The organism is Kitasatospora sp. Root107, from assembly GCF_001424875.1.
Classification (GTDB): domain Bacteria; phylum Actinomycetota; class Actinomycetes; order Streptomycetales; family Streptomycetaceae; genus Kitasatospora.
In genome coordinates this window covers 128992-186448 of record NZ_LMCT01000012.1, presented here as the reverse complement: position 1 = coordinate 186448, position 57457 = coordinate 128992, and the positions used below count along the sequence as shown (strand labels likewise).

The 57457-nt window shown below is 71.9% G+C and carries 48 protein-coding genes and 2 pseudogenes; 36 read left to right on the top strand and 14 right to left on the bottom strand.

Features of this window, described 5'->3' with window-relative positions; all coding sequences use genetic code 11:
• Positions 1-44: 44 nt before the first annotated feature.
• Together ASC99_RS12465 and ASC99_RS12460 are read left to right on the top strand one after the other, a co-directional pair.
• On the top strand, positions 45-1076 hold the full coding sequence (locus ASC99_RS12465; RefSeq protein WP_057231284.1) for a hypothetical protein: 1032 nt from the start codon (positions 45-47) through the stop codon (positions 1074-1076).
• A 36-nt stretch (positions 1077-1112) separates the two neighbouring features.
• Positions 1113-2219, top strand: a complete 1107-nt coding sequence (locus tag ASC99_RS12460; RefSeq protein ID WP_057231282.1) for a glycoside hydrolase family 26 protein — start codon at positions 1113-1115, stop codon at positions 2217-2219.
• A 22-nt stretch (positions 2220-2241) separates the two neighbouring features.
• Here ASC99_RS12460 and ASC99_RS12455 read toward each other — a convergent pair whose 3' ends face one another.
• From ASC99_RS12455 to coaA, 4 genes are all read right to left on the bottom strand, one after another.
• On the bottom strand, positions 2242-3855 hold the full coding sequence (locus tag ASC99_RS12455) for a hypothetical protein (RefSeq protein ID WP_057240913.1): 1614 nt from the start codon (positions 3853-3855) through the stop codon (positions 2242-2244).
• 50 nt (positions 3856-3905) lie between these two features.
• Positions 3906-5027, bottom strand: a complete 1122-nt coding sequence (locus ASC99_RS12450; RefSeq protein WP_157531499.1) for a glycoside hydrolase family 26 protein — start codon at positions 5025-5027, stop codon at positions 3906-3908.
• On the bottom strand, positions 5020-6339 hold the full coding sequence (locus tag ASC99_RS12445; protein ID WP_057231275.1) for a glycosyltransferase family 2 protein: 1320 nt from the start codon (positions 6337-6339) through the stop codon (positions 5020-5022). The genes ASC99_RS12450 and ASC99_RS12445 overlap by 8 nt, the downstream gene beginning before the upstream one ends.
• Positions 6340-6523: 184 nt before the next feature.
• Entirely contained in the window at positions 6524-7516 is a 993-nt protein-coding gene (coaA, locus tag ASC99_RS12440; RefSeq protein WP_057231273.1) for a type I pantothenate kinase, read from the bottom strand.
• An 88-nt stretch (positions 7517-7604) separates the two neighbouring features.
• Between coaA and glmS the strand changes: the two genes are divergently transcribed.
• The gene (gene glmS / locus ASC99_RS12435; RefSeq protein WP_057231271.1) at positions 7605-9461 is read left to right on the top strand and encodes a glutamine--fructose-6-phosphate transaminase (isomerizing); all 1857 of its coding nucleotides are present in this window, start codon (positions 7605-7607) and stop codon (positions 9459-9461) included.
• A gap of 27 nt (positions 9462-9488) precedes the next feature.
• On the opposite strand, the gene ASC99_RS12430 is transcribed toward glmS, so the two are convergent.
• A complete protein-coding gene (locus tag ASC99_RS12430) occupies positions 9489-10046 on the bottom strand; it encodes a Uma2 family endonuclease (RefSeq protein WP_057231269.1) in 558 nt (185 codons plus the stop codon).
• 136 nt (positions 10047-10182) lie between these two features.
• Here ASC99_RS12430 and ASC99_RS12425 point away from each other — a divergent pair, with 136 nt between their 5' ends.
• The 6 genes from ASC99_RS12425 (at position 10183) to ASC99_RS41695 (ending at position 15186) form a co-directional block, all read left to right on the top strand.
• On the top strand, positions 10183-10551 hold the full coding sequence (locus ASC99_RS12425) for a holo-ACP synthase (RefSeq protein WP_057231267.1): 369 nt from the start codon (positions 10183-10185) through the stop codon (positions 10549-10551).
• A 16-nt stretch (positions 10552-10567) separates the two neighbouring features.
• Positions 10568-12025 (top strand): bifunctional ADP-dependent NAD(P)H-hydrate dehydratase/NAD(P)H-hydrate epimerase, encoded by a 1458-nt coding sequence (locus ASC99_RS12420; protein ID WP_057231265.1) that lies wholly within the window; start codon positions 10568-10570, stop codon positions 12023-12025.
• A gap of 142 nt (positions 12026-12167) precedes the next feature.
• Positions 12168-13349, top strand: a complete 1182-nt coding sequence (gene alr / locus ASC99_RS12415) for an alanine racemase (protein ID WP_057231263.1) — start codon at positions 12168-12170, stop codon at positions 13347-13349.
• Entirely contained in the window at positions 13346-14431 is a 1086-nt protein-coding gene (locus ASC99_RS12410) for an alpha/beta fold hydrolase (protein ID WP_057231260.1), read from the top strand. The genes alr and ASC99_RS12410 overlap by 4 nt, the downstream gene beginning before the upstream one ends.
• Positions 14428-14922 (top strand): tRNA (adenosine(37)-N6)-threonylcarbamoyltransferase complex ATPase subunit type 1 TsaE, encoded by a 495-nt coding sequence (gene tsaE, locus ASC99_RS12405; protein WP_057231258.1) that lies wholly within the window; start codon positions 14428-14430, stop codon positions 14920-14922. Before ASC99_RS12410 ends, tsaE begins: the two co-directional genes overlap by 4 nt.
• A gap of 129 nt (positions 14923-15051) precedes the next feature.
• Positions 15052-15186: a hypothetical protein gene (locus tag ASC99_RS41695; RefSeq protein ID WP_255359237.1), complete on the top strand. Its 135-nt coding sequence runs from the start codon at positions 15052-15054 to the stop codon at positions 15184-15186.
• On the opposite strand, the gene ASC99_RS12400 is transcribed toward ASC99_RS41695, so the two are convergent.
• A complete protein-coding gene (locus ASC99_RS12400; protein WP_057231255.1) occupies positions 15183-15737 on the bottom strand; it encodes a hypothetical protein in 555 nt (184 codons plus the stop codon). The genes ASC99_RS41695 and ASC99_RS12400 overlap by 4 nt on opposite strands.
• A gap of 142 nt (positions 15738-15879) precedes the next feature.
• On the opposite strand from ASC99_RS12400, the gene tsaB reads away from it, so the two are divergent.
• The 5 genes from tsaB (at position 15880) to ASC99_RS12375 (ending at position 19206) form a co-directional block, all read left to right on the top strand.
• Positions 15880-16524 carry a tRNA (adenosine(37)-N6)-threonylcarbamoyltransferase complex dimerization subunit type 1 TsaB gene (gene tsaB, locus ASC99_RS12395; protein WP_057231253.1) on the top strand — a complete coding sequence of 215 codons (645 nt, stop codon included), beginning with the start codon at positions 15880-15882 and terminating at the stop codon, positions 16522-16524.
• On the top strand, positions 16521-17003 hold the full coding sequence (rimI, locus tag ASC99_RS12390; protein WP_057231251.1) for a ribosomal protein S18-alanine N-acetyltransferase: 483 nt from the start codon (positions 16521-16523) through the stop codon (positions 17001-17003). Before tsaB ends, rimI begins: the two co-directional genes overlap by 4 nt.
• On the top strand, positions 16996-18075 hold the full coding sequence (gene tsaD, locus ASC99_RS12385) for a tRNA (adenosine(37)-N6)-threonylcarbamoyltransferase complex transferase subunit TsaD (RefSeq protein WP_057231249.1): 1080 nt from the start codon (positions 16996-16998) through the stop codon (positions 18073-18075). The genes rimI and tsaD overlap by 8 nt, the downstream gene beginning before the upstream one ends.
• The gene (locus ASC99_RS12380) at positions 18072-18323 is read left to right on the top strand and encodes a hypothetical protein (RefSeq protein ID WP_369824181.1); all 252 of its coding nucleotides are present in this window, start codon (positions 18072-18074) and stop codon (positions 18321-18323) included. Before tsaD ends, ASC99_RS12380 begins: the two co-directional genes overlap by 4 nt.
• 166 nt (positions 18324-18489) lie before the next feature.
• Positions 18490-19206 carry a polysaccharide deacetylase family protein gene (locus ASC99_RS12375; RefSeq protein ID WP_235502478.1) on the top strand — a complete coding sequence of 239 codons (717 nt, stop codon included), beginning with the start codon at positions 18490-18492 and terminating at the stop codon, positions 19204-19206.
• Here ASC99_RS12375 and ASC99_RS12370 read toward each other — a convergent pair.
• Complete coding sequence (locus tag ASC99_RS12370) at positions 19188-20378, bottom strand: class I SAM-dependent methyltransferase (RefSeq protein WP_057231245.1); 1191 nt, start codon at positions 20376-20378, stop codon at positions 19188-19190. The genes ASC99_RS12375 and ASC99_RS12370 overlap by 19 nt on opposite strands.
• A gap of 347 nt (positions 20379-20725) precedes the next feature.
• Between ASC99_RS12370 and groES the strand changes: the two genes are divergently transcribed.
• From groES to ASC99_RS12355, 3 genes are all read left to right on the top strand, one after another.
• Positions 20726-21031 (top strand): co-chaperone GroES, encoded by a 306-nt coding sequence (groES, locus tag ASC99_RS12365; RefSeq protein ID WP_057231242.1) that lies wholly within the window; start codon positions 20726-20728, stop codon positions 21029-21031.
• 99 nt (positions 21032-21130) lie between these two features.
• A complete protein-coding gene (gene groL / locus ASC99_RS12360; RefSeq protein ID WP_057231240.1) occupies positions 21131-22753 on the top strand; it encodes a chaperonin GroEL in 1623 nt (540 codons plus the stop codon).
• Between the two features lie 209 nt (positions 22754-22962).
• Positions 22963-23964, top strand: coding sequence for a LysR family transcriptional regulator (locus tag ASC99_RS12355; RefSeq protein ID WP_057231238.1), 1002 nt, complete (start codon positions 22963-22965; stop codon positions 23962-23964).
• A 49-nt stretch (positions 23965-24013) separates the two neighbouring features.
• On the opposite strand, the gene ASC99_RS12350 is transcribed toward ASC99_RS12355, so the two are convergent.
• Entirely contained in the window at positions 24014-24340 is a 327-nt protein-coding gene (locus ASC99_RS12350; protein WP_057231235.1) for a WhiB family transcriptional regulator, read from the bottom strand.
• A 492-nt stretch (positions 24341-24832) separates the two neighbouring features.
• Here ASC99_RS12350 and ASC99_RS12345 point away from each other — a divergent pair, with 492 nt between their 5' ends.
• The 4 genes from ASC99_RS12345 (at position 24833) to ASC99_RS12330 (ending at position 29301) form a co-directional block, all read left to right on the top strand.
• Positions 24833-25444, top strand: coding sequence for a response regulator transcription factor (locus ASC99_RS12345; protein ID WP_014136228.1), 612 nt, complete (start codon positions 24833-24835; stop codon positions 25442-25444).
• 195 nt (positions 25445-25639) lie between these two features.
• A complete protein-coding gene (gene shbA, locus ASC99_RS12340; RefSeq protein WP_063978433.1) occupies positions 25640-26269 on the top strand; it encodes an RNA polymerase sigma factor ShbA in 630 nt (209 codons plus the stop codon).
• Positions 26270-26522: 253 nt separating this feature from the next.
• Positions 26523-28025, top strand: coding sequence for an IMP dehydrogenase (gene guaB / locus ASC99_RS12335; RefSeq protein ID WP_057231231.1), 1503 nt, complete (start codon positions 26523-26525; stop codon positions 28023-28025).
• Positions 28026-28176: 151 nt separating this feature from the next.
• A complete protein-coding gene (locus ASC99_RS12330) occupies positions 28177-29301 on the top strand; it encodes a GuaB3 family IMP dehydrogenase-related protein (RefSeq protein WP_057231229.1) in 1125 nt (374 codons plus the stop codon).
• Between the two features lie 61 nt (positions 29302-29362).
• On the opposite strand, the gene ASC99_RS12325 is transcribed toward ASC99_RS12330, so the two are convergent.
• Complete coding sequence (locus ASC99_RS12325) at positions 29363-29830, bottom strand: hypothetical protein (protein WP_057231227.1); 468 nt, start codon at positions 29828-29830, stop codon at positions 29363-29365.
• A 171-nt stretch (positions 29831-30001) separates the two neighbouring features.
• On the opposite strand from ASC99_RS12325, the gene ASC99_RS36675 reads away from it, so the two are divergent.
• On the top strand, positions 30002-31567 hold the full coding sequence (locus tag ASC99_RS36675) for a serine/threonine-protein kinase (protein WP_157531536.1): 1566 nt from the start codon (positions 30002-30004) through the stop codon (positions 31565-31567).
• On the opposite strand, the gene ASC99_RS12315 is transcribed toward ASC99_RS36675, so the two are convergent.
• Complete coding sequence (locus ASC99_RS12315; RefSeq protein WP_057231225.1) at positions 31564-32073, bottom strand: SHOCT domain-containing protein; 510 nt, start codon at positions 32071-32073, stop codon at positions 31564-31566. The two genes, ASC99_RS36675 and ASC99_RS12315, sit on opposite strands and share 4 nt — an antisense overlap.
• 126 nt (positions 32074-32199) lie before the next feature.
• Here ASC99_RS12315 and ASC99_RS12310 point away from each other — a divergent pair, with 126 nt between their 5' ends.
• The 8 genes and pseudogenes from ASC99_RS12310 to ASC99_RS40365 all read left to right on the top strand — a co-directional run bounded on the left by ASC99_RS12310 (position 32200) and on the right by ASC99_RS40365 (position 43351).
• Positions 32200-33150 (top strand): hypothetical protein, encoded by a 951-nt coding sequence (locus ASC99_RS12310; protein ID WP_157531497.1) that lies wholly within the window; start codon positions 32200-32202, stop codon positions 33148-33150.
• A gap of 54 nt (positions 33151-33204) precedes the next feature.
• The gene (locus ASC99_RS12305; protein ID WP_057231222.1) at positions 33205-34779 is read left to right on the top strand and encodes a serine/threonine-protein kinase; all 1575 of its coding nucleotides are present in this window, start codon (positions 33205-33207) and stop codon (positions 34777-34779) included.
• A gap of 71 nt (positions 34780-34850) precedes the next feature.
• Positions 34851-36470: a succinic semialdehyde dehydrogenase gene (locus ASC99_RS12300; RefSeq protein WP_057231220.1), complete on the top strand. Its 1620-nt coding sequence runs from the start codon at positions 34851-34853 to the stop codon at positions 36468-36470.
• A 42-nt stretch (positions 36471-36512) separates the two neighbouring features.
• Positions 36513-38294, top strand: coding sequence for a GMC family oxidoreductase (locus ASC99_RS12295; RefSeq protein ID WP_057231218.1), 1782 nt, complete (start codon positions 36513-36515; stop codon positions 38292-38294).
• Between the two features lie 48 nt (positions 38295-38342).
• Positions 38343-39836 carry a hypothetical protein gene (locus ASC99_RS12290; RefSeq protein ID WP_157531496.1) on the top strand — a complete coding sequence of 498 codons (1494 nt, stop codon included), beginning with the start codon at positions 38343-38345 and terminating at the stop codon, positions 39834-39836.
• 741 nt (positions 39837-40577) lie between these two features.
• A complete protein-coding gene (guaA, locus tag ASC99_RS12285) occupies positions 40578-42173 on the top strand; it encodes a glutamine-hydrolyzing GMP synthase (protein ID WP_057231214.1) in 1596 nt (531 codons plus the stop codon).
• Between the two features lie 161 nt (positions 42174-42334).
• Positions 42335-42853: pseudogene (locus tag ASC99_RS40370) on the top strand (DoxX family membrane protein); the annotation flags it as partial.
• A 42-nt stretch (positions 42854-42895) separates the two neighbouring features.
• Entirely contained in the window at positions 42896-43351 is a 456-nt protein-coding gene (locus tag ASC99_RS40365) for a ubiquinol-cytochrome c reductase iron-sulfur subunit (RefSeq protein ID WP_369824196.1), read from the top strand.
• A gap of 11 nt (positions 43352-43362) precedes the next feature.
• On the opposite strand, the gene ASC99_RS12275 is transcribed toward ASC99_RS40365, so the two are convergent.
• Entirely contained in the window at positions 43363-43611 is a 249-nt protein-coding gene (locus ASC99_RS12275) for a hypothetical protein (RefSeq protein ID WP_057231211.1), read from the bottom strand.
• On the bottom strand, positions 43608-45083 hold the full coding sequence (locus ASC99_RS12270) for a PspC domain-containing protein (protein ID WP_057231209.1): 1476 nt from the start codon (positions 45081-45083) through the stop codon (positions 43608-43610). Before ASC99_RS12270 ends, ASC99_RS12275 begins: the two co-directional genes overlap by 4 nt.
• Positions 45084-45217: 134 nt before the next feature.
• On the opposite strand from ASC99_RS12270, the gene ASC99_RS12265 reads away from it, so the two are divergent.
• The 4 genes from ASC99_RS12265 (at position 45218) to ASC99_RS12250 (ending at position 50644) form a co-directional block, all read left to right on the top strand.
• Positions 45218-46669: an ATP-binding protein gene (locus tag ASC99_RS12265; protein WP_057232104.1), complete on the top strand. Its 1452-nt coding sequence runs from the start codon at positions 45218-45220 to the stop codon at positions 46667-46669.
• On the top strand, positions 46662-47360 hold the full coding sequence (locus tag ASC99_RS12260) for a response regulator transcription factor (protein WP_057231207.1): 699 nt from the start codon (positions 46662-46664) through the stop codon (positions 47358-47360). The genes ASC99_RS12265 and ASC99_RS12260 overlap by 8 nt, the downstream gene beginning before the upstream one ends.
• Before the next feature lie 80 nt (positions 47361-47440).
• Entirely contained in the window at positions 47441-50041 is a 2601-nt protein-coding gene (pcrA, locus tag ASC99_RS12255) for a DNA helicase PcrA (protein ID WP_057231206.1), read from the top strand.
• A 195-nt stretch (positions 50042-50236) separates the two neighbouring features.
• The gene (locus ASC99_RS12250) at positions 50237-50644 is read left to right on the top strand and encodes a cobalamin B12-binding domain-containing protein (RefSeq protein ID WP_057231203.1); all 408 of its coding nucleotides are present in this window, start codon (positions 50237-50239) and stop codon (positions 50642-50644) included.
• Positions 50645-50655: 11 nt separating this feature from the next.
• Here the strand turns inward: ASC99_RS12250 and ASC99_RS12245 are convergent.
• Both ASC99_RS12245 and ASC99_RS12240 read right to left on the bottom strand, forming a co-directional pair.
• Positions 50656-52190: pseudogene (locus ASC99_RS12245) on the bottom strand (DUF5691 domain-containing protein).
• Between the two features lie 233 nt (positions 52191-52423).
• Positions 52424-53719, bottom strand: coding sequence for an SWIM zinc finger family protein (locus ASC99_RS12240; RefSeq protein WP_057231201.1), 1296 nt, complete (start codon positions 53717-53719; stop codon positions 52424-52426).
• 259 nt (positions 53720-53978) lie between these two features.
• Here ASC99_RS12240 and ASC99_RS12235 point away from each other — a divergent pair, with 259 nt between their 5' ends.
• Positions 53979-55088, top strand: coding sequence for an AAA family ATPase (locus tag ASC99_RS12235; protein WP_057231199.1), 1110 nt, complete (start codon positions 53979-53981; stop codon positions 55086-55088).
• A 54-nt stretch (positions 55089-55142) separates the two neighbouring features.
• Positions 55143-57457 (top strand): DUF5682 family protein (locus ASC99_RS12230; protein WP_235583033.1); only part of this gene is annotated, 2315 nt, incomplete at its 3' end.

The window sequence follows — 57457 nt, the reverse complement described above, 5'->3', positions numbered from 1 at the left end:
GGATATCATCTGGACGCATTGGCTTAAAGGTGGCGGAGGCTCAAATGACCGACGGGCAGCAGCAGGAACAGCTGGAGGGGCCCGGGTCGGCGGGTGACCCGCCGGCCGGTCGGCCACCGCTGTCCGGCCGGCCCGCGGCCCCGGGGCGCGGCAATCCGCAGGCACCGTCCCCGTCCAGGTTCCCCGGGGTGGCCGCCACGCCGCCCTACCGGGGCGGCCACAGCCAGGGCGACCGCCCGCAGGCCTACCCGGGCCAGCCGGTCGAGGGCCGGTACGGCCCGTCCACCTTCCGCTCGCCCGACGTCGACGAGCCCGACTGGTCGGCGTTGGCCCAGCAGAACGCGGAGGCGCGCCGCCTCGGCAAGAGTCGGCTGCTGAGGGCTTTCAGCAGCCTCGGAGCGATGCTGGTGATCGGCACGATCGTGGCCGTGTCGGTCTACGTGACGAATGGTCAGCCGCGCGTCCCGGTGGCCGCGGTCCAGACCGCGCCCGCCCCCTCCGCCAGCGCCGCCCCGTCCCCCTCCGCCAGCCGGCCGGCCCTGCCGCCGTCCAAGAAGCCCGAGGAGCTCCTCTCCAAGGGCAGCACGGACAAGGCGACCCTCAACGCGGAGGCGCTGTTCCCGAACGACACCTTCACCGTTCAGGCGCGGACGTACACCAGGGCAGCCGTCGACTTCAGCGGTAGCTGCGGCGACTACACGGCCAACGGCCTCGGGCCGATCCTGCGTGACCAGATGTGCCGGGGTCTCTACCGGGCCACGTACACCGCGGACAAGGTTGCGGTCACCCTCGCGGTGGCCGTCTTCGACACCAAGGCGCAGGCGGACAAGGCCGGCAGCGTCTACAAGGGCAACGTCCAGCCCCTCGCCAAGGGCGGGGTGCAGAAGTTCTGCACCGACGTGAAGAGCTGCGCGGTCACGCACGACGCCTTCGGCCGCTACCTGTACTTCACCGTGGCGGGCAGCAAGGACGGCGCTCCGCTGGCCGCCACCGACCCGAGCGGCAAGGACGTCACCAACGCGCTGAAGGCCGTACTGGTCGCCCGGGGGACCGAAGCCGCCAAGAAGACGGGCTGACGACACTCGATGGCGTGGTGGAGGGAAGCGGCGGGCGTGGCACTGTCGGGTGGGCTGCGGCGGGTACGGTTCAGCCCGGCGTGGGGGGCGTCGATGATCTGCGGGCTGGCGCTGGTGATGCTGGTCGGGCTGCTCGCCTTCGAAAGCGAGGACGGCCCCGACCGGACCGGGATGCCCGGTGGCACGCCGACGTCCACCGCGCCGGAACGGCCGAGGGAGACACCCAAGCCCTCCGGCTCCGGCTCCGGCACCGTGACCACGATGGCCGAGCTCCGCGCGCCCAAGGCGCTGCACTTCGGAGTGAGTACGCCCGGGTCGCCGAACGAACCGGAGACCGAGACGGTGGCCACCGCGGCCGGCCGACGGCCCACCGTGCAGGAGTACTTCGTCAACTGGAACCAGGAGTTCGAACCCGACCGGGTGACGGAGTCGTATCGCCTGGGCGCGGTGCCGGTGGTGACCTGGCAGCCCTCGGCCGGCAAGGAGGCGGGGGAGGATCAGCCCACCTATGCCCTGAGGCTGATCGCCTCGGGCGCGCACGACGCCTACATCGCCCGGTTCGCGGACTCGGTCAAGAGCGCCGGGCGGCCGGTGGTGATCCGGTTCGCGCACGAGATGAATGCCGAGTGGTACCCGTGGTCCGAGCAGCACAGCGGCAACCGGCCGGGCGACTTCGTGGACGCCTGGCGGCACGTCTACGACGTCTTCGCGACCCGCAAGGTCGCGAACGCGCTCTGGTTCTGGTGCCCGAACATCCACCGGGGCACCAACAAGCACGAGTTGGCGCGGTACTTCCCGGGCGACAAGTACGTCGACTGGATCGGTATGGACGGGTACAGCGAGAGCGAGACGTCCGCCGGAAAGGTCTTCGACGAGACCTATGAGGACCTGGTCTCGCTCTCCCGGAAGCCGATCTTCATCGGGGAGACCGGCGTCAAGCCGACCCCCAACAAGGCACTGTGGACGGTCGACTTCTTCCGCTGGATCAAGAACCGCCCCCAGCTGGTGGGCTTCTCCTGGTTCCAGCACAGCGACCAGGAGGGCGGCCGCTTCGACTGGCGGTTCACCACCTCGCCCGGCGCGCTGAAGGCCTTCCAGGACGGTCTGGCGGACCAGAACCTGGTGTCCTGGCCGATGAGCTGAGCTCCTCCACCGGGCCGGGGGGTCACTCCTCGCCGGGTGCGGGCTGGATGCGCTCCAGCAGCACCAGCTTGAGGCCGTGCAGCTGCTTGGTGTCGACGGTCTTGAACTGCTGCGTCAGCACGTCCTGGGTGCTCTTCGGCAGCTGGGCGAGCGGGTTGGGCCCGATCGCGGTGCTGACCAGCCAGAGCCGGTCGGTGAAGCGCGCGCACTCCGAAGGGTCGGTGCACTCCACGCCCTGGAAGCGTCCGAGGTCCTCCGGGTAGTACTGGAGCAGGATGTCGGTCGGTGCCTGACGGTCCCTCAGCTCGTAGGCGAGTGCCCGGCGGGCGTTCAGCAGACTGTTGATCACCATGCCGTCGCCGGGCTTCGTCTGGGCGGCGAGCAGGTCGGCGGCGCCCCGGTAGTCGGGTTCGGACTTGAGGTTGTCGCGCAGGGTCGCCATCGTCGGCTGGCCGAGGACGGCGACCCCGCCGAGCAGCGCCACCGCGAGCACGCCGGCCGCCACCCGGCCGACGGCGGACCGGCCGAAGGGGGAGAGCAGCCAGCCGGCCCCGGCGGCGGCCAGCAGCACACACGGCGCCAGGACGAACAGCAGGTAGCGGTCCAGGAAGAGGTGGAGCCGGTCCGCCGTGACGTACGTCAGGACGGGCGGGAGCACGATCCAGCAGACCAGCAGACCGGCGTGGCGCCGGGCGGGCCAGAGGCCGATCACCGCGAGCCCCAGCACGACGGCTGCGGTGGTCCAGGAGCCGAAGAGTTCCTTGGGCAGGTCGGTCAGGTCATCGAGGGTCGGGTTGTTCCAGGCGATCTGCTTGCTCTGGCCGTTGCCCCGCAGCAACAGGGCGGCTATGCCCCCGACCCCGACCAGTGCGGCGAGCGCCCACCGCCAGAACGCGGCGCGCTCGCGGGCGCGCAGGGCGAGGGTCAGTGCGGCGAGCAGGTGGGCGGCCAGCACGAGCAGCGAGACCAGGTGGGCGGCCCCGACCAGGGTCACGCTCGTGGCGTACCAGGCCCAGCGGGCCACCGAGGGCTGCTCCAGGGCCCGCAGCAGCAGCAGGGTGGAGACCAGAACAGCGAGGACCGAGAAGGCGTAGGGCCGAGCCTCCTGGCCGTACCGCGCGACGGCGGGCAGCAGCGCGAACGCCAGGCCCGCGCCCAGCCCGGTCAGGGAGGCCACGAGGCCCGTACCGGAGACGCCGGCCCGGGTCGCCAGCCGGCGGCCGAGCACGGCGGTCACGGCGGCGGCCAGCGCCATCGCCAGAGCGGAGGGCGTGCGCAGCGAGGCGGCGGAGTCGCCGAAGCCGGCGATCCACAGGCGCAGCAGCAGGTAGTACGGCGCGATGACGGCGTCGATGGTGCCGAGCAGCGCTCGCAGGTCCTGGAAGCTCAGGGCGGCGGCCCACCAGCTGGCGTGCTCGTCGCGCCACAGCTGACGGCTGCCGATCCCGTCGAGGCAGCGGTAGAGGGCGACCGCTGCGGGGGGCAGGACGGTGAGCAGCGTCAGGGCCCGCCGCCTCGCCGAGGAGAGGACGGGCTCGGTGGGCTGCGCGGCTTCCGCCGGCTGCCGACGCTCCGGGGGTACGGGGTCGGTGGCCCGCTGCGGTGCGGTGCGGAGCGGCGACTGCTGCATGCTCACTCTGTGTTCTTCCTGCCGTCCGTGGTGGCGTGCCGGGAGTTGACGCTGGGTCAGCCCAGTCCCTTGGCGAGTGTGATCTGTCGGATGCCGTTCGAGAAGGCCCGCAACGACGCGGTGCTCTCGTCGAAGCGCCAGTTGGCCTTGCCGCCCTCGGCGACGTTGCGCTGGAACCAGATGAACCCGATCACGTCCGGCTGCTTGGCGAGCCAGGTGAAGAAGTCCGCGGTCCAGGCGGGCTTGTAGGCAGCGCTGGTCTCACGCCCCGTCTCCGTGATGAGGACCGGCTTCTTGGAGATCTGGCGCAGGGTGTCCAGCGTCGGACCGAAGGTCTCGTCGGCGGTGCGCTCGCGGTTGGTGCCGTAGCCGACCATGCCCATCCAGTCGACGTAGTCGTCACCGGGGTAGAGGTCGGGGATGCTGATGTCCTTCACCGGCCGCAGGATGTTCGGGCTCCAGATCCAGATGACGTTGGTGGCACCCTCCTTGGCGAACACGTCGTGCACGTGGCGCCAGGCCTGCACGTACTGCCCGCGCTGGTTGCCGTTGACCTGTTCGGACCACGGGTACCAGTTGCCGTTCATCTCGTGGGCGAAGCGGATCGCCAGCGGCCACTTCTGGGTGGCGACGCCCTGGGCGAAGGCGCGCAGGTAGTCGTCGTGCTTGCCGTCGATGATGGTGGAGAGGCTGTAGTTCGGCTGGTTGGCCGAGCCCGCCTCGCCGCCGGCCCACGGCTCCCATGCCAGCACCGGCAGGGTCCCGTGGCTGTAGGCCGCGCTGACCGCCTTGGGGTCGAAGTTCTGGTTCCAGCGGACGAAGTACTCGACCATGGTCGGCCAGGCCCCCGAGGACTGCTTGACCTGCTGGAGCTCCTTGCCCGACCAGGGCGCCTCCTTGGTGCTGACCCCGAAGTGCTTGCCGTCCGGTGCGCTGAAGACGCTGCGATCCGGGATCGGAGGCGCCTTCTTCTCCGGCTGGAAGAGCTCACTGAGAGCGGGGACGCCGGCGTTCTGCCCGAGCCCCTCGTACCGGGCACCGTCGTCCGCGACGGCCAGGGCGGCCATCACCCCGTAGGTCAGCACCGAGAGGATGGCGACGTTGCAGACCATCCAGAGCCGGAGCCGCACGCCGGAGCCACGGCTCCACCAGTGCATCTTCTTCGCGCGCCTAGACACTCATCATCACCGAGCCGATCAGAATCGCTCCGCCGAGCAGGTAGGGGATGACGACCTTCGGGCTCCGGGCGCGCTCTCCGGCGAAGCTGTCGTCGCGGGTGCCCCAGGACGCGTTGTGGCCCATCTTGAAGAAGCCGAGCAGGCGGACCGGGAGCAGCAGGAAGGTGTTGATCACCATGAAGATCGGGAGATAGAGCATGTCCGTGGAGCGGTAGGCGAAGTGCCTCCCGAAACGGATGGCCAGGGACACGGTGGAGAGCATGGCCGCCAGGACGAGCAGCGTCAGCAGCGCCTTCCAGTGCTCGACCGGCAGCGGCAGGCCCTCGTACAGGCTGGGGCCAGAGCCGTGCCAGATGGCCACCGCCCAGGACGAGAAGCTGCCCAGCAGCATGAACGGGACCAGGATGTCGACCGTGTAGAAGAGGGCGAGCATCTTGGCCCGGCGCAGCATCCAGGGCAGCATCCGCAGGGTGTTGTACTGGGAGCCGCGGGCCCAGCGGTACTGCTGCTTGGCCAGCTTGCCCAGTGCCAACGGGGCGTCCGTGTACACCAGGGACGTCGACTGGTAGACGGTCTTGTAGCCCTGCTTGAGCGTGTAGTTGGTGAGAGTCCGGTCGTCGCTCACCTCGAGGAACACCCCGAGGAACTTCTCGCTGAGGAAGTCCTCCATGCAGTCCACCAGGATCTGCCGGCGGAAGGCGATGGTCCGGCCCGGGAGGCAACCGACGGTGCCGAGCACGCTCATGGCCGGCAGGGAGTACTGGCAGCGGACGCTCTCCAGCCAGTCCGCCCAGCGGGTGAGCACGGAGCGGCCGGGGTCGAGGATGCGCTGACGGGTGGTCACCCCGCCGACCTCCGCGTCGCGGAAGGGCTTGATCAGTTCGCTCAGGGTGGTCGGGGTCCAGACCGTGTCGGAGTCCACCAGGACCGCGACGTCTCCGGTGCAGACTTCGAGGCCGACCCGCAAGGCGTTGCGCTTGCCGGGGGTCTCGGTCCACTCCCAGTAGACGCCCAGCCGGTCGCAGACCTGCTCGAGCACCTCGTTGCGCTTGCCGTTGATCACCACGACCATCTCGGTCGGCTGTTGCTCGATGATGCGGTCCAGCACCGAGCGGAACAGGTCGGCCGGTTCGTCCACCACCGGAATGATCACGGACGTGGTGGTCGAGTACGGGCGCACCCAAGGCTTGTAACGGCGGGTCAGAACGATCCGGATGAGCCACAGCAGCCATACGACGGACATGAAGACCGCGAACGGATAGATCGTTCCGAAGGTCCACCACTGCTGTATCTCAAGGAGGAAGGCAAGCATTTTTGAGGTGGTCCGTGTCGATTTAGAGGCTGGGAGTGACTGGCATCGTTGATACTACGACCGACACTTGTGCACTATTTCCGACGATTGCTACCAAAGCGGACAGGTCGGAATGTGATTCCGGTCAATCGGGATGTATTCGTGATGCCCCTCGGAGTAAGCCGAGTTGAGCGGACGGACCCCCCTAGAGCTTGCGCAGCAGTGCCCGCCGGACCTTGTGGTCGGCGCCCTTCTGCAGCACCAGGGTGGCCCGGCCGCGGGTGGGCAGCACGTTCTCCACCAGGTTTGGCTTGTTGATGGTGCGCCAGACCTGGCGGCCGTACTCCATCGCCTCCTCCTCCGGCACTTCGGTGAAGCGGCGGAAGTAGGAGTTCGGGTCCTGGAAGGCGGTGTCCCTGAGCTTCTTGAAGCGGGACAGGTACCAGCTCTCGATGTCGTCGGTGCGGGCGTCGACGTAGATCGAGAAGTCGAAGTAGTCGGCGACGGCGAGCCTGGTGCGGCCGTCGGTGCCGGGCAGTGCGGGCTGCAGCACGTTCAGGCCCTCGACGATCAGGATGTCGGGGCGCTCCACGGTGAGGCGCTCGTCCGGCACGATGTCGTAGACCAGGTGCGAGTAGACCGGGGCGGTGACCAGCTCCTTGCCCGCCTTCACGTCCGCCACGAAGCGCATCAGCGCCCGGCGGTCGTACGACTCGGGGAAGCCCTTGCGGGCCATCAGGCCGCGGCGGCGCAGCTCGGCGTTGGGGAGCAGGAAGCCGTCGGTGGTGACCAGCTCGACCCGGGGGTGCTCCGGCCAGCGGGCCAGCAGGGCCTTCAGCAGGCGGGCGGTGGTGGACTTGCCGACCGCCACCGAGCCGGCCACGCCGATCACGAACGGGGTCCGGGTGCGCTCGGTGTCGGGGGTGTCCAGGAAGGTCCCGACGGTGCTGCGCAGCTCGTGGGTGGCGTGGATGTAGAGGTTGAGCAGCCGGGACAGCGGCAGGTAGACGTCCCGCACCTCGTCCAGGTCGAGGGCGGTGCCCAGGCCGCGCAGCTTCTCCACCTCCTCGGCGGTCAGCGGCATCGGGGTGCGCTCGCGCAGCGCGCTCCACTCGGCCCGGTCCAGATCCACGTACGGGGAGGGGGTGGGCGTCGCGGGGGCGCCCCTCGTACAGAGTTCGGTCAGCACATGGTCCATTGTGGGCCGTTCCGGGGGTTCGGGGTGCTGTGGTGTCGGTCACCAGGGGGTGGCGAGGGGTTCGGGGGAGCGCCGATATCCTGGCGCGATGTGCGGAATCGTAGGTTATGTGGGTCCTCTTGAGGCCCAGAATGTAGTGATCGAAGGTCTGCGACGGCTCGAGTACCGGGGTTACGACTCCGCCGGTGTGGCCGTTCAGACGCGAGGCGCCGACGGGCAGTGGAGCCTCGCCACGGACAAGCGCGCGGGCAAGCTGGTCAATCTGGAGAAGGCACTGGCGGAGACCCCTCTCCCCGCCGGCACCTCCGGTATCGGCCACACCCGCTGGGCCACCCACGGTGGGCCGACCGACGCGAACGCCCACCCCCACCTGGACGACGCGCGCCGGGTCGCGGTGGTGCACAACGGCATCATCGAGAACTTCGCCCAGCTCCGGGCCGAGCTCGCCGACCGGGGCCACACGCTCCGCTCGGAGACCGACACCGAGGTGGTCGCGCACCTGCTGGGCGAGGCGTTCGCCGGTGACCTGGCCGAGGCGATGCGGGTGGTGTGCCGTCAGCTGGACGGTGCGTTCACCCTGGTCGCGGTGCACGCCGACCAGCCCGGTGTGGTGGTCGGCGCGCGGCGGAACTCGCCGCTGGTGGTCGGGCGCGGCGAGGGCGAGAACTTCCTCGCCTCGGACGTGTCGGCCTTCATCGCGCACACCCGGGAGGCGGTCGAGCTCGGCCAGGACCAGGTGGTCGAGCTGCGCGCGGAGTCGGTGACCGTCACGGACTTCGACGGGGGGCCCGCCGAGGTCCGCGAGTACCACGTGGACTGGGACGCCTCGGCCGCCGAGAAGGGCGGCTACGACTACTTCATGCTCAAGGAGATCGCCGAGCAGCCGAAGGCGGTCGCCGACACCCTGCTCGGCCGGATCGGTGCGGACGGGCAGCTGACGCTCGATGAGCTGCGGATCTCCGACGCCGAGTTGCGCCAGGTCGACAAGGTGGTGATCGTCGCCTGCGGCACCGCGTTCCACGCCGGCATGATCGCCAAGTACGCGATCGAGCACTGGACCCGGATCCCGTGCGAGGTCGAGGTCGCCTCGGAGTTCCGTTACCGGGACCCGATCCTGGACGACCGCACGCTGGTGATCGCGATCTCGCAGTCCGGCGAGACGATGGACACCCTGATGGCGCTGCGGCACGCGCGGGAGCAGGGCGCGAAGGTGCTGGCGATCTGCAACACCAACGGGTCGACCATCCCGCGTGAGTCGGACGCGGTGCTCTACACGCACGCCGGTCCGGAGGTCGCGGTTGCCTCGACCAAGGCGTTCCTGACCCAGCTGGTGGCCTGCTACCTGGTCGCGCTGTACCTGGGCCAGGTGCGCGGCACCAAGTGGGGCGACGAGATCCAGAGCGTCATCCAGGAGCTCCGCGAGGCTCCCAAGCAGGTCGAGCAGGTGCTCCGGACCATGGAGCCGGTGCGCGAGCTGGCCCGGTCCCTGGCGGACGCCAAGTCGGTGCTCTTCCTCGGTCGGCACGTCGGCTACCCCGTGGCGCTGGAGGGTGCGCTCAAGCTCAAGGAGCTGGCGTACATGCACGCCGAGGGCTTCGCGGCGGGCGAGCTCAAGCACGGCCCGATCGCGCTGATCGAGGAGGGCCTGCCAGTGGTCGTGGTGGTGCCCTCGCCGCGCGGCCGGTCGATCCTGCACGACAAGATCGTCTCCAACATCCAGGAGATCCGGGCCCGTGGCGCCCGGACCATCGTGATCGCGGAGGAGGGTGACGAGGCGGTCGCCCCGTACGCCGACCACCTGATCCGGATCCCGGTCACGCCGGTGCTGCTGCAGCCGCTGGTCTCGACGGTGCCGCTGCAGGTCTTCGCCTGCGAGCTGGCCACCGCCAAGGGCCACGAGGTGGACCAGCCCCGCAACCTGGCGAAGTCCGTCACGGTGGAGTGAGACAGGTCGCTCCCCTGGGGTGCTTCGTCACCTCAGGGGAGCGGTGTCCAGGGCGAAGGAGAACGGGGCGGGCAGGTCGAGCGGCTTGCCGAACGGGACCTTGGTGAGGGCGGCGTAGTCGCCGTTCACCGGGTCGGTGAAGAGCACGGCCTCGGCGCGGGTCCGGTCGATCAGCAGGTAACAGGGGATCAGGCCGGCTGCGTAGCCGCGCCGTTTGGCGTCCCGGTCCTTGGTGGGGTTGCTGGAAGTGATCTCGAAGACCAGCAGGACGCCGGTGGTGTCGGCCCAGGGCTCGGAGTCGTGGAAGTGGCCGACCGGGCTGACAGTGCCGTCCGGGACGAAGTGGCCGAGGGGGGTGATCAGGCCCTTGGTGCCGGCGATGTCGAAGTCCGCCGCCGACTCGCGGATGAACTGTCGGATCAGCGAGGCGAATGTCGTCTCGTGCGAACCGTCCGGCGGTGGGGTCACGATGATCTCCCCTTCGATGAGCTCTGCCTTGTAGCCCAGCGGTGTCTCAAGGCTGAGGAAGGTCTGCAGGAGATCGTCCTCGGGCAGCGGATGCTCGATGGCTGGCATGGCGACCATGGCCCTTCTCCCTCCTGGTGGGTGCGGTCTGCGCGACACGGTAGGTGGACGGGCCGTCACCCGGAGGGGATCGAAGCGGTTCTCACTCGAAAGTGTGCCGTAAGGTCCGGGCAGCGAGGGAGAGGAGCCGAGCGCGGTGATTGTCGGGGTCGGGATCGACGTGGCGGAGATCGAGCGGTTCGGGGCGGCGTTGGAGCGGACGCCCGGGATGGCGGAGCGGTTGTTCACGCCGGGGGAGTTGCTGCTGCCCAACGGTCAGCGGCGGGGGGTGGCCTCGTTGGCGGCGCGGTTCGCGGCGAAGGAGGCGCTGGCCAAGGCGCTCGGGGCGCCCGGCGGGATGCACTGGACCGACGCCGAGGTGGAGGTCGGGGACTCCGGCCGGCCGTTGCTGACGGTGCGTGGGACGGTGGCGGCGCGGGCGGCCGAACTGGGCGTCAGGTCGTGGCACGTGTCGCTGAGCCACGATGCGGGCGTAGCGTCGGCCGTGGTGATCGCGGAAGGCTGAGCCCGGAGGTTGTCGCATGCGGTACGCCCATACGGTGGAACAGGTACGTGCGGCGGAGGCCGAGGCGATGGCCCGGCTGCCCGAGGGCATGTTGATGCAACGGGCGGCGTACGGCCTGGCGGCCGTCTGCGTACGGCTGCTGGACCGGGTCTACGGCAGCAGGGTGCTGGTGCTGGCCGGGAGCGGCGACAACGGGGGCGACGCGCTCTACGCGGGCGCGCTGCTGGCCCGGCGGGGGGCGCGGGTCCGGGCCTTGCTGCTGTCACCTGAGCGGGTGCACGCGGGCGGACTGGCGGCGCTGCGTGCCGCCGGTGGGCGGGTGACGGTGGATCAGGCGGAGTTCGCCGAGGCTGACCTGGTGCTCGACGGCATCGTCGGGATCGGCGGCCGGGGCGGGCTGCGGCCGGCGGCGGCAGGGTTCGCCGGGATGGCGCGGCGGGGTGCGGTGGTTGCGGTGGACGTCCCGAGCGGGGTGGACGCGGACAGTGGTGAGGTGGCCGGGGCGGCGCTGCGGGCCGATGTGACGGTCTGTTTCGGTACGTACAAGCCGGGGCTGCTGGTCGACCCCGGGGCCTCGTACGCCGGGGTGGTGCACCTGGTGGGGATCGGGCTCGACCTGCCGGAGGCGGCGGTGACGGCCCTTCAGGAGGCGGACGTGCGGCGGCTGCTGCCGGTGCCCGGCGTCGAGAGCGACAAGTACCGCCGGGGTGTGGTCGGCATCGCGGCCGGGTCGGCGAAGTACCCCGGTGCGGCGGTGCTCGCGGTGGCGGGGGCGCTGCGGGGCGGGGCCGGGGCGGTCCGGTACGTCGGTTCCGCGGCGGGCGAGGTGGTGCGACGGTTCCCCGAGGTGCTGGTCAGCGACGGGGACCTGGCGGCGGCCGGGCGGGTGCAGTCCTGGGTGGTCGGGCCCGGTGGCGGCGAGGGGGTCGGCGAGGTGCTGGACCAGGCGCTGGCGGCGGGGGGCCCGGTGCTGGTCGACGCGGACGGGCTGACCGAGCTGGCCCGGCGGGGGCCCGGCGCGGACGTACCGCTGGTGCTCACCCCGCACACCGGCGAGGCGGCCCGGCTGCTCGCCGGGGCGACCGGTCAGGCGCCGCCTGCTGCGGAGGAGCTGGCTTCGACCCGGCTGGCCACGGCGCGGCGGCTGGCGGAGCTGTACGGGGCGACGGTGCTGCTCAAGGGCTCCACCACGGTGGTGGCCGCCCCCGACGGCCGCTGCCGGGTCAACCCGACCGGCACCTCCTGGCTGGCCACGGCGGGCAGCGGCGACGTCCTGGCCGGCCTGCTCGGCTCCCTGCTGGCGGCCGGCCTCACCCCCTTCGATGCCGCCTCGGTCGCTGCCTACCTGCACGGCCTCGCGGGGCGGCACGCTGCGGAGCACCGGACTCCGATCACGGCGCTGGACGTTGCGCAGGCGCTCAACCAGGCACTACCAGGGGCTCGGGGAACTGCGACGCCGACCACGGGAGCGTGATCGCCGCGTGCATGGGGTGACCTGAGCCGTGGCCGGCGTCGCTCACGTGGCGGAGCCGCACACCAGCAGAGCCCGAGCCCCTGGCGTGTGTCACCAGCGCGGGTGCCAAGGGCGGAGACTCGGTCTGGGAGACTGATACGCGATGACGACTGCGAACACGACCGGGACGGCCCTGCTCACCGACGGGGTCCGCGCCGAGGCGACCATCGACCTGGCCGCCCTGCGCGGGAACCTCGCTGCGCTGCGCGAGCGCACCCACGGCCCCGAGCTGATGGCAGTGGTCAAGGCGGACGCCTATGGCCACGGCGCGGTCAGTTGTGCCCGGGAGGCGGTTGCGGCCGGCGCCCGCTGGCTGGGTACGGCGACGCCGGAGGAGGCGCTCGCGTTGCGGGCGGCGGGGATCGGGGCGGACCTGGCCCGGGTGCTGTGCTGGCTGTGGACCCCGGGCGGGCCGTGGGCGCAGGCGCTCCGGGCGGAGATCGACATCTCGGTCAGCGGCCGGTGGGCGATGGACGAGCTGCTCGCCGCCGTCCGGGAGACCGGCATCCAGGCCCGGGTCCACCTGAAGGCCGACACCGGGCTGGGCCGGAACGGCTGCCAGCCCCGGGACTGGCCGGACCTGGTGGCGTCGGCCCGCGCTGCCGAGGCCGAGGGCCTGATCACGGTGGTCGGCCTCTGGTCGCACTTCGCCGCGGCCGACGAGCCCGGCCACCCCTCGATCCGGCTCCAACTGGACGGCTTCGCCGAGGCGGTGGCCTCGGCCGAGCGGGCCGGGCTGCGCCCGGAGGTGCGGCACCTGGCCAACTCGCCCGCGACGCTGCTGCTCCCGGAGTCGTACTACGACCTGGTCCGCCCGGGTCTGGCGATGTACGGGCTCTCCCCGGTGCCCGAGGTCGGCGGACCGGCGGACTTCGGGCTGCGGCCGGTGATGGCGCTGACCGCCAGGCTGGCCCTGGTGAAGCACGTACCGGGCGGACACGGCGTCAGCTACGGGCACCACTACACGACTTCGGGCGAGACCACGCTCGGCCTGGTGCCGATCGGCTACGCGGACGGCATCCCCCGGCACGCCAGTGGCACCGGCCCGGTGCAGGTCGGCGGCAAGTGGTACACGGCGGCCGGCCGGGTGGCGATGGACCAGTTCGTGATCGACCTCGGCGGGGACACCGCCCGGGCGGGCGACGAGGTGCGGCTGTTCGGCAACGGTGAGCACGGCGAGCCGACCGCCGAGGACTGGGGCCGGGCCTGCGGCACCATCTCGTACGAGATCGTCACCCGGATCGGCGCCCGGGTGCCGCGTCGCTATCTCGGGGCGTCGTCGTGACCGAGAAGACGCCGGGTGTGGGCCGGGCTGCCGGACTGATCGGGATCTCGGTCGGTCTGCTGGCCGCCGGTGCGGCGGCCGGCGTCGCGGTGGAGCGGCTGGCGGTGGGTCGGGCGACCCGGCGCCGGGCACAGGAGGAGCTGGACGCGGCGGCTCCGTACGGGTCGCTGCGCGGCCGTCCGGTCAGGGTGGCGGCCGCCGACGGGACCGAGCTGTACGTCGAGCTGGACGGGGTCGAGGACGCGCCGCTCACGGTGGTGTTCAGCCACGGGTACTGCCTGAACCAGGACAGCTGGCACTTCCAGCGCGCCGCGCTGCGCGGCAGCGCCCGGCTGGTGTTCTGGGACCAGCGCAGCCACGGCCGGTCCGAGCGCTCGCGCTCGTACCTGGCGGGGGAGCCCGCGAGCATAGACCTGCTGGGCGCCGACCTGAAGGCGGTGCTGGACGCCGTCGCGCCGACCGGGCCGCTGGTGCTGGTCGGGCACTCGATGGGCGGGATGACCGTGATGGCGCTGGCCGAACAGGAGCCGGAGCTGTTCCGGGACCGGGTGGCCGGGGTCGCGCTGGTCGGCACCCTGGCGGCGGGCTGGGACTCCGTCACGCTGGGCCTGCCCGCCGCCCTGGCGAAGCCGATGAAGCGGCTGGCGCCCGGGGTGGTGAAGCTGTTGGGCCGTCAGGCGGGCCTGGTGGAGGCGACCCGGAAGTTCGGGGCCGATGTGACGGCGGTGTTCTACCGGCGGTACTCGTTCGGGAGCGCGGACGTCGACCCCGGGGTGTCCCGGTTCGCCGAGCAGATGCTGGACGCCACCCCGTTCGACGTGGTGGCCGAGTTCTACCCGGCGTTCAGCGCGCACGACAAGCTGGCCGCGCTGGCGGCGATGGCCGGGCGGCCCGCACTGGTGCTGGCCGGGACGAAGGACCTGCTGACCCCGCCCGAGTACAGCGAGGCGATCGCGGCCGCGTTGCTCGGTGCGGAGCTGGTGCTGGTGCCGGACGCGGGGCACCTGGTGATGTTGGAGCGGCCGGAGCTGGTGGACCGTCACCTGACGGAGCTGCTGGCCGCCGCCGGAGCGAAGGAGTGACCGCGGTGATCACAGTGGAGACCCCCGAACGGATGAACCGGCTCGGGCGGGCGCTGGCGGGCGTACTGCGCCCCGGCGACCTGGTGCTGCTCTCCGGCGAGCTGGGCGCGGGCAAGACCACCCTGACCCGGGGGCTCGGCGAGGGCCTCGGGGTGCGCGGCGCGGTCACCTCGCCGACCTTCGTGATCGCCCGGGTGCACCCCTCGCTGACCAGGGGACCGGCGCTGGTGCACGTGGACGCGTACCGGCTGGGCGGCGGCCTGGACGAGATGGAGGACCTCGATCTCGACGTCTCGCTGCCGGAGTCGGTGGTGGTGGTCGAGTGGGGTGAGGGCAAGGTCGAGCAGTTGACGGACGATCGGCTGGAGGTCCGGATCGAACGGGCGATCGGCGACGCGGCCGAGGACGACTCCGACCCGCGCCAGGTCCGGCTGACCGGGATCGGCCCGCGCTGGGCCGACGTCGACCTGGCCGGGCTGGCCACGGTCTGAGACCCTCCGGCAATTGGGGGGCGGAGGGTCTGAGTTTCCGACGGAGTGTCGGCAAAGTGTTGTCGGTGAGGTCCCGGATGTGGTGGGATGGACTCCGCGGTTAGGTGTGCCTAACTAGGGAGACGCATCATGTCGAGCACGACACCCGCTCCACAGCAGACCCCCATGCGGGCCCTGCTCGCGGCCGCTGCGGCAGCCCGCGCGGTGTCCACGCCGCCGAAGGTCCTGGTGGGGGGACAGTCCGAGGCCAAGAAGGCGGCCTAGGGGATCACCACGACCCTGGTGCCGTTCGGCGCGAAATCCCAGAGGGTCTGGCTGTCGGCCCGGCCGGAGCGGATGCCGCCGGTCTTGGCCTTCGGATCGGCCGACGGGGTCGCCCCGTCCAGTGCGGCGCTGAAGCCGAAGACCACGTTGTTCTGCTGGGCGAACCGGATCACGTGCTCGATCTGCCGGCCGTCGGTGCCCATGCCCGCGGCCGTCCGGCTGTAGACCGTGTAGCTGCCGGGCGTCGGCTCGACCGAGCCCGGGGTGACCGGGAAGGCGGCCTGGGCCGGCGGGGTCTTCTTCGGGTCGACCAGCCAGACGTAGTGGCTGCCCGCCGAGTAGACCACCCGTCGGCCGGTGCCGGAGGAGGCGGGCAGCGCGGGGGCGGAGGGACTGGCGGAGGCGCTCGGGCTCGGCGCGGCGGCCGAGCTCGCGGCGGGCTTGGCCTCCGGGATCCGGGTGGCCGCGCCGTTGGCCTGGAAGGCCAGCAGGCCGACCGCCGCCAGTGCCGCCAGGGTCAGACCGGTGACCACCACTCCAGGACGTGACACGTCTGCTCCCGCCAGGCTCGTACCCGCTCGTGCTCTCCCGGCCCATCGTGCCAGGTCCGGCGAGCCCGTCCGGACCGTCGTGGCCGTGTGTTCAGGCCCGGTATGAAATACCGACCCCGGCGCACCCCTTAACCTTGACCCCGTGCTGCTGCTTGCGTTCGACACCGCCACCCCCGCCGTCACGGCCGCCGTCCACGACGGCACCAGAGTGCTGGCCGAGGCCCACCAGGTGGATGCCCGCCGGCACGGGGAGCTGCTGCTGCCCTCGATCGACCGGGTGCTGCGGGAGGCGGGTGTCGACAAGCACTCGCTGACCGGCATCGCGGTCGGCGTCGGCCCCGGCCCGTACACCGGCCTGCGGGTCGGCCTGGTCACCGCGGCCACCCTGGGCCACGCGCTCGGGGTGCCGGTGCACGGTGTCTGCACGCTGGACGCGATCGCGCACCAGGCCGAGGTGACCGGTCCGTTCACGGTGGCCACCGACGCCCGGCGCAAGGAGGTCTACTGGGCCTCGTACGACGCGGACAAGCGGCGGACGGCGGGCCCCGAGGTGGGCCGCGCGGCCGAGCTGACGCCCGAGGCGGTCGCGGTCGGTGCGGGCGCGCTGCTGTACCCCGAGAGTTTTCCGCAGGTGACCGGCCCCGAGCACGTGTCGGCCGGCTGGCTGGCCGACTTCGCGGCCCAGGAGCTGGCGGCCGGGCGGGAGTTGCTGCCCAACGTGCCGCTCTACCTGCGCCGTCCCGACGCCCAGGTGCCGGCAGGCTACAAGGCGGTGCTCCCGGCATGACCACCGCCCGGCTGCGGCCGATGCGCTGGTGGGACATCGAGCCGGTGATGGAGCTGGAGCTCCGGCTCTTCCCCGAGGACGCCTGGTCGCGCGGCATGTACTGGTCCGAACTGGCCGACACCGGCCCCGGCGGCACCCGGCACTACACGGTCGCGGTCGGCGAGGACGGCGGCATCGTCGGCTACGCCGGTCTGATGGCCGTCGGCGCCGAGGGTGACGTGCAGACCATCGCGGTCGCCCAGGAACAGCAGGGCGCCGGGCTCGGTGCCCGGCTGCTCGCCGACCTGGTGGCCGAGGCCGCCCGGCGGCAGTGCGCCGAACTGCTGCTGGAGGTGCGGATGGACAACCCGCGCGCCCAGCGGCTGTACGAGCGTTTCGGCTTCGAGCCGGTCGGCATCCGCCGCGGCTACTACCAACCCGCCAACGTGGACGCACTGGTGATGCGTCTCGACAATCCCAAGGAGCCGGCCGATGGCTGACGAACCGTTGGTCCTCGGTATCGAGACCTCCTGCGACGAGACCGGTGTCGGCATCGTCCGGGGCACCACGCTGCTGGCCGACGCGGTCGCCTCCAGCGTCAACGACCACGCTCGGTTCGGCGGCGTGGTGCCGGAGATCGCCAGCCGGGCGCACCTGGAGGCGATGGTCCCGACCATCCAGCGCGCGCTGGACACCGCCGGGATCAAGGGCTCCGACCTGGACGGCATCGCCGTCACCGCCGGGCCCGGACTGGCCGGTGCGCTGCTGGTCGGCGTCTCGGCCGCGAAGGCGTACGCCTGGGCGCTGGACAAGCCGCTGTACGGGGTGAACCACCTGGCCTCGCACATCTGCGTGGACCAGCTGGAGCACGGCCGGCTGCCGCAGCCCACCATGGCGCTGCTGGTCTCCGGCGGGCACTCCTCGCTGCTGCTCAGCGCGGACATCACCACCGACGTCCGCCCGCTCGGCTCGACCATCGACGACGCGGCCGGCGAGGCCTTCGACAAGATCGCCCGGGTGCTCGGACTCGGCTTCCCCGGCGGCCCGGTGGTGGACCGGATGGCCCGGGACGGCGACCCGAAGGCGATCCGCTTCCCGCGCGGGCTGAGCGGTCCGAAGGACCCGGAGTACGACTTCTCGTTCTCCGGCCTGAAGACCGCGGTGGCCCGCTGGGTCGAGGCCAAGCGGCGCGCGGGCGAGACGGTGCCGATCGCCGACGTGGCGGCCTCCTTCCAGGAGGCGGTCACCGACGTGCTGACCCGCAAGGCGGTCAAGGCCTGCAAGGACAGCGGCGTCGACCACCTGATGATCGGCGGCGGGGTGGCGGCCAACTCCCGGCTGCGCGAGATGGCCCAGCAGCGCTGCGACAAGGCGGGCATCGTGCTCCGGGTGCCGCGCCCGGGCCTGTGCACCGACAACGGCGCGATGGTGGCGGCGCTCGGCTCCGAGATGGTCTGGCGGGACCGCGCGCCCTCCTCCTTCGACCTGTCGGCGGACTCCTCGCTGCCGGTCACCGAGGTCTCGGTCCCGCACACCGACCTGCACGCCGCCGCGCACGAGGCGCTGCGGTGACCTTCGCGCAGATGTGGGAGGCCCGGGCTGCCGACGGCCGGGGCGCAGAACTCTCCGCCTGGGTGCGGGAGTTCGCGTTGCCCCAGCTGCGCGGCTCGGTCCGCGCGGAGTTGTTCAGCGCCCCCGGTGACCGGGTGCTGCTGATCACCTGGTGGGACGGCGATCCGGTGCCCGTGGCCGAGCCCCCCGCCGGTCTGCTGGCGCGCCCCGTCCATCGGTGGGGGTTCACCAGCGAGCACGTCGAGTAGCCTTCCTGAGAGTTGGCTGAACGACGGGGGAACGGTGAAGAAGACGTACGGGGCGGCTGCGCTTGCCCTGTTGCTGGCGACCGGTTGCGGCAGTGGCGGCGGCCGAGCCCCGGTGGGTCCGCCGTCACCGACTCCGGTCGCCTCCAGGTCGGTTGACGCTCCGCCAGTGACTCCGTCGGCGGCCGGGAACTGGGCCAAGTGGGGCCTGGCTGCGCTGCCGTCGGCCCCCGCCGCCCCGGCCGACAAGCCGGTCAAGCTGACCGCGACCGGCCCGGTGCCGGTCTTCAGCGAGGTGCCGACCAAGGACAAGGTGGTCTTCGTCACCATCGACGACGGGGCCGAGAAGGACCCGAAGTTCGTCGAGATGATCACCGACCTGAAGGTCCCGATCTCGATGTTCCTGACCCGGGACATCGTCAAGGACGACTACGGCTACTTCAAGCCACTCCAGGCGCTCGGCAACCAGGTGCACAACCACACCACCGACCACGCGCAGCTCAGCAAGGTCCCGGCGGAGAAGCAGAAGTCCGAGGTCTGCGACGCCCAGGCCGCGCTCACCCAGCAGTACGGCAAGGCCCCGCTGCTGTTCCGCCCGCCGTACGGCGACGGCGCGCACACCCCGCAGCTGAACACCTCGGTGGCGCAGTGCGGGCCGCGCGCGATCGTGCTCTGGCGCGAGTCGATGCAGATCCACGACATGCAGTACCAGGCCGCCGACAAGAAGCTGAAGCCCGGAGACATCGTGCTGGCGCACTTCCGGGGGCCCAAGGACCTCAAGGGCGAGACGATGACCGAGATGTTCGCCGAGCTGCTGCGCCGGATCCAGGAGCAGGGCTTCGCGGTGGCCCGGCTCGAGGACTACATTCAGGCCCCGGCCGGCTGACCCGGCGTCACCGGCTGACCCAGCATCATCAGCGGGCCCCGGTCGGTCCGGCAGAGGATCACCGTGACCTCGTTCGGGCCGCTCGGCTTGAGCTGCTTGCGCAGGTCCTCGGGGGTGATCGCGATGCCGCGCTTCTTGATCACCACGGTGCCGACGCCGCGCTCGCGCAGCAGCGCCTTGAGCTTCTTGATGTGGAACGGCAGCACGTCGGTCAGCTCGTACGCGTGCGCGTACGGGGTCGCCGCCAGCCGGTCCGAGGTCAGGTACGCGATCATCGGGTCGATCAGCCGCCCGTCCACCTGCTCGGCCACCTCGGCCACCTGGTGGGCCCGGATCACCGCGCCGTCCGGCTCGTACAGGTAGCGGCCGACCGGCCCGGGGGCCGGGTCGGGGAGTTGACCGCCCGTCAGGGTGTGCGGGCCCGGCAGCAGGGTGGCCCGGTGCGGCTCGGTGGCCCCGGTGCCGAACCAGAGCACCGCCTCCTTGACCTCCCCGTGGTCCGAGACCCACTCGGCCTCGGCGCCCTCGGGCACCAGCGCGTGCGGGATGCCGGGCGCCACCTTGAGCGCCCCGTACGGGGTGCGGCGGGCCGCCTCGATCGCCCAGGAGAGCGGCGGGGAGTACGCCTCCGGATCGAAGACCCGCCCGCGCGCCGTCCGGCGCGCCGGGTCGGTGAAGACCGCGTCGTACCCGGTGACGTCCACCTCGGTGACGTCCGCCTGCCGGACCTCGATCAGCCCGCCCAGGCCCAGCGCGGCCGCGTTGGCCTCGGCCACGGCGCAGGTCAGCTCGTCCCGGTCGACCGCCAGGACCGCGATCCCGGCCCTGGCCAGGGCGATCGCGTCGCCGCCGATCCCGCAGCACAGGTCGGCCAGCCGCCGTACGCCGAGCGCGGCGAACCGCTGCGCCCGCCACTCGGCGACGCTGCGGCGGGTGGCCTGCTCGACCCCGTTCGGGGTGAAGTACATCGCGTCGGCGTCGTCACCGAACTTCGCCCTGGCCCGCTGCCGCAGCCCCGCCTGCGCGAGCGCCGCACTGACCAGCTCGGCCGGGTGCTCCTTGCGCAGCCGGGTGGCCAGCGCCAGCTCCTCACCGGGCTTGAACTCCCGGAGCTCGGCCAGCAGGGACTGGCCCTGATCGGTCAACAGGCCACGGAACGATTCGATCTCCACGGGCCCATTCTGCCGCTCCCGGTCAGTTGCACCGGCCGCTGCCGCTGTAGCAGGGGTGGCAGTTCCAAGGACGCGCCGGCCACCGAGGCGAGCAGGAGCATGGCGGCCATTCTGGCCGGGGCCGTCTCGTACATGAGTGCGGCTACTCGGTTTCCGGCGGTTCTCCGGGCCACGCCGTTGGCACTCTGGTTGACTGAGTGCTAACGGCCGCCTATGGTCGTTCCTGGCACTCCCCACCGGGTGAGTGCTAACGCGATGAAGCGAGTCTGACCCCCGCGACGGCAGACCCGTACTCATCGCCACCTACCTGAAGAACAACCCCGTAATCTCCGAAGGGGAGCTCGGACGTGACCGCCAGCAGCAAGGTTGCCATCAAGCCGCTCGAGGACCGCATTGTGGTCCAGCCGCTCGACGCCGAGACCACCACGGCCTCCGGCCTGGTCATCCCGGACACGGCGAAGGAGAAGCCCCAGGAGGGCGTCGTCCTGGCCGTCGGTCCGGGTCGCTTCGAGGACGGCCAGCGTCTCCCGCTGGACGTCGCCGTCGGCGACATCGTCCTGTACTCGAAGTACGGCGGCACCGAGGTCAAGTACCAGGGTGAGGAATACCTGGTTCTCTCGGCGCGCGACGTTCTCGCCATCATCGAGAAGTAAGACGTACCAGCCCGCCCCGGATTCTTGTCACCAGTGACAGGGGCCCGGGGCGCGGTTGTTGGCTCACGTCGTCAGTAGACCCCTTTAGGAAACGGAATCATGCCGAAGATCCTGCAGTTCGACGAGGACGCCCGCCGCTCGCTCGAGCGTGGCGTGAACAAGCTGGCCGACACCGTCAAGGTGACCATCGGTCCCAAGGGCCGCAACGTCGTCATCGACAAGAAGTTCGGCGCCCCGACCATCACCAACGACGGTGTCACCATCGCTCGCGAGATCGAGCTGGACGACCCGTACGAGAACCTTGGCGCGCAGCTCGTCAAGGAGGTCGCCACCAAGACCAACGACGTCGCGGGTGACGGCACCACCACCGCCACCGTGCTGGCCCAGGCCCTGGTCAACGAGGGTCTCCGGAACGTCGCCGCGGGCGCCGGCCCGGCCGCCCTGAAGAAGGGCATCGACAAGGCCGTCGCCGCCGTCTCCGCGCACCTGCTCGCCAGCGCCCGCGAGATCGAGGGCAAGGAGGACGTGGCCGCCGTCGCGTCCCTGTCCGCCCAGGACCCGCAGGTCGGCGACCTGATCGCCGAGGCGATCGACAAGGTCGGCAAGGACGGTGTCATCACCGTCGAGGAGTCGAACACCTTCGGCGTGGAGCTCGACTTCACCGAGGGCATGCAGTTCGACAAGGGCTACCTGTCGCCGTACTTCGTCACCGACGCCGAGCGTCAGGAAGCGGTCCTCGAGGACCCGTACATCCTGATCAACCAGGGCAAGATCTCCAGCATCCAGGAGCTCCTCCCGCTGCTCGAGAAGATCCTGCAGGGCGGCACCTCCAAGCCGCTGCTGATCATCGCCGAGGACGTGGACGGCGAGGCGCTCTCCACCCTCGTGGTCAACAAGATCCGTGGCACCTTCAACGCCGTCGCGGTGAAGGCCCCCGGCTTCGGCGACCGCCGCAAGGCCATCCTCGGCGACCTGGCCACCCTCACCGGTGCCACCGTCATCTCCGAGGAGGTCGGCCTCAAGCTCGACCAGGCCGGTCTGGACCTGCTCGGCAGCGCCCGCCGCGTCACCATCACCAAGGACGAGACCACGGTCGTCGACGGTGCCGGTGACTCGGAGGCCGTCGCCGGTCGCGTGAACCAGATCAAGGCCGAGATCGCCAACACGGACTCGGACTGGGACCGCGAGAAGCTGCAGGAGCGCCTGGCCAAGCTGGCCGGCGGCGTCTGCGTGATCAAGGTCGGCGCGGCCACCGAGGTCGAGCTCAAGGAGCGCAAGCACCGTCTCGAGGACGCCATCTCGGCGACCCGCGCGGCGGTCGAGGAGGGCATCGTCGCCGGTGGCGGCGCCTCTCTCGTGCACGCCCAGAAGGTGCTCGACGGCGGCCTGGGCCTGACCGGCGACGAGGCGACCGGTGTCGCGGTCGTCCGCAAGGCGCTCGCCGAGCCGCTGCGCTGGATCGCCCAGAACGCCGGCCTCGAGGGCTACGTCATCACCCACAAGGTCGCGGAGCTGGAGGCCGGTCACGGCTTCAACGCCGCCACCGGCGAGTACGGCGACCTGCTGAAGGCCGGCGTCATCGACCCGGTCAAGGTCACCCGCTCCGCCCTGGAGAACGCGGCCTCGATCGCGTCGCTGCTGCTCACCACCGAGACGCTCGTGGTCGAGAAGCCGGCCGACGACGAGCCGGCCGGTCACGGTGGCCACGGCCACTCGCACTGACGCTCCGTCACCACTCCGCGGGCCCGGTTCACTTCGGTGAGCCGGGCCTTCGGCGTTTCGCGGGTGCTCAGGAGGAGATCTGGCGTGCGGGTCACTGCGAAAGTGCCTGACCACCTACGTACGGATCACCTTGTAAGGGTCGGCGTCGCAGTTCCCCGAGCCCCTGATGTGGTTGGCCATTTGCCCAAAGGATCGCTTATAACTGAGGCATGATCGAGGCCCGCCATCTCCGCGTCCTGCGCGCCGTTGCCCGTAGCGGTTCGTTCTCTGCCGCTGCCCGGGAGCTGGGCTGTACGCAGCCTGCGGTGAGCCAGCAGATGAAGGCGCTGGAGAAGTCGGTGGCGACCCCGTTGGTGGCCCGGTCGGGGAAGGGGATGCAGCTGACCGAGGCGGGTCAGGTGCTGTTGAAGCACGCGAACGGCATTCTCTCCGGCCTGTCGGCGGCCGAGGAGGAGGTGGCCGCGATCACGGGGCTGCGGGCCGGGCGGGTGCGGTTGGTGTCGTTCCCGACCGCGAGTTCCACTCTGGTGCCGCCGGCGGTAGCCCGTCTGCGGGGCGCCCGTCCGGGGGTGCGCGTGTCGCTGGTGGAGGCGGAGCCGCCGGAGTCGCTGGCGATGCTGCGGGGTGGCGAGTGCGAGGTGGCGCTGGCGTTCCGGTACCCGGACTCGCACGGTGGGGCCGTGCTGCCCGCCCCGCACACCACGGCCCGGGAGGCGAGGGCGGAGGCGACCCTGGAGGCGGCCGCCAGCCAGGCCGCGAACGACTGGTCGGACCTGGTGGTCCGGCCGCTGCTGGACGACCCGCTGATCGGCCTGCTCCCGATCGGCCACCCGTTGGCGGCCAGGGACGAGAGCAGGCCGGTGGATCTGGTGGAGCTGGCGGCGGAGCAGTGGATCGCGGGCTGTCCGCAGTGTCGGGGGCACCTGGTGGAGCTGTGTGCGGGCGCGGGCTTCGAGCCGCGGATCGACTTCGCCACCGACGACTACCCGGCGGTGGTCGGGCTGGTGGCGGCCGGGCTCGGGGTGGCGGTGCTGCCGGGCCTCGCGCTGGAGGCGGTGCGGCACTCGAAGGTGGCCGCGGTGCCGGTGCGGGCCGCCTCGGGTGCCCCGGCGGTGCGGCAGGTGGTCGCACTGACCCTGCCGGATCTGGCGGAGGTCCCGGCCGTGGCGCTGATGCTGGATCAGCTTGCCGGGGCGGCCGCCGACCGGTAGCCGGGGCGGGTTTCGTCGATGAAACGTTTCTGCACTACCTGACGTCCGGTCAGCGCCTGATCGTGGCGGGCAGGGTGAGCGGTACCTCGACCAGCCGGTTGCGCGAACGGCCCATCAGTTCCTCGCGCTCGTCCTCGGTGAGGCCGCCCCAGACGCCGTACGGCTCGCGGACCGCCAGCGCGTGCGCCGCGCACTCGGTCCGGACCGGGCACCGCATGCAGACCTCCTTGGCGCTTGCCTCGCGCGAACTGCGCGCGGCCCCGCGCTCGCCCTCCGGGTGGAAGAAGAGCGAACTGTCCACGCCGCGGCAGGCGGCGGAGAGCTGCCAGTCCCAGAGGTCTGCGTTGGGGCCGGGGAGGCGGGAAAAGTCTGCCATGGCTCTTGTATCCCTTCATGGACCGGTATGCACACCTGGAAATATGACTTACGGCAACCACTGGGACAAGTCACTCACAGAGCCACACAACAGTCAATGACCGTACAGAAGCTATAAAACCGGACAAAGAGGGCATGGTGTTTGCGGGTACCGGCGTGGCATTCGGGTGGCGCCGGGGGCGTGGGGGGATGCTCAAGAGCGCTGGTGGTGCGCGGCATGCGTGTGATCAGCACAAATGCGCGGCGTGTGCACCGCGATGCGGCTGATCGGTAACGGGTCGGCCACGTACAGTGGTGGAGATGGCCCTGAAAGCCGTAACTCATTCGAGTGACGGTCGTTGGAAGTGCGGAGGCGGTTAGCAGGCGCTGGACGTCGGGAACGATCACGGGAGACCGTCGGTCCGACCGAAGTCCTTCGTCATTCGGCCGTGTCGGAGAGATTCGTACCAGCCAGGAGGCTCAACGTGACGCGGATCAGCTGCGGAGGACGGTCATGACATCCGTACTCGTCTGCGACGATTCCCCCCTCGCCCGGGAGGCGCTTCGCCGCGCGGTGGCGACGGTCCCCGGTGTCGACCGGGTGACCACGGCGACGAACGGTGAGGAGGTCCTCCGCCGTTGGGTGGCCGACCGCTCCGATCTCGTCCTGATGGATGTCCGGATGCCCGGCCTGGGTGGGGTGGAGACGGTCCGTCGGCTGCTCTCGGCCGACCCGGGGGCCCGGATCATCATGCTCACGGTGGCCGAGGACCTGGACGGGGTCGCGCTCGCGGTCGCCGCCGGGGCCCGGGGCTACCTGCACAAGGACGCCTCGCGCGCCGAGCTGCGGGCCACCGTCACCCAGGCCCTGGCCGACCCGACCTGGCGGCTCGCCCCGCGCCGGCTGCGCAGCCCCGACATGGGTGCCGCACCGACGCTGACGGCGCGTGAGATCCAGGTGCTCGAAGGGATGAGCCACGGCCGGAGCAACGCCGAGATCGGGCGCGAGCTGTTCCTCTCCGAGGACACCGTGAAGACGCACGCCAGGCGGCTGTTCAAGAAGCTCGGCGCCTCGGACCGCGCGCACGCCGTGGCGCTCGGTTTCCGTTGGGGCCTGGTCCGCTGACCGGCCCTCACCGGCCGGCAGAGTCCAATGCTCGCTCAGACGTGTGACGTTACGGTCCCGAGGCTGCACCATGGAGTAATGGAGCACCTCGGGGACCAGCGGGCGGAGGCGGCGGTGGGGGAGGCGCATAACGTTCCGATGCACAACTCCGGACGCGGTGCCATGTTTTCCGCTCCGACCAGGCACCATGGACCGATGCGCGACGACGATCCTCCCCGAGCCGGCGGTTCGTCCTCGGCATCGGTGGCCTCGGTCGAGTTGAGCTCCCTGGTCGCTGCGGCGGTGTCGGGCGAGGGCCCGGCCATCGAGGCCCTGTTGGCGTACGTCCACCCGCTGGCCCTGCGCTACTGCCGGGGGCGGCTGGTCCGGCTGCCCGGCGGCGCCAGGCACCACGTGGACGACGTGGCCCAGGAAGTCTGTGTGGCGGTGCTCTGCGCGCTGCCCCGGTACAAGGACGAGGGGCGTCCGTTCGAGGCGTTCGTCTACGGGATCGCCGCGCACAAGGTGGCCGACCTGCAGCGGGCCGCGATGCGTGGCCCCGGTTCGACCGTGATCCCGCCCGACGACATGCCCGAGCTGCCGGACGACGCGCTCGGCCCCGAGGAGCGGGCGCTGCTGAGCAGCGACGCCGCCTGGGCCAAGGAGCTGCTCTCCAATCTGCCGGCCCGTCAGCGCGAGCTGGTGCTGCTCCGGGTGGCCGCCGGGCTGTCGGCGGAGGAGACCGGGGAGGTGCTCGGGATGTCGCCCGGCGCGGTCCGGGTCGCCCAGCACCGGGCGCTCAGCCGGCTGCGTGCGCTGGCCGAGCTGACCGAGGAACCTTCCTGACCTGGAAGGGATCGAGTCCTCGCGGTGTTGTCAAGGGGGCGCGAGTTCGGCATTCGGGTTGCCAGTACCATGGGGTATCGGCGCCTGGGCAGGTCGCCAAAGTTTCGCGGGTGCGCATGGGGTTCCGTTGGAGGTTCCTCCAGGTCCCCGGGTGTCTTGGCGGTCTGAGCTGGTGCCGGTTCGAGAGCAGCGTGCCCGGGACCCTCACCGGGCGCGGGATCAGATCGACGGCCGCCACGGAAGGTCCCCACTCATGTCCTACAACGCCGCAGGCGTACCCGAGAAGTTCGCGATGCTCGGACTGACCTACGACGATGTCCTGCTGCTGCCCGGTGCCTCCGAGGTGCTCCCGAACCAGGTGGACACCTCCTCCCGGGTCTCCCGCAACGTCCGCGTGAACATCCCGCTGCTCTCGGCCGCGATGGACAAGGTGACCGAGTCCCGGATGGCGATCGCGATGGCCCGCCAGGGTGGCGTCGGCGTGTTGCACCGCAATCTCTCGATCGAGGACCAGGCCAACCAGGTCGACCTGGTCAAGCGCTCCGAGTCCGGCATGGTGACCGACCCGATCACGGTCGGTCCGGAGACCACGCTGGGCGACGCGGACGCGCTCTGTGCGAAGTTCCGGATCTCCGGTGTGCCGATCGCGGACGAGGCGGGCAAGCTGCTCGGCATCGTCACCAACCGCGACATGGCCTTCGAGTCGGACCGCAACCGCAAGGTCCGCGAGATCATGACCCCGATGCCGCTGATCACCGGCAAGGTCGGGATCTCCGGTGTGGACGCGATGGCACTGCTCCGCCGTCACAAGATCGAGAAGCTCCCGCTGGTCGACGACGAGGGCCGGATCAAGGGTCTGATCACGGTCAAGGACTTCGTCAAGGCCGAGAAGTACCCGAACGCCGCCAAGGACGCCGAGGGCCGCCTGCTGGTCGGTGCCGCCGTCGGCGCCTCCGCCGAGGCCTTCGAGCGGGCCCAGGCCCTGGTGGCCGCCGGGGTGGACTTCCTGGTGGTGGACACCTCGCACGGGCACAGCCACAACGCGCTGTCCTGGATCGCCAAGATCAAGTCGGCCGTCGCGGTCGACGTGGTCGGCGGCAACGTGGCCACCCGGGACGGCGCCCAGGCGCTGATCGACGCGGGCGTGGACGGCGTGAAGGTCGGCGTCGGCCCGGGCTCGATCTGCACCACCCGCGTGGTGGCCGGCATCGGTGTCCCGCAGGTGACGGCGATCTACGAGGCCGCGGTGGCCTGCCAGGCGGCCGGCGTGCCGGTGATCGGTGACGGTGGCCTGCAGTACTCCGGCGACATCGGCAAGGCGCTGGCCGCCGGTGCCGACACCGTGATGCTGGGCAGCCTGCTGGCCGGCTGCGAGGAGTCGCCGGGTGAGCTGATGTTCATCAACGGCAAGCAGTTCAAGTCGTACCGGGGCATGGGCTCGCTGGGCGCCATGCAGTCGCGCGGCCAGGGCCGCTCGTACTCCAAGGACCGCTACTTCCAGGCCGAGGTCTCCTCGGACGAGAAGCTGATCGCCGAGGGCATCGAGGGCCAGGTCCCCTACCGCGGCCCGCTGTCCACGGTGCTGTTCCAGCTGGTCGGCGGTCTGCGGCAGACCATGGGCTACGTCGGCGCGGCCACGGTCGCCGAGATGGAGTCCAAGGGCCGGTTCGTCCGGATCACCTCGGCGGGCCTCAAGGAGAGCCACCCGCACGACATCCAGATGACCGTCGAGGCGCCGAACTACCACGGGCGCTGAGGCTCCGGATCACCACGGCAGGGCACCACCCGCGGCAGTTCCGCAGGTGGTGCCCTGCCGTTTCGCGTGTCCATGGTGCGGTCGTGGCGAGGGCCAGGGGGCCGAGTACGGGATACTTGGGGCGACCAGCAAGCAGCAGGAAGGGCTCGAAGTGACTGAGATCGAGATCGGGCGAGGCAAGCGCGGCCGCAGGGCGTACTCCTTCGACGACATCGCCGTCGTCCCCAGCCGCCGTACCCGCGACCCGAAGGAGGTCTCGATCGCGTGGCAGATCGACGCCTACCGGTTCGAGCTGCCGTTCCTGGCGGCGCCGATGGACAGCGTGGTCTCGCCCGCGCAGGCCATCGAGATCGGCCGGCTCGGCGGGCTCGGCGTGCTCAACCTGGAGGGTCTGTGGACCCGTTACGAGGACCCGCAGCCGCTGCTGGACGAGATCGCCACCATCTCGGACGAGGCCCTGGCCACCCGTCGGCTGCAGGAGATCTACTCCGCGCCGATCGACCCGGAGCTGATCAAGCAGCGGATCAAGGAGGTGCGTGAGTCCGGTGTGGTCACCGCCGCCGCGCTCTCGCCGCAGCGGACCGCCGAGTTCTCCAAGGCCGTGGTCGACGCAGGCGTGGACGTCTTCGTGATCCGGGGCACCACGGTCTCCGCCGAGCACGTCTCGGGTGCGGCCGAGCCGCTGAACCTGAAGCAGTTCATCTACGAGCTGGACGTCCCGGTGATCGTCGGTGGCTGTGCCACCTACACCGCCGCGCTGCACCTGATGCGGACCGGCGCCGCCGGTGTGCTGGTCGGCTTCGGCGGCGGTGCCGCGCACACCACCCGCAACGTGCTGGGCATCCAGGTCCCGATGGCCACCGCCGTGGCCGATGTCGCGGCCGCCCGCCGGGACTACATGGACGAGTCCGGCGGCCGGTACGTGCACGTGATCGCGGACGGCGGGGTCGGCTACAGCGGCGACCTGGCCAAGGCGATCGCCTGTGGCGCGGACGCGGTGATGATCGGTGCCGCACTGGCCCGGGGCACCGACGCGCCCGGTAAGGGTTTCCACTGGGGCATGGAGGCCGTGCACGAGGAGCTGCCGCGCGGAAAGCGGGTGGACCTCGGCACCGTGGGCACCACGGCGGAGATCCTCACCGGCCCGTCGCACACCCCCGACGGCACCATGAACCTGTTCGGCGCGCTGCGCCGGGCGATGGCCACCACGGGGTACTCGGAGCTCAAGGAGTTCCAGCGCGTCGAGGTGACGGTCAACCCCGCGCAGCACCGCTGACGGTGCATCACGCCGAAGGCCCCCGCCGTGACGACACGGCGGGGGCCTTCGGCGTTGCGGGTCAGGAGGTGGCGAACTTGGTGGTGTACGTGTAGCCGAAGTACACCGCGAAGCCGTAGAACAGCAGGTCGATGATGTCGCGCTCGCCCTTCCAGACCTCGATGGTGAGGTCCAACTGGCTGGTCAGCAGGTCGCCGACGGAGATGCCGAGCTCCTGGTGGCCGAAGAGCGCCATGGTGAAGATCTGGCCGAAGAACAGCCCGAGGACGGACAGCGCCGCGCCGATCACGGGCAGCGCCTGACCCCGGCCGCCGAGTCGGCCCAGGGTGAAGGTGACGGCGGCGGCGATGCCGATCACGGCCCAGCCGATCTCGCGCTCGATGGCCTTGGCGATGAAGCCGTACGCCAGCCCGGCGACGATCGCGGCGCCGAGGGCAGCGGCGATGGCGACGCCCTGGGCCTGCGGGGCGGCCGGAGCCGGGGCGGCCGGCGGTGCGGGCATGGCGGGGCCGGGCAGGTCGGTGCTCATGGTGGGTGTCCCCCGGGAAGAAGAAGTGAACGACGGCGAACGCTAGCAGCGCCGAAGTGGCCGGGAACAGCCATTTCTGATCACGGGTCGAGTACGAACTCCGCTCTGCCCGGGGGCGGCTGACGCGTGGTCGGGGTGACACGACATGATGGGGGCTTGGCCGACCGCACTATGGGGGACGTGGCGATGACCGAGACCGGCGGACGTCTGTTGGGCGGGCGTTACCGGCTGACCGGGGTGCTCGGGCGCGGTGGCATGGGCACCGTCTGGCGGGCCGAGGACGAGATGCTCGGTCGGACGGTCGCGGTCAAGGAACTCCGGATGCACGACGGCGTCGACGAGCAGGACCGGCACCGGCTGGTGGTCCGGACCCTGCGCGAGGCCAAGGCGACCGCCCGGATCAGGCACACGGCGGCGGTGACGGTCTTCGACGTGGTCGAGGAGGACGACCGGCCGTGGATCGTGATGGAGCTGGTCGGCGGCCGCTCGCTGGCCGAGGTGATCAAGGAGGACGGGCCGCTGTCGCCGGTCCGGGCCGCCGAGATCGCCCTCGAGGTGCTCGGAGTGCTGTGCGAGGCCCACGAGTTGGGCATCCTGCACCGGGACGTGAAGCCGTCCAACGTGCTGATCGGCGACGACGGCCGGGTGGTGCTGACCGACTTCGGCATCGCCAGCGTGGAGGGCGACACCTCGGTCACCTCCACCGGCATGCTGGTCGGCGCGCCCTCGTACATCTCGCCGGAGCGGGCCCGGGGCCAGAAGCCGGGACCGCCGGCCGACCTGTGGTCGCTGGGCGGCACGCTGTACGCGATGGTCGAGGGCAAGCCTCCGTACGACCGGGGCTCGGCGCTGGCCACGCTCACGGCCGTGATGACCGAGCCGCTGACGCCGCCGGTGAGTGCCGGACGGCTGCTGACGCCGCTGATCGAGGGGCTGTTGGAGAAGGACCCGGCGCTGCGGGTGGACGCGGCGGCGGCCCGGCCGCTGCTGCGCCGGGTGGTGGCCGAGGGCACCGCGCGGGCGGAGTCCACCACCGAGGTGGCGGCGATACCCGTGGCCGGGCCCGCCCGGCGGTGGCCGCTGGTGGCCGCCGCCGTACTGGTGGTCGTGGCGCTGGTGGCCGGGGTTGTGCTCTGGCAGCCGTGGAAGGACAAGGATCGGGGCTCGGCGGCCGGTCCGGTGGCGAGTGCCCCGGCGGCCGCGAGTACCCCGGCGGGGAGCGCCTCGGCAGGGAGCAGCCCCGCGACCACCCCGACGCCGACCCCCGCCACCACGCCCAACCCGACGCCGGGTCAGCTGACGGGCTATCGGGAGGTGCGCGGCGCCCAGGGCTACACCATCAAGGTGCCCGACTGGCTCAAGGAGGACGGGGTCAGCGACGACGGCTCCCAGTTCTACTACCGGGGCAACGGCATCACCCTTTCCGTCGCCTGGACCGCCAAGCCGGGGCCGAGCGCGCTGAAGGTCTGGGAGGAAATGGATGCGGGGCGTGACTTCCGCGGCTACAAGAGCCTGGGCACCAAGGCGCTCACGTTCCGGTCCTGGACCAACGCGGCCGACTGGGAGTGGACGTACGACGGCAGGACCGGCATCCGTCAGCACTCGCTCGACCGGGGTTTCGTGACCGGGAAGTACGGCTACGCGATCTACTGGACGGTGCCGGACGCGGACTGGTCGAAGCCGGAGGTCGTGCAGGCCCGGCAGGTCTCGTTCGACAGCTTCCAGCCGGCGCCCTAGCCCTGGAGCAGCTTGGCCTTGGCGAGGGCGAACTCCTCGTCGGTGAGGGCGCCGGAAGAGTGCAGCGCGGCGAGCCGTTCGAGCTGGTCGAGCAGGTCGCCGGCCGGGGCCGCCGGGGCGTGGTGGCGGTCGCGGGCGGCCTGAGCGGTACTGCGGAGCTGCTCGGAGAAGAACTCGGCCTTGCTCACGTCCTCGAAGCGGTGGGCGCCGGTGAGGGCGACCACCTGGAGGATCTCGCCGTTCAGACGGCTCCTGGTGACCGTCACGTCGGTGACGCCCTCCAGCGGAACCGGTACCGGGGGCTTGCCGTCCTTCAGGAAGAGCAGGCGGTGGGTGGTGAGCACCAGCGCGCCCTTGCGGAAGTGGTCGGGGTGGCGTCCGGCGGTGGCGGCGACCGGTCGTTCGTCGGGCAGGGCGGCCTGCTGCACCGAGTGCAGGGCCGAGCTCTTGTTGCTGTCACTGCCCAGGGCGTCGAAGGCGACGTCGATCAGATCGGTCCAGTCCATGTTTTCGAGGGTAGCCCGCGTACTGTGACACCCCTAGGGAGGGACGACGCATTGCTGGCCCCGGGGCAGGTGGTAGGCGGGCGGTACCGGGTGACGGACCGTCCGATCGGTGCTGACGTGCGCGCGGTGGAGTCTCACAGCGGTGAGCAGACCCGGCTGGCGGCGCTCGACCTGCCGGAGTTGCTGAACCAGGACGACTGGGATGCGGAGCCGTGGACCGGGCTGGCCGAGCGGCTGGCGGCCAGGCTGGCGACGGTGCCCGCGCACCCCCGGCTGCTGCGGGGTTTCGGGGCGTTCGTCGAGGGGCGGCGGCTCTGGGTGGCGGAGGAACTGCCCGCCGGGGTGCCGCTGGCCGAGCTGGCCGAGCGGCCGTGGTCGCCGTACCGGGTGGCGGAGTTGGCGGCGGATCTGGCGGGTGCGCTGGGTGCGCTGCACCGGGCCGGGCTGGTGCACGGGAACGTTTCGGCCGATTCGGTGCTGGTCGGTGAGGACGGGGCGGCGCTGCTCGGCGGGCTGTTGGCCGGGGCGGCGGAGGAGGGGTTCTGCGCCGCGCTGGGCGGTCCGGTGCCGCGCCGGGTGTACGAGGCACGGGCGGTGCTGCTCGGGGTGCGGGCCGAGCGGTGGGCGCCGGTCGGCGGTGCGGCCGGGGACGGCTGGGCGCTCGGCGTGCTGATGTACCGGCTGCTGACCGGCCACTCGCCGTACCCGGAGCGGGAGTTGGGCGAGCTGCTGGCGGCGGTCCGGGACGGGCGGGCCGCCCCGGCGGACGGCTGTGGTCCGCTCCGGCCTGCGGTGGAGGGGCTGCTGGCCGGGGGGCTGACGCTGGGACAGTTGCGGTCCTGGCTGGCCGCGTTCCTGGCCGGGGCGCCGGAGCCGTTCGAGCGGGTGACCCCCTTGCTGCCGGTGGTCCGGCCGCGCGGTCCGGTGGTGCGCAGGCCGCGGGCGAAGACCCCGGTGGTGACCGCGGGCCGGATCGGACGGAAGGTCAGCCCGATGCTGCTGGGGCCGTTGTTGGTGGGTGGGGTGCTGGTGCTGCTGGCAGCGGCCCTGGCGGCGGTGGTCGCGTTCGGGGGCTGATCTAACCTGTGCAGGGAACGTGAATCGAACGTCTGGTACGGGGGAGCAGCCACTGTGGACGCAGGGGAGGGTCAGCGGCTGCTGGCCGGCAGATACGCGCTGGGCGAGCGGCTGGGCCGGGGCGGGATGGGCACGGTCTGGCAGGCCAGGGACGAGCTGCTGGACCGTGAGGTGGCGGTCAAGGAACTGACGGTCAGCCATCTGCCGGAGGAGGAGCTGGAGATCCTCCAGTCCCGGATGAAGCGCGAGGCCAGGGCGGCCGCGCGGATCAAGCACCCCGGCGTGATCACCATCCACGACGTGCTGGAGCAGGACGGCCGCCCGTGGATCGTGATGGAGCTGATCGACGGCCGCTCGCTGGCCGATGTGATCAGCCAGGACGGCACCCTGACGCCCCGGGAGGCGGCCGAGGTCGGCGCCCAAGTGCTGGCCGCGCTGCACCGTGGGCACCAACTCGGCGTACTGCACCGGGATGTGAAGCCCGCCAACGTCCTGCTGGAGCACGGCACCGGACGGGTGGTGCTGCTGGACTTCGGGATCGCCACCTTCGAGGGTTCGACCGAGCTGACCAGGCCGGGGGACCTGGTCGGATCGCCGGACTACCTGGCGCCGGAGCGGGCCCAGGGCGAGCGTCCGGGACCGGCCTCGGACCTGTGGGGTCTCGGCGCGACGCTGTACGCGGCGGTGGAGGGCGAGTCGCCGTTCCGGCGCAGCTCGCCGATCACCACGCTGGCCGCGGTGGTGGGTGACCCGCTGCCGGAGCCGCGCCGGGCGGGGGCGCTCGGTCCGGTGCTGGCGGCGCTGATGGCCAAGGACCCGGCCGACCGGCCGGGGGCGGACCAGGCGCTGCGGATGCTGGCGGAGGTGACGGCCGGTCACACCTTGGAGATCAAGGCGGCGCCCGCGCCCCGGCCGCAGGTGGAGCCGACCCAGTCGGTCCCGGTGGTGGACCGGTCCGAGCCGGCCGAGCCGGCGGTCGCACCGGAACCGCCGACCGAGCGGCTGACCCGTCGTCGGGTCTGGCCCCGGGTGCTGGTGGCCGGGTTGGCCACGGCTGTGCTGGCGGGGGCCGCCACGTACGCGGTGACCACCGTGACGAAGGGCGGCGCGGCTGCGCAGGAGCAGCAGCAGAGCCCGGTGCCGACCACGTCGGAGTCCTCGGCGGCCGCGCCGAAGGGCTACCGCTGGATGGACGATCCGGCCGGGTTCCGGTTCCTGCTGCCGACCGAGGGCGGTACCTGGGCGCGCTCGGTGGAGAACAACCAGATCTACTACTCGCCGGACCGGCCGGAGAGCCGGCAGCGCTACCTGCAGTTCGCGGTGGCGGTGGGCCAGCCGATGGAGCCGATCGCGCACTTCCGGGAGATGGAGGCGTCGGTCCGCAGCGGGAGCAAGGACTACCGGCAGATCTCGCTGACCAAGGTGGACGTGAACGGGGCCGAGGGCGCGGTCTGGGAGTTCACGTACACCAAGGACGGCAACCGACGGCACGTCAAGGACGTGGAGTTCCGGGATGCCAAGGGCACCTCGTACACGCTGCTGGTGGCCGCGCCGGACAACGACAAGGACTGGGTCGCGGGGCAGCGGATCCTGACCACGGTACTCAACGAGTTCGTACCGACGAGATAAAGATCTGCCACAGATATTTTCCTGTTACCGACGGGTACCGTTCGGGGCTTCGAGCGCCTAGGCTGCGCCCCATGACGGACACCACGGCAGTCGGACAGACCACCGGACGCAACCCCGCCGCCCCGGGCGCGGCCCGGACGGTCGCCTCGGCGGTCCCGGCGGCGGTGGTCGCCCGGCTCGCTCGGGGCGTCACCGCGACCGGCGAGCCCGAGCTGGTGCACACCACCGCTCCGCTCACCGGCGAGCGGCTGGCCACCCTGCCGCAGTCGACCCCGGCCGATGTCGAGGTGGCGTACCAGCTGGCCAGGCGGGCCCAGAAGGCGTGGGCCGCGCTGCCGGTCCGCCGCCGGGCCGGGGTGCTGCTGCGCTTCCACGACCTGCTGCTGAAGCGGCAGGACGAGGTGCTCGACCTGATCCAGGCCGAGACCGGCAAGGCCAGGCTGCACGCCTTCGAGGAGGTGCTCGGCGCCGCGCTGGCCGCCCGGCACTACGGCCGGAAGGCGCCGTCCTACCTGCGCGACCGCCGTCGTGGCGGTGCGATGCCGGTGCTCACGCACGCGATCGAGGCCCGTCGCCCCAAGGGTGTGATCGGGCAGATCTCGCCGTGGAACTACCCGCTGGAGCTCTCGGTCGGCGATGCGCTGCCCGCCTTCGTGGCCGGCAACGCGGTGGTCAACAAGCCGGACACGCAGACCGCGCTGACCGCGCTCTGGGCCCGCGAGCTGCTGATCGAGGCGGGGCTGCCCGCCGACCTCTGGCAGATCGTGATCGGCGACGGACCGGTGATCGGCCCGGCCGTGGTCGAGCACGCCGACTACGTCTCGTTCACCGGCTCCACCCAGACCGGCCGCGACGTCGCCCAGCGCGCCGCCGCCCGGCTGGTCGGCGCCTCGCTGGAGCTGGGTGGAAAGAACGCTCTACTGGTGCTCGCCGACGCCGACCTGGACAAGGCCGCCGAAGGCGCCGTCCGGGCCTGCTTCTCCTCCGCCGGGCAGCTCTGCATCTCGATCGAGCGGCTCTACGTGCACCGTTCGGTCGCCGAGGAGTTCCTCCGCCGGTTCGCCGAGCGGACCAGCGCACTGCGGCTCGGCGGCGGCCTGGCGTACGGGGCGGACATGGGATCGCTGGTCTCCGACCGGCAGTTGGAGACCGTCACCCGGCACGTCGAGGAGGCCGTGAAGGCCGGCGCCACCGTGCTGGCGGGCGGTCAGGCCCGCCCCGACCTCGGCCCGCTGTTCTTCGAGCCGACCATCCTGGACGGGGTCACCCCCGGCATGGCGGTCTGCGGCGAGGAGACCTTCGGTCCGGTCGTCTCGGTCTACCGCTTCGACACCGAGGACGAGGCGGTCGAGGCCGCCAACTCGACCACGTACGGCCTGAATTCGAGTGTCTGGACCAAGGACGCCCGGCGCGGCCGGGCGATCGCGGCCCGGCTGCGCACCGGCACCGTCAACGTGAACGAGGCGTACGCCGCGGCCTACGGCTCGGTCGGCGCGCCGATGGGCGGCATGGGCGACTCCGGGCTCGGCCGCCGGCACGGCTCGGACGGCATCCTGCGCTTCACCGAGGCGCAGACCATCGCCACCCAGCGGATGCTGCCGATCGCGCCCTCGCTCGGTCTGGACGACGAGAAGTTCGCCGCGCTTTTCACCACCAGCCTGAAGGCGTTGAAGGTCCTCCGTTTCAAGTAGTCGAAGCTGCAAGTAGAGCGTTCTTTCTAGGAGTTGCAGGCAATGGCGGATGGCGCTTTCGACTACGACGTGGTCGTGGTGGGTTCGGGTTTCGGCGGTTCGGTGGCCGCACTGCGGCTGACCGAGAAGGGGTACCGGGTCGCGGTGCTGGAGGCCGGACGGCGGTTCGGCCCGGACGAGCTGCCGAAGAACTCCTGGGACACCAGGAACTACGTCTGGGCCCCCGCCCTCGGCCTGTACGGCATCCAGCGGATCCACCTGTTGGCCAACGTGCTGGTGCTGGGCGGGGCCGGCGTCGGCGGCGGCTCGCTGAACTACGCCAACACCCTGTACGTCCCGCCGAAGCCGTTCTTCGAGGACCGGCAGTGGCAGCACATCACCGACTGGCAGGAGGAGTTGGGCCCGTTCTACGACCAGGCCCAGCGGATGCTCGGGGTGCGCACCAACCCGACCGTCACCCCCTCCGACGTCCACCTGAAGGCCGCCGCCGAGAAGATGGGCGTCGCCGACACCTTCCACCTGGCGCCGGTCGGGGTCTTCTTCGGCGACGGCCGGGACGGTGACGGCGAGGCCAAGGTGGCGCCGGGCACCGAGGTCGAGGACCCGTACTTCGGCGGGGCCGGGCCGAAGCGGAAGTCCTGCATCGAGTGCGGCGAGTGCATGACCGGCTGCCGGCACGGGGCCAAGAACACCCTGACCGAGAACTACCTCTACCTGGCCGAGCGGAACGGCGCCGAGATCCACCCGCTCACCACGGTCGAGCGGCTGCGCCCGGTCGAGGGCGCCAACGGGGAATGTGGCTATGCGGTCGACGTCCGGCGCACCAACTCCCGCTCCAAGGATCGGGAGAAGGCCGGGGCCCGAACCATCACCGCCGCCAAGGTGGTGGTCGCGGCCGGCACCTACGGCACCCAGACCCTGCTGCACCGGATGCGTGACAACGGCCACCTGCCCGCCATCTCGGCCAGGCTCGGCGAGCTGACCCGGACCAACTCCGAGGCGCTGGTGGGGGCTTCCACCACCGACCGGCGGTACGGCGAGAAGGTCGACTTCACCAAGGGGGTGGCGATCACCTCCTCGATCCACCCGGACGAGTTCACCCACATCGAGCCGGTCCGCTACGGCAAGGGCTCCAACGCGATGGGCGCGCTCAGCGTGCAGCAGGTGCCCGGGGTCGGTCGCGGGCCGCGCTGGCTGCGGTACGCCGTCACGGCGGCCAGGCACCCGGTGATCTTCGCGCAGTCGATGAACCAGCACCGCTGGTCGGAGAAGACCATCATCGGCCTGGTGATGCAGTCGCTGGACAACTCGATCACCGTCTCACTGAAGAAGTCCGGGATCGGCAAGGGCAAGCTGACCTCCCGTCAGGGCCACGGCGCGCCGAACCCGACGTACATCCCGGCCGCCGAGGCGGGCGCCAGGGCGCTGGCCGAGTCGATCAACGGCTTCGCCGGCAGCACCGTCGGCGAGATCTTCGACATCCCGATGACCGCCCACTTCATCGGTGGCTGCCCGATCGCCGACAGTCCCGAGGGCGGCGTGGTCGACCCGTACCAGCGGCTCTACGGCTACCCCGGCATCAGCGTGGTGGACGGCTCCACCATCTCCGCCAACCTCGGCGTCAATCCCTCGCTCACCATCACCGCCCAGGCGGAGCGGGCGATGTCGATGTGGCCGAACAAGGGCGAGACGGACGCCCGCCCCGAGCAGGGCGAGGAGTACCGCCGGGTGCCCGCGGTCACCCCGCTGGCGCCGGCCGTCCCGAAGGGCGCCTTCGGTGAGCTGCTGATCCCGGTGCCGAAGGTGCCGAAGAAGCTCGGTTGACACTCTCTCGACGGCGGTGGGATAACGGCCCCTGACGAGGGGGAACGAATGGCGATCTGTGGTGGGTGCGGCGCGGCGTCGGCCGAGGGGGCGACGCGCTGCGCGGCGTGCGGGCAGTCGCTCGCGATCGGTGAGGTCGAGTTCGGCGGCGGTGGGCTCAATGCACCGCAGCAGGAGGGAAGTTGGGGCGCAGGGGTGGTGGTCGAGGCGAAGCCCCGGCCGGCCGTGCTGCGCTGGTTCACCGAGGCCGACTGGCGCCCGGCGCTGAGGGCGGTGGCCGCGCCGACCGCGCTGCTGCTGGTGGTCGCGCTGCTGCTGTCGTTCGGCCTGGCAGGCGAGCGCGGAACCCTCGGCTTCGGCACTCGCTTCGGCGTCGCGCTCGCTGTGGTGCTGACCGCTTTCGGCGGCCCGGTCGGCAGTCGCATGGAGATCGGTGACGAGAAGTTCTCCTCAGCGCTGGTCAACCAGATGTGGGTACTGCCGATGACGGTCACCCTGCTCTGGGCCGTGCTGTTCGGGTACGGCCTCCGGGCGGCCCGGCGGCGCCTGGCGCCGGAGCCGACCATCCGTCGGCTGCTGGCCGAAGCCGGCCGCCCGGTGCTGTTGACGGTGGTGGTCACCGCCGCGCTCGGCCTGCTCGCCGGGGTCGAGCACCACAACTCCGGCCGCCGGGAGGAACTGGGCGGGCCGATGGACTGGCTGTTCCAGTTCGCCTTTGCCGACCATGTGACGGTGTCGGTCGGCACGGCCTGGTCGGCACTCGGCTCGGCCGTCCTGGCCACGGCTCTGGCTGCGGGGGTGTACGGCGCGGACAGGCTGCGCGGGGCCCTCGGCGACTGGACGGCGAGTGCGGCGGCCGCCGCTCGGGCGCTGTCGCTGACGGTCGCGTTGGCCACCGTGGTGGCGCTGGTCCTGACGGCTTCGCTGATGCCGCTGGAGGTGACACTGCTGGGGCTCCTGGTGCTGCCCAACCTCGGGCTGAACCTGCTCGGTTTCGGCTCGGGTGCCACGGCGGGGCTGTGGCAGGAGCGCAGCGGGCCGGCCGAGTTCGACCTGCGCGACGAGCTGGACCAGAACTTCTCGCTCTTCGACCTGGCCGGGCAGACAGGTCACTGGCGGTGGACCGTGCTGCTCGCGCTGGCTGCCGCTCTGCTGCTCGGTCGGGCGGTGCGCCGGCTCGACCTGGCCGGCCGGATCCGGGCGGCGGGGTTCTACTGGATCGGCGCCAGCCTGCTGATGCTGCTCTCCGGGATGACCCAGTGGAGCGGGGCCGACCTGCGCGGCACGGCCGGCGAGGCATTCGGGATCGACCCGGCGGAGCCCGTGGGCGCTCAGGCCTCGATCGGCCTGGCGCTGCTCTCCGTCCTTGCGGCCAACCTGGTCTGGACGGCGGTCGGTGCGTTCGCGGTGCCGCTGCTGTTCCGCCGCGAGCCGCTGCCGCTGCCGGTGCTGCCGCCTGAGGCGCCGTCAGTGGTCCCGCCGCAGCCGACACACGTGCCGTTCGCCGGTGAGGTACTGGACTCGCACACGACCGACAGGTAGCCGGACGGGCAAAGGGCCCCGCGGGGGAACGGGGCCCTTTGTCGTTCAGCACACGGCGTCAGGGCGGCGCCGGTGCTGCGGTGACGGCGCCGGGGGATGAGCGCCGTCCGGAAGGATGGTCCGGATGCGGGGCGGCCCTTAACGGAGCGTGATGTTCAGGCTGACGACAGGTCAACCCCGCATGCAGCATCGTGCTGGACGGAGCCCCGGGTCTGCAACCGGTTCGACGCAGTTCGGTACAGTCCGACTCGTACTCGGTCGGACCGGCGTACCCTGTCCGACGGTTCGGAGACGAGCGAATCGGACCGGAAGGTCGACTACGCTCCGTAGTAGTGGCCAGTGGGACGGGTCGAGAGCTCCAGAGGTACGGCGGCCGGAGCCCGGCGTCCCGGACGCAGGCCGCCGTACCTCTTTCACTGGTTCAGTCGTGCCCGGGCGGCTGTCCCCTGCCGATCCGGTCACACCACCCGCGCACGGTCCCACGGCGGGCCGTCCCCGACAGGGGAGCGGCGGCGCCACGCGCGCCGGTGGACTGAGAGATCCACGCGCATGGGTCGGGTTCGACCACCCGGCCGGCCTCGCGCCTGGCAGGCGCGACCCGGAAGGTGCGGTCGTCAGGAGCAACGATCCTGCCGGGCGCCGGTCACGCCGGACGGCGTGGGCAAGCGGGTGAAACAGGGGCGCTGTGTCGGCCGGTAGAATCTGAGGTGACACCCCCACACCGCTGCCGGAAGGCCGTCCGTGTCCTCTGCTACTCCCGACCAGTCCGCTCCCGAGCTCGACACCGTACTGGTGGTCGACTTCGGCGCCCAGTACGCCCAGCTCATCGCCCGTCGGGTGCGTGAGGCCCGGGTCTACAGCGAGATCGTCCCGAGCACCATGCCGGTGGCCGAGATGCTCGCCAAGAACCCGAAGGCGATCATCCTGTCCGGTGGCCCCTCCTCGGTCTACGAGGACGGCGCGCCCCGCCTGGACCGCGCGATCTTCGAGGCCGGGGTCCCGGTCTTCGGCATGTGCTACGGCTTCCAGCTGATGGCCATCACGCTCGGCGGCACCGTCGACAACTCCGGTGCCCGTGAGTACGGCCGCACCGAACTGCACGTCAGCAAGTCCGGCTCCACCCTGTTCGAGGGCACCCCGGCCGAGCAGGCGGTCTGGATGTCGCACGGCGACGCCTGCTCCGCCGCCCCCGAGGGCTTCACCGTCACCGCGTCCACCGACGTGGTGCCGGTCGCCGCCTTCGAGAACGACGAGAAGAAGCTCTACGGCGTCCAGTACCACCCCGAGGTGCTGCACTCCACGCACGGCCAGCAGATCCTGGAGCACTTCCTCTACCGGGGTGCCGGGATCGCGCCGAACTGGACCACCGTCAACGTGGTCGACGAGCAGGTCGCGCTGATCCGCGAGCAGGTCGGCAGCAAGCGCGCGATCTGCGGCCTCTCCGGTGGCGTGGACTCCGCCGTCGCCGCCGCACTGGTGCAGCGGGCCATCGGCTCGCAGCTCACCTGCGTGTACGTCGACCACGGTCTGATGCGCAAGGGCGAGACCGAGCAGGTCGAGAAGGACTTCGTCGCCGCCACCGGCATCCAGCTCAAGGTGGTCGACGCCCAGGAGCGCTTCCTGACCGCGCTGGCCGGGGTCAGCGACCCCGAGGAGAAGCGCAAGATCATCGGCCGGGAGTTCATCCGGGTCTTCGAGCAGGCCCAGGCCGAGATCGTGGCCGAGGCCGGCGAGCACGGCGAAGAGGTCGAGTTCCTGGTCCAGGGCACCCTGTACCCGGACGTGGTGGAGTCCGGTGGCGGCACCGGCACCGCCAACATCAAGTCGCACCACAACGTCGGCGGGCTGCCCGAGGACCTGCAGTTCAAGCTGATCGAGCCGCTGCGCAAGCTGTTCAAGGACGAGGTCCGGATGGTCGGCCAGGAGCTCGGCCTGCCGGAGGAGATCGTCCAGCGCCAGCCGTTCCCGGGCCCCGGCCTGGGCATCCGGATCGTCGGCGAGGTCACCAAGGAGCGGCTGGACCTGCTCCGCGAGGCCGACGCGATCGCCCGTGAGGAGCTCACGCTGGCCGGTCTCGACCGCGAGATCTGGCAGTGCCCGGTGGTCCTGCTGGCGGACGTCCGCAGCGTCGGCGTGCAGGGCGACGGCCGCACCTACGGTCACCCGATCGTGCTGCGCCCGGTCTCCTCCGAGGACGCCATGACGGCCGACTGGTCCCGCCTGCCGTACGAGGCGCTGGCGAAGATCTCGACCCGGATCACCAACGAGGTCAAGGACGTCAACCGGGTGGTGCTGGACATCACCAGCAAGCCCCCGGGCACCATCGAGTGGGAGTAATTCCCACCGTGTGATGAACGGCCGCGCCGCTGCCCCCGTATGAAGGGGTGGCGGCGCGGCCGTTTCGGTAGGGGGCCGTGCCACCGAAACGGCGGGACAACGGGCAGAATCGGACCGGACCTGTCAGCAGTTGACGGGCCGCGAGCGGAGGGTGTCGGCGCATGGCGGTGGGGCATGGTGGGCCGGAACAGTCGGGAAGAGCGGAACGAGTGGCGCAGTGGCGGGAGTTGGGCACCCGGTACGCACTGCTGCCGCTCCGGCTGTTCCTCGGACTGACCTTCGTCTATGCCGCCTTCGACAAGCTGTCGGACTCGCACTACCTGGCCGGGGCCGGTGACGCGGCCTCCTTCGTCTCGCAGACCACCGCCGTCAAGCCGCTCAGCCCGATCGGCTGGGCGCTCGGTCCGGCGCTGGACTACCCCACCTTCTTCGCGCTGGCCATCGCCTTCGGCGAGCTGGCGGTCGGCCTCGGCACCGTGTTCGGCCTCTGGGGCCGGATCGCGGCCACCGGTGGCGCCCTGATCAGCCTCAGCCTCTGGCTGACCGTCAGCTGGAACGTCGCGCCGTACTACCTCGGCAACGACCTGGTCTACCTGATGGCCTGGCTGCCGCTGGTGCTGGCGGGTACGCCGTACCTGTCGGTGGACGGCTACCTGGCCGGGCGCTCAGGCCGGGACCGGGGGCGCGGGCTGGCGGAGGACCAGGTCCGCCGCCGGGCGCTGGTGGACGGCGGGATCGCGGCCGTCGCGCTGGGCGGGGCCGGGCTGCTGGCCGGGTCGCTGACCGCCACCTTCGGGCGGGACACCAAGACCGTCGCGGCTCCGACACCGCCGCCCACCTCCTCGCCGGGTGCCGCCACGGGCGGTGCCAAGGTGTCGGTCGCCGCCGCCAGTGTCCCGGTCGGCGGGTCGGCCCAGGTGAAGGACCCGGCCTCCGGCGACGCGGTCTACATCGTGCAGCCCAAGGCGGGGCAGTACTGCGGCTTCTCCTCGGTCTGCACCCACTCCGGCTGCGCCGTGGACGCCCCCAAGAACAACCAGATGTACTGCCCGTGCCACGGCTCGCGGTTCGACGCCACCACCGGTGCGGTGATCAACGGACCGGCCACCAAGCCGCTGCCCAAGTACACCGTCACCAAGAACGGCGAGCAGCTGGACCTGGGCGCGGTGCAGTCCTAGGCCCCTGGCCCCTAGGGCGTGTCCTCCGGGTCGGCCGGGGTCGGGTCGGCCTGGAGTTGGCCGGCCGGCCGGCCGCGCCGGGTCATCGCCGACACCGCGCCGGCCAGGCCGGCCGTGCCGAGCACGATGAAGGTGACCGGGAGCACGATCCGGCCGTTCACCGTGCGGTCGTTCAGCGAGGCGACCAGGTAGAGCACGGCGATCACGGTGAACAGGGTGCCCGCGATCAGGGAGTAGACGTCCAGCCGGTGCTTCCTCATGACTGCACCACCCTGAGGTCGCCGAGGCCGACGGTGAGCGTGAGGTCGAGCGTCCCCTTGGACGGCTGACCGTTGGTCGGATGCAACTGGTACTCCACGTTGTTGCCCGCCCCCGAGGACAGGTTGCGATCGGCGACCCGGATGTCGCCCAGGACGGCGTGCAGGGTCAGTCGGACGTCCACGTCACCGGGGACGGTCACCCGCAGGTCACCCGCGCCGAGCTTGGCCGCCGTGGTGACGGTGCCGCCCGCCGGGTCGATCCCGCTCAGGTCGAGGCCGGCGTCGCCCGCGCCGAGCCGGTACTCGGGCTGCATGTCGGCGACCGAGGCGGGCGCCCACAGGCGGTCCCCGAAGCTGCCCTCCAGGGTGACGTTCGAGCCCGAGGCCCCAGCCAGCGCGATGGTCAGCAGCACGGCGGGTACGGTCAGCCCGCGCGCCCGGCCGTACCGGGCGCCGACCAGGATCACCACCCCGAGCGCGAGCAGTGCGGCCGACAGCACGGTGGAGACCCGCACCGTGTCACCCTGACTCCTCATCAGCCACCAGGCCAGCGTGCCCGCGCCGCCGGCCAGCAACAGCCCGGCCGGGCCCAGGAACGACCGCTCCCGGCGCCGCACCGCCGGTCGCGGTCGAGCGGGTGGCAGCGGGGCGGACCGGCCGCTCTTGCGCAGCGGGTCGCCCGGCGGCAGATCGGTGCGCTGCCACCACGGCAGGGCCTCGTGCGGCGGGCGCGGGGCCGGTGGCGGCTGCGGGGCCTGCGGCGGCTGGGGGAGCTGCCCGGCGTACGGGTTGCGCTCCGGGTGCCGCGGATCCCAGAGGTAGCCGGAAGGACCCGGCGCCGGGGTGTCGGTCGGTACGGTGCCCGCCGACCGCTCCCGGGCGTGCTGCTCGGCCGCCCGCTCGCGCCAGTCGGCCGGAGTGCCGCCGAGGTGGTACGGGTGGCCGTTCTCGTCCACCGGCCGGTCGTACGGCCCGGCCGGGCCGTACTGCCAGTGGTGGAAGCGCCGGCCGAGGCGGCCTCGGCGGCGCCGCTCCGGGTCGTACCTGACGGCCAGCAGGATCAGGCCGCCGAGCAGCAGGATCGGGAACAGCTGCCCGCCGTCGCCCATCGAGGAGAAGAACACCCCGGTGCCGATCAAGGTCAGCAGCACCGCGCCGATCGACTGCCCGTCCACCCGGCCGGTCAGCACCCGTTGCAGCTCGGTCCGGCCCGGCCGGCCCTCGGCCGTCGGCTCGCGCGGCACGATCAGCCAGGCCAGGCCGTACAGGAACAGGCCGAGGCCGCCGGACAGGCAGAGCACCGCGATCACCACCCGGAACACCACCGGGTCGATGTCCAGGTGCCGCCCGAGACCGCCGCACACGCCGGCCACCACCCGGTGCCGTTCACTGCGGGTCAGTGGCGGGCGCTGCCGCTCCGGGTCGGCCGGCGTGCCCGTCGGGCCCGGCGCGGTGATCTGGTCGTCCGTCATGGCTCCTATCCTGCTGGTCCGACCGCTCGTGCCCAACCTTCCGGTGCCCGGTACGGACCCTGATCTCTCCCTGAGAAGGATCGGGGGTGCCACCCTGATGCGTTCGGGGCGGCGGACGTGTGACCATCGGTGGCGTGGCAGCACCCGGCACCGATCCCAGACCCCTCGCACCCGACGGCCCGCGCCCCTCTGACGCACCGTCAGCCGACCTCGGGGCGGCATCCCCGCCCTACCGCCGGCTCTACCGGAGCCCGCACGGACGGATGCTCGGCGGCGTGGCGCACGGCCTGGCCCTGCACCTGGGCCTGCCGGTCACCTGGGTCCGGGTCGCCTTCGTGCTGCTGTTCTTCGCGCAGGGGATCGGGGTGCTGCTGTACGCGGCGTTCTGGTTCGTGGTGCCGATCGGCATCGGCCAGCCCGCGCCGGGCGGCGGGCCGCGCTGGGCGTACGTCAACGGTGGGTTCGTGCCCGCCGACGCGGTGGTCGGCGGCGAGCTGCGCAAGGGCCGACCCGGCCGGGTCGGCCGGCTGCGCGAGCTGCTGCAGCGCACCTTCCACGGCGAGACGGCGGTGGCCGGAGGCCCCGCGGAGGCCGTCGCGGACGCCAGGCCGACCAGGGGCGGGTTGGGGCAGCTGCTCGCGCTGCTGCTGCTGGTGGTCGGGATCATGGCGCTGCTCAACGCGCTGCACATCCAGACCGCAAGGCCGTACGTCTGGCCGCTGCTCACCATCGGGGTCGGTGTCGCGCTGGTCTGGCGGCAGGCCGACGACTCGCGCTGGCAGCGCTGGTTCGGTCTGGAGGAGGGCACCAAGCGGCGGGCCGCGTACACCAGGGTCGGCACCGGGGTGCTGCTGGTGGTCGCGGGCACCGTCGGCTTCCTGATCCTGCAGGGCAGTGACTCCACGGTGTCCTCGGTGATCGAGGCCGCGCTCGCGGTGCTGGCCGGCGTGCTGGTGCTGGTCGGCCCGTACGCGCTGCGGATGTGGCAGGACCTCGGCACCGAGCGGACGGCCAGGATCAGGGCCCAGGAGCGGGCCGAGATCGCCGCCCACGTGCACGACTCGGTGCTGCACACCCTGACGCTGATTCAGCGCAACGCCGACGACGCCAAGGAGGTGCTCCGTCTCGCCCGGGCCCAGGAACGGGAGTTGAGGCTCTGGCTGTACCGCCCGGAGGCCGCCGCCGAGGCCGCCCCGGACACCCTGGCCGAGCGGATCCGCTCGGTGGTGGCCGAGGTGGAGGACCTGCACGGGGTGCCGGTGGAACTGGTCTGCGTCGGCGACTGCCCGATGGACGACCGGATCGCGGCCCAGATCCAGGCCGGGAGGGAGGCGATGGTCAACGCCGCCAAGTACGGTGGCGGAGGACCGGTCCAGGTCTACGCCGAGGTGGAGGGACGGACGGTGTCGGTGTTCGTCCGCGACCACGGGCCCGGCTTCGACCCGGACGGCGTGCCGGAGGACCGGATGGGCGTACGGGAGTCGATCATCGGCCGGATGAAGCGCAACGGCGGCACCGCGAGGGTGCGGCCCGCGCCGGACGGCGGGACCGAGGTCGAGCTGGAGATGGAGAGAGCAGATGACTGACGCTGTGTCGGGGGCCGTTGAGGCTGTGCCGGATCGGGTTGCCCGGGTGGTGCTGGTGGACGACCACCGGATGTTCCGGACCGGGGTGCGGGCCGAGATCGGGCGCACCGAGGTCACCGGCATCGACGTGGTCGGGGAGGCCGACGACGTCGAGTCGGCGATCCAGGTGGTGGCCGAGACCCGGCCCGACGTGGTGCTGCTCGACGTCCACCTGCCCGGCGGCGGCGGGGTCGAGGTGCTGCGCCGCTCCGCCCCGCTGATGTCCGACCCGAACGGGGTCCGCTTCCTGGCACTGTCGGTCTCCGACGCCGCCGAGGACGTGATCGGCGTGATCCGCGGCGGTGCGCGCGGCTACGTCACCAAGACCATCACCGGTGCCGACCTCGTCAACGCGATCTTCCGGATCTCGGACGGCGACGCGGTGTTCTCCCCGCGGCTGGCCGGCTTCGTGCTGGACGCCTTCGCCGCCACCGACACCCCGCCGGTCGACGAGGACCTGGACCGCCTCACCCAGCGCGAGCGCGAGGTGCTCCGGCTGATCGCGCGCGGCTACGCGTACAAGGAGATCGCCAAGCAGCTCTTCATCTCGGTGAAGACGGTGGAGTCGCACGTGTCGGCGGTGCTGCGCAAGCTCCAGCTGAGCAACCGGCACGAGCTGACCCGCTGGGCGACGGCGCGGCGGCTGGTCTGACGGCGGTCCGGGGCTGGGGCCGGGGGGAGTGGGCTGTTTTCTCCGGAGGTGTCGGTGCGGGCCCATAGACTCGTAGGGCCATGACTAGCCTCTTTGACAACCTTCCGCTCCCCGGCTTCGAGCTTCCGTCCTCGGCCGGGTCGAAGCAGCCACCCGCAGAGCCTCCGTTCGCGGACGAGGAGCCGCCGCCGTACGACGATGTGCCGTACGACGACTCGTACGAAGAGGCGGTGCCGGACGGGCTGTTCCAGACCGACCACGCGGCTCAGGCCGAGCGGGACGCGTTCTACCGGAACGGTGCGGCGCGGACGGTGATCGACCCGGCGCAGCTGCTGGAGGGGATGAACGACCCGCAGCGGGAGGCGGTGATCCACTCCGGGGCGCCGCTGCTGCTGGTGGCCGGGGCCGGGTCGGGGAAGACCCGGGTGCTGACGCACCGGATCGCGTACCTGCTCGGCGCGCGGGGGGTGCAGCCGGGGGAGATCCTGGCGATCACCTTCACCAACAAGGCCGCGGGCGAGATGCGGGAGCGGGTCGAGGCGCTGGTCGGGCCGCGGGCGCGGGCGATGTGGGTGTCGACCTTCCACAGTGCGTGTGTGCGGATCCTGCGCCGGGAGAGCAAGGTGCTCGGCTTCACGTCGAGCTTCTCGATCTACGACTCGGCGGACTCGCAGCGGCTGATGGCGCTGGTCTGCCGGGATCTGGATCTGGACCCGAAGCAGTTCCCGCCGAAGTCCTTCACCTCGAAGATCAGCAACCTGAAGAACGAGCTGATCGACGAGGAGACGTACGCCGGCCAGGCGGCGAACCCGATGGAGCGGAAGCTCGCCGAGGCGTACCACCTCTACCAGCGGCGGTTGAGGGAAGCCAACGCGCTGGACTTCGACGACATCATCATGACCACGGTGAACCTGCTCCAGGCCTTCCCGGACGTGGCCGAGCACTACCGGCGGCGGTTCCGGCACATCCTGGTCGACGAGTATCAGGACACCAACCACGCCCAGTACATGCTGGTCCGGGAGTTGAGCGGCGGCGCGGTGGCCGCGCAGCCGAAGCGGACGGTGGACGGGGACTTCGTGAACCCGGCGGCCGGCCGGCTGTCCGAGGTGCCGCCGGCCGAGCTCTGCGTGGTGGGTGACGCGGACCAGTCGATCTACGCCTTCCGTGGCGCGACGATCCGGAACATCCTCCAGTTCGAGGAGGACTACCCGAACGCGACCACCATCCTGCTGGAGCAGAACTACCGCTCCACGCAGACGATTCTGAGCGCCGCGAACTCGGTGATCGAGCGCAACACCGGGCGCCGGGAGAAGAAGCTCTGGACGGCCGGTGACCACGGCGAGAAGGTGATCGGCTACGTCGCGGACGACGAGCACGGCGAGGCGCAGTTCATCGCCGACGAGATCGACCGGCTGACGGACGCCGGGAGTGCCAGGCCCGGTGACGTGGCGATCTTCTACCGGACGAACGCGCAGTCCCGGGTGTTCGAGGAGGTGTTCATCCGGGTCGGCCTGCCGTACAAGGTGGTCGGCGGGGTGCGCTTCTACGAGCGCAAGGAGGTCCGGGACGTGCTCGCGTACCTGCGGGTGCTCTCGAACCCCGAGGACACCGTGCCGCTGCGGCGGATCCTGAACGTGCCCAAGCGCGGGATCGGCGACCGCGCGGAGGCGATGATCGACGCGCTCTCGCAGCGTGAGCGGATCAGCTTCTCGCAGGCGCTGGTGCGGGTGGACGAGGCGTACGGGATGGCCGCCCGGTCGGCCAACGCGGTGCGCAAGTTCAACGAGATGATGGCCGGGCTGCGGCAGATCGTCGAATCCGGGGCAGGTCCGGCGGCGGTGCTGGAGGCGGTGCTGGAGGAGACCGGGTACCTGGCGGAGCTTCAGGCCTCGACCGACCCGCAGGACGAGACCCGGGTGGAGAACCTCCAGGAGCTCGCCTCGGTGGCGCTGGAGTACGAGCAGGACCCGGGTGAGCGGCCGGAGGGTGACGACGAAGGGACGCCGCCGGTCGGCTCGTTGGCGGACTTCCTGGAGCGGGTCGCGCTGGTCGCGGACTCGGATCAGATCCCCGATGACGAGGACGGCGCGGGTGTCATCACGATGATGACGCTGCACACCGCGAAGGGGCTCGAGTTCCCGGTGGTGTTCCTGACCGGCATGGAGGACGGGATCTTCCCGCACATGCGGGCGCTCAACCAGGTCAAGGAGCTGGAGGAGGAGCGGCGGCTCGCGTACGTCGGGCTGACCCGGGCGCGGGAGCGGCTGTACCTGACCAGGTCGGTGCTGCGCAGTGCGTGGGGGCAGCCCTCGTACAACCCGGCCTCGCGGTTCCTGGAGGAGATCCCGGCCGAGCTGGTGGAGTGGAAGCGTACGGGGGCGTCGGCGGTGCCGGCCTCGCGTGGGTTCTCGTCGTCGGGTGGCTCGTCCGGTTCGGGTGCCAGGAAGTCGGCGGGGGCGGCGAGTTCGCCGAAGGCCGGCTGGGGCCAGTCAGCCCGGCGGGTCACCGAGCGGGAGGCCGTCTCGCTGGCGGTCGGCGACCGGGTCACCCACGACAGTTTCGGGCTCGGCACGGTGGTGGCGACCACGGGCGTCGGGGACAAGGCCCAGGCCACGGTGGACTTCGGGGCCACCGGGCGCAAGCAGTTGCTGCTGCGGTACGCACCGGTCGAGAAGCTCTGACGCGCTTCGGCGGCCGGCCGTTCTGAGAGGTACGGGGCCCGTGGATGTTGTGATTTTCCCCTCCTCTGGGGAGGGGAATCCGTCAACGGGCCCCGAGAGCGCTAACCTCCCCTCAGATTCGTTATCAGTGGTTAACCACGTGCGTCCGATCAGTTCGGCCGCTGGTGGTGGGACGACGTGGTCCAGGAGGCAGTCATGGGTGTGTCAGGGCCGATCCGTGTGGTCGTCGCCAAGCCGGGGCTTGACGGTCACGACCGGGGCGCGAAGGTGATTGCGCGCGCCCTGCGGGACGCCGGTATGGAGGTCATCTACACCGGCCTGCACCAGACGCCCGAGCAGGTCGTCGACACCGCGATCCAGGAGGACGCGGACGGGATCGGCCTGTCCATCCTGTCGGGCGCTCACATGACGCTCTGCGCCCGGGTGATCGAGCTGCTCAAGGAGCGGGACGCGGCGGACATCAAGGTCTTCTGCGGCGGGATCATCCCGGAGGCCGACATCATCGAGCTCAAGCGGATCGGGGTCGCGGACATCTTCACCCCGGGCACCCCGACCCGCGACGTGGTCGCCTGGGTCGAGGCGAACCTCCGCGTCGCCAGCTGATCGGTAGTCGGTCAGCCCGCGAGTTCGGCCAGCATGACGGCCCTGAACCGGAGCGTCTCGGCGAGCCGGGCCAGGGTGTCCGCCCAGGCCGAATTCGGCGTCGCGTCGGCGGCCAGGGCGGCGACTGCGGGTGCGGTCTCGGGCGCAAGGGCGCGCTCGGTCATGCCGAGCACTCCGCTGTGGCTCCACGGGTACGCTCCCGAGGCGGCGGCCCGCTCCAGCGCCGCGACCACGGCTGTGCTCAGCGGCGGGGTCCACGGCGTGGCGCAGGCGCCGAGCAGCTGGAACGCCTCGCCGAGGCCGTGGGTCTGGATGAACGCGGCCGTCCAGGCGGCCCGTTCGGACTCCGGTAGGACCGCGAGCAGCCGGGCCGGTGCGCCCGGCGAGGGCTTACCTGCCGTACGTGCCTGTCGGTTGCCGGTGCGCCGGGGAGCCGGACCGAGCAGAGCGCGGGCCCAGCCGGCGTGCTGCTGACGGACCGCCGCTCGGGCCCAGGCCTCGTGCAGGTCCTCGGCCCAGTCGGGACCGGCCGGGTCGGTGTCGCTGACGGGGAGTCGGAGCAGCTGCTCCGGGGTGAGCCCGGTCTCCGTCGTCCAGTGCGCGAGCGGCGCGGCGGCGATCACCTCACCGAACCACCAGGCCCGCTGCCCGCGGCCGGTGGGCGACTTGAGCGGTATGCCGTCCCGCTGCATTCCGGCGTCGCACTCCTCGGGTGGGCTGACGGTCAGTCGGCTGCCCGCTGCTTCCAGGCGCACGGCGGCCCGGGCGCGCTCCGCCATCCGGACGGCCAGGGCTGATTCCGGCAGGGTGGAGAGCAGTTCGGCGGCGGTGGCCCGGACGTTCTTGCTCCGGTCGGTGAGGGTTGTCTCCAGGAAGCTCTCGTCGGCGAGGGACAGGCCTTCGTGCAGGGCATCCAGGAAGAGCAGCCGGTCCTCGGCGCGCTCGGTGGACCAGGTGCCGCGTAGCAGCTCCAGCGCGGCGGTCGGCTCGGTCCGGCGCAGCCGGGAGATCAGGGTGACCCGCTCGGCGAACAGGCCCTCCAACCAGAGCTGTTCGTCGGGCTCGGCGCCCGGCTGCTCGGTGGCGGTGCGGTGGACGTACTTCCAGTCCGGATTCTGTCCGGCGAGCCAGCGGCCGAGCGGACCGGCGAGGGCCACCACGTCGGGGCGCAGCTCGCTGCGCGCCCGGGCGGCGTCCAGCAGCGCCGGGACGGGGCGGCGGCGAGCCACTGCGGGAGCAGCTCGCCCAGGTTGGCGGTGCCGGTGTGGTGGCCGCCGAGCAGGACGGTCAGCCGGCGGACGGCTGCTGACGGGGGCTCAGGCCGGGTGTCCCCGGCGGCCGGGGTGGGCGGCTGGACCGCCGGCTCCGGGCGGGCACCGGCGCGGCGGCGGACGGTCTCCAACGCGGCCAGGTCGAGCAGCGCGGTGGCCGGGTCGGACCGGTCCACCCCGGCGGCCGGGCCGGTCGGGCTGGGCGGCAGGGGACGGCGGTCGGTGCCGAGCAGGGCGGTGGTGTGCAGCTCCTGCCAGGCGTCGGTGATGCTCATCGAGGACTCCGTAGTAGTCAGGGCACACGCCAGGGGCTCGGGGCTCCGCTGATGTGCGGCTCCGCCGCGTGGGCGACGCCGGCCACGGGACTGGGCCAAAGTGCGGGTGCGGCTTAGGTCACCTGGTGTGCGGGTTCAAGCGAAAGTGCCTGGCCAATCACGCGGCGATCACGCACCACGAGGTTGGCGTCGCAGTTCCCCGAGCCCCTGGTGGTGCATGGCTGAGGGCCTGCCTAAGTGAGGGGCGTGGCCCGGCCGTTGGTGGGCCAGGCGGTGATGGGGGCGAAGCCGCGGTGGCCGGATTCGCCGAAGACGGTGAGGGGGTGGCCCGCGGAGACCGCGGCGAGGCGCCAGAGGGCGGGCTCGGGGCAGCTGCCGGCGCGGACGGGGAGGCTGTGCTGTCCATCCGTCAGGCGCCAGCCGTCGCTGCCGAGTACGGGGACGACGCCGGAGAGCACGGTCGGCCAGGACTCCACCCAGGGGTCTTCGGCGACCGCCCGGCCGTACTCGGCCACCGCCTCCCCGGCCGTCACTCCGTCGGGCACCGAGGCGTCCGGCTCCGGCTCGCCGTACCGGCTGCCGAGCACGGCCCGCAGCGGGCGGACGCCGGGGTGGAAGGCGAGATCGGCCTCCAGCAGCCGGCCGACGGGGAGGGCGAGTTCGGGGGCCCGGCCCGGGCCGCCGAAGGCGAGCAGCAGGGCCGGGCGGCCGGTCTTGGCGCCGCGGAGCCAGATCCGGCGGGTGGTCAGCCGGTCGTCGGCGGTGTCCCGGGAGCCGAGCACCAGCCAGCGGTCCCGGACCGTCGGCCCGGACAGCAGCTCGGCGGTGTCGGTGGGGACGCCGACCCGGTGGCGGACGGTGGCGGCGAGCTCCTCGGGCAGCTGGTCGGCCCGGCCGACCGCGCCCGCCAGCAGGTGCAGCAGCGCGTACTCGGCCAGCCGCTCCTGGCTCGGCAGGTGGCTCAACTCCCGTACCTGGGCGGCGAGCCTGGGGGCCTGGGCGTCGACCATCCGGGCGGCCACCTCGTCCCAGTCGCCGGGTGGTTCGTCGGCCAGGCCGTGCCGGACCCGGTCGGCCAGCCGGAGCCGCAGCTCGGCCGCGCCGGCCGCGATCCGGGTGGTGCGGCGGGCGGCCCGGCGGGCGGCGGCGGCCGGATCGGCCGGGGCGGTGGTGGCCGCGGCCCGGCGCTCCACCGTCTGCTGACGGCTGCTCAGCCACTCGGCGACCCAGTCGGGCGGCTCGGTCGCGGTGATCGCCAGGAGGTCGCCGCTCCAGAGCAGCAGCAGGCCCAGCGCGTGCTTGCACGGGAACTTCCGGCTGGGGCAACTGCACTTGTAGGCGGGCGTGGTGAGCTCGACGACTGTTCGGTACGGCGTGCTCCCGCTGCCCGCACACAGGCCCCAGAGCGCGCCCTCGCCCTGGCCGGTCGCGGACCAGGGGGTGGGGGCGGACAGCTTGCCCGCCGCCTTGCGGGACGGCTGGTCGGGGGCGAGGGACAGGACGTGTTCGGTGCTCCAGCGTTCCTCCATGCCGATGACGCTAGGAGGGGGCACTGACAACGAGGCGGCCCGTTCACTCGAACTGATGATCTATCACTCCAGGGTCTCGAATTGTCAGTCCCGGGGTGCATGGTTGTTCTCGCAGCCCGGGAACGGATGTCCGAATCCGGGGCCTGTCCTCACTGGTAAGACGCCTGCGCCCAGTCACCCCCGACCTCTCCGTCCCTTGCCACAGCTCTGCCCTCAGCCTGCCGTCGAGCCTGCCCGCGGCCGATCCGAAGGAGCCCTGATGACCACTCGCACGAGTGCCCCCGAGACCAGCGAGGTGCTCCGCGAGCACGCCGAGGACGCCTTCGCCGCCGAGCTCGCCGCGCTCGCCGCGCAGGACGACCGGCCGCGCCCCGAGCGCTGGCGGCTCTCGCCCTGGGCGGTGGCCACCTACCTGCTCGGCGGCACCCTGCCGGACGGCACGGTGATCACGCCCAAGTACGTCGGCCCGCGCCGGATCGTCGAGGTCGCCGTCACCACGCTGGCCACCGACCGCGCGCTGCTCCTGCTCGGCGTCCCCGGCACCGCCAAGACCTGGGTGTCCGAGCACCTCGCCGCCGCCGTCAGCGGCGACTCCACCCTGCTGGTGCAGGGCACCGCCGGCACCCCCGAGGAGGCGGTCCGGTACGGGTGGAACTATGCCCAGCTGCTGGCCAACGGCCCCAGCCGGGCCGCCCTGGTGCCGTCCCCGATCATGCGGGCGATGGCGGACGGCCAGATCGCCCGGGTCGAGGAGCTGACCCGGATCCCGGCCGACGTGCAGGACAGCCTGATCACCATCCTCTCGGAGAAGACCCTGCCGATCCCCGAGCTCGGTCTGGAGACCCAGGCGGTGCGCGGCTTCAACCTGATCGCCACGGCGAACGACCGCGACCGGGGGGTCAACGAGCTCTCCAGCGCGCTGCGCCGCCGGTTCAACACGGTGGTCCTGCCACTGCCGGGCTCGCTGGAGGAGGAGGTCGACATCGTCACCCGCCGGGTCGGCCAGCTCGGCCGCTCGCTCGACCTGCCCGCGCTGCCCGAGGGCGCCGAGGAGATCCGCCGGGTGGTGACCGTCTTCCGCGAGCTGCGGGACGGCGTGACCACCGACGGCCGGACGAAGGTGAAGACGCCCAGCGGCACGCTCTCCACCGCCGAGGCGATATCGGTGGTCACCAACGGTCTGGCCCTGGCCGCCCACTTCGGCGACGGCGTGCTCCGGGCGAGCGACGTGGTCTCCGGTGTCGCGGGCGCCGTCCTGCGCGACCCGGCCACCGACCGGGTGATCTGGCAGGAGTACGTCGAGGGCGTGCTCCGCGAGCGGGACGGCTGGAAGGACTTCTACCGCGCCAGCCGGGAGAACTCCCGCTGACCGACGCCTGGTTGAGCCACAGGCAGTAGACGACTCGTTCGAGGGGAGCACGGTATGAGCGACGCAGCGGTGACGTTGCTGGGCATCCGGCACCACGGCCCGGGCTCGGCCCGGGCGGTGGCCGCCGCATTGGAGCGGCTGCGGCCGGACGTGGTGCTGATCGAGGGCCCGCCCGAGGCGGACGCCGTGGTCGGCCTGGCGGCCGAGCCCGGCATGGTGCCGCCGGTCGCCCTGCTGGCCCACGCGGTGGACGACCCGGCGCAGGCGGCGTTCTGGCCGTTCGCGGCCTTCTCCCCGGAGTGGGTGGCGATCCGGTACGCCCTCGACCAGGGCGTGCCGGTCCGGTTCATCGACCTGCCGGCGGCGTACGGCCTGGCGGCGGGTGCGGAAGTGCCGGGGGGCACTTCCGCACCCGATGGCCGAGCGCCCGAAGCCCCCGATGGTGAGGGCGCGTTGGCGCACGATCCGATCGGGCAGCTGGCCGCTGCGGCCGGTCACGCCGACTCCGAGAGCTGGTGGGAGGACGTGGTCGAGCACCGCGCCCCGCCCGCCGACCCGGGGGCCGACGCGCTGGCCCCGTTCGCCGCCGTCGCCGAGGCGATGACGGCGCTGCGCGAGCGCGCCGGCACCAGCCGCCGGGACGAGCTCCGCGAGGCGTACATGCGCCAGGCGGTCCGGGCCGCCCGGCGCGCCAAGTACGCCCGGATCGCGGTGGTCTGCGGCGCCTGGCACGTCCCGGCGCTGAGCGTCATGCCGACCGTCGCGCACGACCGGGCACTGCTGGCCGAGCTGCCGAAGAAGGTGAAGACGGAGATCACCTGGGTGCCCTGGACGCACCGCAGGCTCTCCCAGCACACCGGCTACGGCGCCGGCATCGACTCGCCCGGCTGGTACCACCATCTGTTCGCCAACGGTGCTTCGGGCGAGGGGAGTTCGGGCGGCGGGTCGCGGGCACTGGCGCACTGGATGACCAGGGTCGCCGAGCTGCTGCGGGCCGAGGACCACCCGGTCTCCTCGGCGCACGTGATCGAGGCGGTCCGGCTGGCCGAGACGCTCGCCGCGATGCGCGGCCGCCCGCTGGCCGGGCTGGCCGAGACGCTGGACGCGGTCCGGTCCGTGATGTGCGACGGCTCGGAGGTGGCTCTCGCGCTGGTGCAGGACCGGCTGGTGGTCGGCGACGCGCTCGGCGAGGTCCCGGAGTCGGCGCCGACGGTGCCGCTCCAGCGGGATCTGAGCAGGCTTCAGCGCAGCCTCCGGCTCAGGCCCGAGCCGGATCCGCGCGAGCTCGACCTCGACCTCCGGAAGGAGAACGACACCGCCCGCTCGCAGTTGCTGCACCGGTTGCGGCTGCTCGGCGTCGACTGGGGCAGCCCGGCCCGCTCGACCGTCAACTCGACCGGCACCTTCCGGGAGAGCTGGCGGCTGCGCTGGCAGCCGGAGTTCGCGGTCCGGATCGCGGTGGCGGCCCAGTGGGGCACCACGGTCGAGGCGGCCGCCACCGGCCGCGCGGTCGAGCGGGCCGCCCGGGCGACCGCCCTGCCACAGCTCACCGAGCTGGTCGAGCACTGCCTGCTGGCGGGGCTGCCGGCCGCTCTGCCCGCCGTGATGCGGGCCCTCGCCGACCGGGCCGCCCTCGACACCGACGTGGCCCAGCTCGCCGAGGCGCTCCCGGCACTGGTCCGGGCGCTGCGGTACGGCGACGTCCGAGGGACTGACAGCGCGGCCCTGGAGGGTGTCGCCCGGGGCCTTGCCGACCGGATCTGCGTCGGGCTCCCGCCCGCCTGCGTCGGGTTGGACGCGGAGCAGGCGGCCGCCCTACGCGGCCATCTGGAGAGCGTGCACGCCGCGATCGGCCTGCTGGAGACGGACGAGCCGCCCCGGGCGGCGGAGCCCGCTGACTCGTCGGCCGACTCGCTGGGCGAGCGCTGGGCGGCCACATTGCGCTCGCTGGCGCGGCGTCAGCCTCCGGCGCAGGCCGGTACCGGGGCGGCCGGTACCGGGACGGGAGCCGGGGTGCCCGGGTTGCTCCGCGGCCGGGCCACCCGGCTGCTGCTGGACGGTGGGCGGATCGACTCCGTGGAGGCCGGGCAGCGGCTCGGCCTGGCCCTCTCGCACGGCAACCAGCCGGCCGACACCGCGGGCTGGGTGGAGGGCTTCCTGGCGGGCAGCGGCGTTCTGCTGCTGCATGACCCGGCACTGCTCGGCCTGCTCGACCGCTGGCTGAGCGGGGTGCCCGCCGAGGCGTTCACCGATGTCCTGCCGTTGCTGCGGCGCACGTTCGCCGCCCTGGAGGCCGGGGTCCGCCGCACCGTCGGCGAGCGGGTCGCGGCCGGCGCCCTGGGCGGCACCGCCGCCGGAGCCGGCTCGGG

Coding starts and splice junctions, on each gene's coding strand:
- ASC99_RS12465 (WP_057231284.1), top strand. CDS start 45: ATGACCGACGGGCAGCAGCAGGAACAGCTGGAGGGGCCCGGGTCGGCG.
- ASC99_RS12445 (WP_057231275.1), bottom strand. CDS start 6,339: ATGCTTGCCTTCCTCCTTGAGATACAGCAGTGGTGGACCTTCGGAACG.
- coaA (WP_057231273.1), bottom strand. CDS start 7,516: ATGGACCATGTGCTGACCGAACTCTGTACGAGGGGCGCCCCCGCGACG.
- glmS (WP_057231271.1), top strand. CDS start 7,605: ATGTGCGGAATCGTAGGTTATGTGGGTCCTCTTGAGGCCCAGAATGTA.
- ASC99_RS12430 (WP_057231269.1), bottom strand. CDS start 10,046: ATGGTCGCCATGCCAGCCATCGAGCATCCGCTGCCCGAGGACGATCTC.
- ASC99_RS12420 (WP_057231265.1), top strand. CDS start 10,568: ATGCGGTACGCCCATACGGTGGAACAGGTACGTGCGGCGGAGGCCGAG.
- alr (WP_057231263.1), top strand. CDS start 12,168: ATGACGACTGCGAACACGACCGGGACGGCCCTGCTCACCGACGGGGTC.
- ASC99_RS41695 (WP_255359237.1), top strand. CDS start 15,052: ATGTCGAGCACGACACCCGCTCCACAGCAGACCCCCATGCGGGCCCTG.
- rimI (WP_057231251.1), top strand. CDS start 16,521: ATGACCACCGCCCGGCTGCGGCCGATGCGCTGGTGGGACATCGAGCCG.
- tsaD (WP_057231249.1), top strand. CDS start 16,996: ATGGCTGACGAACCGTTGGTCCTCGGTATCGAGACCTCCTGCGACGAG.
- groL (WP_057231240.1), top strand. CDS start 21,131: ATGCCGAAGATCCTGCAGTTCGACGAGGACGCCCGCCGCTCGCTCGAG.
- ASC99_RS12355 (WP_057231238.1), top strand. CDS start 22,963: ATGATCGAGGCCCGCCATCTCCGCGTCCTGCGCGCCGTTGCCCGTAGC.
- ASC99_RS12350 (WP_057231235.1), bottom strand. CDS start 24,340: ATGGCAGACTTTTCCCGCCTCCCCGGCCCCAACGCAGACCTCTGGGAC.
- ASC99_RS12345 (WP_014136228.1), top strand. CDS start 24,833: ATGACATCCGTACTCGTCTGCGACGATTCCCCCCTCGCCCGGGAGGCG.
- shbA (WP_063978433.1), top strand. CDS start 25,640: ATGCGCGACGACGATCCTCCCCGAGCCGGCGGTTCGTCCTCGGCATCG.
- guaB (WP_057231231.1), top strand. CDS start 26,523: ATGTCCTACAACGCCGCAGGCGTACCCGAGAAGTTCGCGATGCTCGGA.
- ASC99_RS12325 (WP_057231227.1), bottom strand. CDS start 29,830: ATGAGCACCGACCTGCCCGGCCCCGCCATGCCCGCACCGCCGGCCGCC.
- ASC99_RS36675 (WP_157531536.1), top strand. CDS start 30,002: ATGGGGGACGTGGCGATGACCGAGACCGGCGGACGTCTGTTGGGCGGG.
- ASC99_RS12315 (WP_057231225.1), bottom strand. CDS start 32,073: ATGGACTGGACCGATCTGATCGACGTCGCCTTCGACGCCCTGGGCAGT.
- ASC99_RS12300 (WP_057231220.1), top strand. CDS start 34,851: ATGACGGACACCACGGCAGTCGGACAGACCACCGGACGCAACCCCGCC.
- ASC99_RS12295 (WP_057231218.1), top strand. CDS start 36,513: ATGGCGGATGGCGCTTTCGACTACGACGTGGTCGTGGTGGGTTCGGGT.
- ASC99_RS12290 (WP_157531496.1), top strand. CDS start 38,343: ATGGCGATCTGTGGTGGGTGCGGCGCGGCGTCGGCCGAGGGGGCGACG.
- ASC99_RS12275 (WP_057231211.1), bottom strand. CDS start 43,611: ATGAGGAAGCACCGGCTGGACGTCTACTCCCTGATCGCGGGCACCCTG.
- ASC99_RS12270 (WP_057231209.1), bottom strand. CDS start 45,083: ATGACGGACGACCAGATCACCGCGCCGGGCCCGACGGGCACGCCGGCC.
- ASC99_RS12260 (WP_057231207.1), top strand. CDS start 46,662: ATGACTGACGCTGTGTCGGGGGCCGTTGAGGCTGTGCCGGATCGGGTT.
- pcrA (WP_057231206.1), top strand. CDS start 47,441: ATGACTAGCCTCTTTGACAACCTTCCGCTCCCCGGCTTCGAGCTTCCG.
- ASC99_RS12250 (WP_057231203.1), top strand. CDS start 50,237: ATGGGTGTGTCAGGGCCGATCCGTGTGGTCGTCGCCAAGCCGGGGCTT.
- ASC99_RS12240 (WP_057231201.1), bottom strand. CDS start 53,719: ATGGAGGAACGCTGGAGCACCGAACACGTCCTGTCCCTCGCCCCCGAC.
- ASC99_RS12235 (WP_057231199.1), top strand. CDS start 53,979: ATGACCACTCGCACGAGTGCCCCCGAGACCAGCGAGGTGCTCCGCGAG.